Here is a 56,945-nt window from a genome sequence, read left to right as displayed (position 1 = left end):
AACAAAAACTTTACGTTACTTATACGAATGAAGATCCTAGTAAATCTAGTGCGATAAAACAAATGCTTGCTCAAAGTATTCAAAAAAATAAAGTGACCGATATTAAAAAAGTAATTGAAAAAATGCCTCAAGCAACACAAAACAACAAGAATGAGACGCTCACTTTAGATAATCATTATTTATATGGAGATGCTGATAGTACTTACTTCGATAAAATGTTCCCTATATTAATGGGCTTTTTCGTATTCTTATTTGTATTCTTAGTATCAGGAATCGCTTTACTTAGAGAACGGACAAGCGGAACACTAGAGCGTTTGTTATCTACATCAATTAGACGTAGTGAAATTGTGTTTGGCTATTTAATTGGATATGGTTTATTCGCAATTATCCAAACACTTATTATCGTTCTATTTTCAATTTATTTATTAAACGTTAACTTAGCAGGTAGTTTATGGTATGTATTATTAATCAATATATTATTAGCAATTATTGCACTTGTGATGGGAATATTTATCTCTACATTTGCTAATTCAGAATTTCAAATGGTTCAATTTATACCTATTGTGGCCATCCCACAAGTCTTTTTCTCAGGTATTTTCCCATTAGATAATATGGCTTCTTGGTTAAGTAATATTGGTTACCTCTTCCCAGTTCGTTATGCCGGAAATGCATTGACCAATATAATGATAAAAGGTCAAGGTTGGACTCATATATTCATCGATTTACTCATCCTTTTAGTTTTTATTGTAGTATTTATAATATTAAATATTATTGGCTTAAAACGATATCGCAAAGTTTAAGTTAGTATCATAAAATCTATTAAGATGAGAGAGGTCGCGACATATTGAATATGCCTCGACCTCTCTCATTTTCTTATATATGGTAAATTCTTCACCTAAATATTAAGATTTACTATCTGTGTCTTCATCTTTACGTGGTAATGGATAGAATCCTTCATTGAATTGTTTCCATAAATTTGGTGGTAATTCATGGTTGTCTTCACGTTTTGGATCGAAGTATGAGATAATTTCGTCTTCGTTACCTTCTTTAATTTTGCTCACAAAATTATAATCTAATAAGATTTCACGACCTAGAGCCACAAGTTCAATACCTGTTGTCTCAACTGCATCTAATGCATCGTCAGCAGTAAATACTGAGCCAATACCTATAACTGGCACACGTCCATTAGTCCATTCATGAATTAATTTCAAGCGCTCTTGACCTGCATATTTACCTTCACGTGTTTCAGAGTGAATATCACCAAGTGAAATGTGAATATAATCTATCGCTTTTTCAGTGATAGTATTCACTAATTGTTCAGTGATTTCCATTGATATTCCTGGTGATTCCGCTTCTTCAGGAGAAAGTCTATAACCTACGATAAAGTCATTATTCGTATGTTGTTCTTTAGCTTTTAGAACTTCATCGATAACAGCTGTTGGGAATTTCATGTGATCTGCCCATTCATCATTTCTTCTATTGTAATAAGGAGATACGAACTGATGAATAAGATAATGGTTAGCACCGTGGATTTCCACGCCGTCAAAGCCCGCTTCAATCACACGACGTGTTGCTTCACCAAAGTCTTTAATTGTTTGTTCAATTTCTTCTGGCGTAATCTCTCTAGCTTGGTGTTCTTCCTGTTGTCCGAAGCTTTTTAAAGAAATAGGACTTGGGGCAACAACATCGCCATTTGGTGTTAAATTAGGTAAAGCTTGCGCACCACCGTGGTGAATTTGTACTAACGCTTTGGCACCATTTTTCTTCATTGCAGTAGCTAAACGTTTTAAACCTTCTAAATCTGAATCATGTGCTACTGATGGTTGACCTGGAAAAGCTTTCCCAATGTCGTTAACGTTACTTGCAGCGTTAATAGCTAAGCCAACGTCTTTAGAACGCTTTTCAATATATGGAATTTCTACATCAGAAATTGTACCATCGTCATTTGATGATACGTGGGTAAGTGGCGCTAATACGAAACGATTTCTTAGTTCAACGCCGTTAGGTAATGTAACAGTTTCAAATAACTTCTCATATTTATTATTCATAACTATTCTCTCCTTCTTAATCATGCACACACTATAGCATGGAGAAATAATTATCCTCTAATTATATGCTTATATGTGCCTTACTACTAAACCCTTTCTTCCCGAAAATAAAAAAATCATTCATAAAATATAGTTTCTTCCAATATAAAAAAGCTAACACTACTGTTGATAAGTAATGTTAGCTAAGCGTGTTGACAGTCAATTAATTATTACGAATCGCACGTTTAGACTGCTTAATCCAGACCGGTAGGCGTTCTTCGAGTGTTTGAAACCCATACTTTTCTGTTTCTTTAATTTCATCTAATACTGACTGCTTTTCTTTTTTTCGTTCGTAGTTCTTAAAGTAATCATTATCTTTAAGTGACAAATTAAGTTTTCCTTCATCGTCAATTGATAAAATCTTCGCTTTAACAATTTGCCCTTCTGATAGAAATTTTTTTAGGTTATGGACATAATCATCCATGATTTCTGAAATGTGGATTAGTCCTTCAGTATGGTCAGGGGTCTCAACAAAAGCGCCATACGGTTGAATTCCAGTCACACGCACTTTAATATGCTGACCTTCTTTATAGTGATTATTCAACTTGATAACCCCTTATTTCGATTTCTTAACATAATAATAATAGCATAAATCACAAACTTGGACTAATCATAAAACGAGAAAACTCTATTATTTTTCAGAAATTTAATATTTTATGAATAATTTTAAAATTAAAAGTTCGCATTTATTATATTTTAAGAAGTTGATTGATTATACAAAATTGCATCTTTCACATGCGCTAATATCCATATTTACTCGTTTTCAGTTTGTAATCATTTTCAATAAAAAAACCTAAAATGATTCATGACAGTTAATGTACTTAACATGACATCATTTTAGGATGAAATAAAATGAATATTTATATGTTGACTGTCTAACGCTATTGGCTAAACTTACACTTATTTTTCTTCAACGTCGATTGATTCGATGACAACATCATGAACTGGTTTGTCTTGAGCGCCTACTTTAGTGTTAGCAATATCTTCTAGAGTTGTTTCGCCTTCAATTAATTGACCAAATACAGTATGTTTTTGATCTAACCAAGGTGTACCGCCCTTTTCAGCATAAGCTTCAGCAATTGGTTTTGGCCAACCGCCATCTTCTAATTGATTTAACATCGTTTCTGGTACTTCTTTCATTTGAACGACGAAGAATTGTGATCCGTTAGTGTTAGGACCAGCATTGGCCATTGATAAAGCGCCATATAAGTTAAACGCTTCTAATGAGAACTCATCTTCAAATGATTCACCATAGATACTTTCGCCGCCCATACCTGTTGCAGTTGGGTCGCCACCTTGAATCATAAAGTCATTGATGACACGATGGAACGTAATGCCATCGTAATAGCCATTTTTCGCATGTGTCACAAAATTTTCAACTGTTTTAGGAGCGATATCTGGGAATAATTTGAATGTCATATCGCCTTTATTTGTATGCATAACAACTTTAATTTCGTTGTCTTGTATTTCTTTAGTTAACTGTGGATAGTTAGTCATTTAGATTCTCCATTCATGTTATGATGATATAGATACATCTTAACATATTTGAAAGGAAGTAATATAGCATGTTATATCGATTCTCACACAAGACAGGCACGTATGGTGTAAGTATTAAAGAAGAAAATGACAACCAAGTGTTAGTCCAAGTGGAACAAGTGATTAAACACCCTAAACAAGGTGATTTACATAATCCTGGCAAAGTAGAAGGCGTGTTCTTTCATGAAAGACGTGCGTTAAGTCATTATGAAAAGCGTTATGCTACGCGTTCAAAACTTCGTGAGTTTAATGTTGAAGAAATGAAATATGAAGACTCATTACAACAAGCTATTACGCAAATGGAAAATGATTTAAAACAACAAGATACAGAATTTGCCAAATATGCTTTAAATAATTTAGAAAACTTAAAAAACGATTACTCAATTCAATATAAACAAAAATTTTTCTAGGCATTTTTAACGTGTTTCTTCTTATTTAATAAGTTCTGGAAAATCACTGTCTACAAGCATGATTGACGTTTTTCAGAATAATATGATTCATGTATAATGTATGCCATAAATATTTTTAAAGGAGGCCAACATAGTGAGTTTGTTACATATTGCGGTACTCTTACCGCTAATATTCGCACTCATTATTCCAATCCTTTATCGATTCTTTAAGAAGATTCATTTAGGTTGGTTTGTATTACCTATTCCTGTTGTCTTATTTATTTATTTCTTAACTCATATTTCAACTACTCAATCAGGTAATACAGTAATAAAAACTTTGAATTGGATGCCTCATATCGGTATGAATTTTGATTTATATCTCGATGGCTTAAGCGTGTTATTCAGTTTACTTATTACAGGTATTGGGAGCCTCGTCGTATTATACTCTGTAGGCTACCTTAGTAAGTCTGAACAACTCGGAAACTTTTACTGTTATTTATTACTTTTCATGGGTGCAATGTTGGGAGTTGTACTCTCAGATAATTTAATTATGCTTTATTTGTTTTGGGAATTAACTTCATTTTCAAGTTTCTTACTCATCTCATTTTGGCGAGAAAAACAAGCATCAATTTATGGTGCGCAAAAGTCACTTATTATCACTGTATTTGGGGGCTTAAGCTTATTAGGTGGCTTTATCCTTATATCATTAGCAGGCGATTCAATGAGTGTGCATCATTTAATAGACAATGCGTCTAAAATACAGCATAGTCCTTACTTCACGTTTGCCATGATATTAATCATGTTAGGTGCATTCACTAAATCTGCACAAGTACCATTCTATATTTGGTTGCCCGACGCGATGGAAGCACCTACGCCCGTTAGTGCCTATTTACATTCAGCAACAATGGTCAAAGCGGGATTATATTTAGTGGCACGTGTGACGCCTTTATTTGCTATTTCGCAAGGATGGATTTGGACAATTACTCTAGTCGGTTTAATCACCCTCTTCTGGGCATCATTCAATGCGACTAAGCAACAAGACTTAAAAGGTATCTTGGCATTCTCTACTGTGTCACAACTCGGTATGATTATGTCTATGCTAGGTATTGGTGCAGTTAGCTATCATTTTGAAGGTCAACAAAGTCAATTATATATAGCTGGGTTTACTGCCGCAGTCTTCCATTTAGTTAACCATGCGACATTCAAAGGTGCTCTATTTATGGTAACTGGTGCGGTTGACCATGCGACTGGTACGCGTGATGTGAAAAAACTTGGTGGCTTACTTACTATCATGCCAATTTCATTTACAATCACTGTTATCACAGCATTGAGCATGGCTGGTGTACCGCCTTTTAACGGTTTCTTATCTAAAGAAAAATTCTTAGAAGCCATGATTGAAGCATCTCACGCAAATCTTTTTAGTCTCAATACATTAGGGATTATCTTCCCAATTTTAGCTATTGTAGGTAGTATCTTTACATTTGTATATTCGATTAAATTCGTCTTACATATATTTTTCGGAAAACATCAACCCGATGCTCTACCTAAAAAGACACATGAAGCTTCAATATTAATGTTAATCTCTCCAATCATCTTAGCTGCACTCGTTATTATCTTTGGGTTATTCCCTGGGTTACTAACACAATCTATTATTGAGCCAGCGACAACAGCAATTAGTGGAGCGACAAATGTACATGCAGAATTCCACCTATTCCATGGTATTACGCCTGCATTCATTTCAACATTAATGATTTGGATTATAGGAATTATATTATTGTTAACATTTGGCTACTGGATTCGCTTATTACAAGCGCAACCTACACGCCTTACATTTAACCATTGGTATGACTCAGCCGGAAAATGGCTCCCATCATACTCAGCAAATATGACGAATAGTTACGTCAATGGATATGTTAGAGATAGTTTAGTTATTATCTTCGGCATGCTAATTATAGTCACTGCTGTCACACTATTAAGCGTGCCTTTCAGCTTTGATTTTAAAGATATCAATACGATACATCTCTACGAAATTGTCATCTTAGTCTTACTCGTGGTAGCAGCATTTATGGTAGTGATTGCTAAATCTCGTTTATTCAGCATCATCATGCTTGGTGTAGTCGGATATACGGTGTCAGTGCTCTTTGTATTCTTTAAAGCACCTGACTTAGCCTTAACACAGTTCGTAGTTGAATCAATCTCGACTGGATTATTCTTATTATGTTTCTACTATTTACCAAACCTAAATCGCTATAATGAAAAGACTTCATTTAAACTAACGAACGCAGTGATTTCAATTGGTGTAGGATTAGTCGTCATTATCTTAGGCTTAATTGCTTATGGCAACAGACATTTTACTTCTATTGGAGAATATTATAAAGATCACGTTTACGACTTAGCTCATGGTAAAAATATGGTCAACGTTATCCTTGTAGACTTCCGTGGTATGGATACGTTGTTCGAATCATCTGTATTAGGTATTGCCGGATTAGGCGTCTATACAATGATTAAACTACGTCGTAAACATAAAACAAGTGAGGTGAAGCGTGATGAACAGACAGAACAATAATTTAATGTTTCAATATGCCGCTGTTATTATCGCCTTTTTAATCGCCTTATTTGGTATTTCTTTATTCTTCGCCGGTCACTATACGCCTGGCGGAGGTTTCGTAGGAGGGTTACTTTTATCTTGTGCGTTAACCATTATTGCAATAGCGTTTGATATTAAAACGATGCGCAAAGTCTTCCCTTGGGATTTTAAAATTCTAATTGGTATTGGCTTATTATTCTGCGTCGGTACACCTATTGCAAGTTGGTTCTACGGCAGCCAATTCTTTACTCATACAGAGTTCAATATTCCGTTGCCCCTACTCCAACCTGTTCATATGAATACGCCTATGTTCTTTGACTTTGGTGTTTTATGCGCAGTAGTTGGTACGATTATGACAATTATTTTAGCGATTGGAGAGAACGAATAGTGGAAATAATTATGATATTTGTATGTGGCATTCTCACAGCAATCAGTGTCTATCTCGTTTTATCTAAAAGTTTGATACGAATTGTTATGGGGACGACTTTAATTACACATGCATCAAATTTATTTTTAATTACAATGGGCGGATTAAAACATGGTGAAATGCCAATTTATGAAAAAGGCATCTCTCAATATGTTGATCCTATCCCACATGCATTAATACTTACAGCTATTGTTATTGCCTTTGCAACAACAGCTTTCTTCTTAGTCTTGGCTTTTAGAACCTATAAAGAATTAGGTACAGACAACGTAGAACAGATGAAGGGAGTGCCTAATGATGATAGAAACTAATTTAGTTGTTCTGACATTAGTAGTGCCGATTATTACTGCTATTATCCTTATATTTTTAGGACAACGTTATCGAATTAAACGCTATGTCACATTGATAGGCCTCGCCCTTACCTTAGTAGTTGCCATCATCAATTTAAGAAACGTAGTGGTCGATGGCCCATTGAAAGTCGAATTAGGTTCTTGGCCAGCACCATATGGCATTATCTTTTTACTTGATAGTTTTAGTGCCATGTTAATCGTAACAAGCATTATTATCACAATACTTATTACTGCCTATTCGATTACGACTGCTGGAATTGATAGAGAACGCTATTACTTCCACTTTTCAATAACGTTTATGTTAGTGGGTATTATTGGTGCGTTTACAACTGGAGATATCTTTAACCTGTTCGTATTCTTTGAAGTATTCTTAATGTCTTCATACGCCTTACTAGTACTAGGTGGCACACATATTCAACTACGTGAAACGGTAAAATATCTACTCGTCAATATTGTGACATCTACATGCTTTGTTATTGCAGTAGCGATTTTATATTCAATCGTTGGCACGCTTAACATGGCTGATATTAGTGAGAAATTGACTAGTCTATCTAGTACACATGGTGGACTTTTAAGCATAGTATTTATTCTTTTCATCTTTGTGTTTGCAACTAAAGCTGGTGCCTTCCCTATGTACGTTTGGTTACCTGGTTCATACTATGCCCCACCTTTTGCTATTATCGCTTTCTTCGGCGCATTACTTACAAAAGTGGGTGTCTACGCGATTTTAAGAACGTCGAGTCTATTCTTCAACGATACGATGAGTTTTTCACACTACACAATTTTATTCTTAGCATTATTAACGATTATCTTTGGTTCAATCGGAGCCATCGCCTATTACGACACTAAAAAAATCATCATTTACAATATTATGATTGCTGTCGGCGTAATTTTAGTCGGTGTCGCAATGATGAATGAAGCGGGTATTATAGGGGCAATTTATTATACGCTCCACGATATGTTAGTGAAGACTTCCCTATTCCTATTAATTGGTGTGATGTATCAAATTACTAAATCCACTAACCTTAAAGAATTCGGTGGACTCATTAAAACGTACCCAGTCCTTGGTTGGTCATTCTTTATAGCTGCCTTAAGTTTAGCCGGTATCCCGCCATTGAGTGGTTTTTACGGTAAGTATTATATTGTACAGGCTACTTTTGAAAAGGGCTTTTATGTAAGTGGCGTGATTGTCTTACTTTCAAGTTTAGTAGTATTGTATTCAGTTATTCGTATTTTCTTAAAAGGCTTTTTCGGAGAGCCAAAAGGATATGACGTACAACGCAAAGTAAATGTTACACATGCTACGACTATTTCTATTGCAGCAGTAGTCATTACAGTATTATTCGGTTTATCTGCCGATTTACTCTATCCACTTGTTTCTGAAGCAGCTAAATCTTTCTATGATCCTAGCTTTTATATTAAAAGCGTATTAGGAGGTAAGTAATCATGGCCATTCAAATCATTTTAAATTTTATATTAGCTTTTATATGGATATTCTTAAGTGGTAGCTATACCTTAAATAACCTTTTATTAGGATTTATCTTAGGGATAGGTTTGGTCTACTTATTTAATAGAGTCTTACCTGGCAGATTTTATTTAATCAAAGTGTACAAGATCGTTAAACTTATCGTAGTCTTTTTCATCGAATTAATTAAAGCCAACATCGATGTGTTAAAAATCGTCTTACAACCTACATTGAAAAATCAACCTGGTTTCTTTATTTATGACACGGATTTAAAGACTGATTGGCAAATTGTATTATTATCTAATTTAATTACACTTACGCCTGGAACAGTAGTACTTGGGATAAGTGATGACAGAACAAAGATTTATATCCATTCAATTGATTTTAGTACTAAAGAGGAAGAAGTTGAAGGTATTAAATCTTCACTTGAAAAAGTAGTTAGAGAGGTGGGCGAAGACTGATGGTAAAAATAATTATTATTATTGCTTTAATTATTGTTGTAATATCAATGTTGGCAATGTTCATTCGCATTATCAAAGGCCCCTCTTTAGCAGACCGTATATTAGCGCTTGATGCGATAGGTTTACAATTAATGGCATGTATCGCTTTATATAGTATATTTATAGGCGCGCAATATCTACTTGTTGCTATATTATTAATTGGTATTTTAGCGTTTTTAGGCACAGCGGTCTTTTCAAAATATATGGATAAAGGTAAGGTGATGGAACGTGATAGCAAACATCATCATTAGTTTAGCGCTTATCTTTGTTATCTTAGGTGCTTTAATAAGTGCCGTGACAGCCATTGGTATTATTCGCTTAAAAGATATTTATTCACGTGGTCATGCTGCTGGTAAATCTGCTACACTAGGTGCAATCTTTCTATTATTTGGAACGTTCTTATACTTTATTGGTACAGAGGGTTATATTAATATGCAGTTGATATTAGGTATTGTATTTATCTTAATCACTGGTCCACTTTCAAGTCATTTAATTATGAGAGCTTCGTATAATAATAGAACACCTTATACTAAAGATACGAAAATAGATGAATTTAAAGACGAATTTAAGGATAAGAAAATATAATTTAGTTTCTCTTTAATAATAACAAGAGCTAAATCTCCATATAGGCGTAGAGGTATTTCAAATATGAATTCACCTCTACGCTTTTCTTTTTATCAATACTTCGTATTGTTTCGCTCGCATTTCCCTGGGGGGAGCGGCGACAGAAATCTAATATAATTTCTAAGATTTCGTTGTCCCGCCCCGGCAAGGTTGACTAGAAATGAAGAAAGTGAGGCTCGAACGCAACTTCATTTCAGACAACTACTGCCAAACTTAGCCACTGAGCCCTTTCTTTTAGAGTCTCGCCCACAATACTACATTGATTATGTGTAACTTTATATTGGCTTTAAGTTAAAAACATGTTATTATAAATCGTAATAATTACGTTTTATAAGAAAGAAGTGTTTTTATGCATTGGACTATTATTGGTGGTGGCATTCAAGGTACGACCATCGCACTAAAATTACGTGAAGCAGGTCTTCCTGTTGAACAATTAACTATTATCGACCCTTACAATTCTTTATGTGAACAATTTAATGACTTTACGCATAGGATTAGCATGCCGTTTTTACGCTCACCTATTGTACATCATATTCATCCTAATCCATTCCACTTAAAGCAATTCGCTAAAGTGCAACAATATACAAATGCAACATACGGACGTTATCAACGTCCTCAAACAGATATGTTTATGCATCACGTACATGAACAAGTGCATCATTATCATCTTAACGCTTGTCATGTTCAAGGCTACGTCAAGGAATTGACGCAACATAATCATGGTTGGTCTATTACTTTATCTGACGCTCAAGAGCTTCAAACTGATTGTGTTGTACTCGCACAAGGTTGTAATCATAAACCTTACATTCCTGATTTATATCATCATAAGGAGGATGTATGCCACATTTTCAATGAGAATTTCGATGCTACTATGTATGATAAGGCATCTCATGTTGTGGGTAGCGGCATTTCGGCGGCTCATTTAACATTGAAGTTATTGAATCGATCTCAAGATAAAGTGGTACATTTATGGATGAATAAAGATATAGCCATTCATCACTTCGATGCCGATCCTGGCTGGCTTGGACCTAAAAATATGACTTCATTCTTAAATACTAAATCTGCAGATGAAAAATTTGAAATTCTTTCAAAAGAAAGACATAAAGGTTCTATGCCTCAAGAACTATATTTGCGCTTGAAAAAGCATGTTCAATCTGGACGTTTAGTGATTCATAAAGAGACAATCACCTCTATTGAGGACCACTCCATTATGACTGAAAATCAGAAGGTAACGTATGATTATATTTTACTGGCAACTGGGTTTGAACCTACATTTTTAAAACAATCAATGATACAGTCACTCATTAAACATGAGCAGGCACCTTTAACATCATGTGGCTTGCCGGACATAAGTTCAGAATTAGAATGGCTTCCTCAACTCTTTGTAGCGGGCGGCTTGGCAGATTTAGAACTTGGGCCGTTTGCTAGAAATATTATGGGTGGCAAAGAGGCTTCATTAAGAATTCATCAAGCTTATCAAAGATTGCATAATAGTAAACGCGACTCAGCATAATCCTAAAAGAAAAGAGCGAGGACAGAAATTTAATGTAATTTCTATCCTTGCTCATTTAAAAAACCGCTTATTTTTTTTTAAGGGCTTAATGCCTACTGTCCCTCTCATAATACTAATTAATTCATCTTGTTCGCTTTTAATTTCAATATTCCATACTTGTGTAGTCTTACCTTGATGAATAATGGTCGCAGTAGCTATAATACGACCTTCTTTAACTGAATGGATATGATTTGCGTTCATTTCTAAGCCTAAAGGAATAAATTGTTGAGTATCGATTAGATTTGCAGCCCCGATTGAACACGCTGTTTCTCCTAATGCGATAGTTGCCCCACCGTGTAAATAACCAAATGGTTGTTTCACTTTATCAGTGACTGGCATCGAAATGACAACTTTACCTTTCTCGGTATCTTCTATCTTCATCTCAAAGGTTTCTAGTAAATTGGTCACGTATTTCACCTCATGATTATTATAATATCATCGTTGCAATTGTACCAAAGATAATTAACGGTACGTTATAAAACACAAAGTTAGGTATACATGTATCTCGAATATGATCGTGTTGACCATCTACATCTAAACCGGCAGTTGGACCTAATGTGGAATCACTTGCTGGAGAACCTGAATCTCCTAGGGCACTGGCTGTACCTACTAGTGCAATAAGCGCCATCGTATCTAAACCAATTGAGACACCAAGTGGGATGAATAACGTTGCGATGATAGGAATCGTCGCAAAAGATGATCCTATTCCCAATGTCACTACTAGCCCAACAAGATACATTACAATGATACTAATTAATTTATGTCCATTTGTAATTTCGGTTAAACTTGAGACTAATTTTTGAATATCTCCCGTCGCATTCATCACACCGGCAAAGCCGTTTGCCGAAAGAATCACGACGCCAATAAATGACATAATCTTAATACCTTCAACAAACTGACTATCTAATTCATTCCATTTGTATACACCTGAAATAAAGAAGACCAGTACCCCAGCTAATGCGCCAAAGATCATTGAATCTGTAAAAGTTTGTACTAAAAATGTTGCTAAAATAGCTACTACGGTAACTACTAATACATATGGTCGAATGGCTGGAATGGCCTCTTCCTTTTCAGAATAAGGTTCTGATTTATATTCACGAGGTTTACGGAAATAGAATATGCCCAATACTAAACCAACAATATAGCCTAATGAAGGAATAAGCATCGCTTTCCATATCATATTAAATTCGATTGGGTGATGTGCTTTATCAAATCCGTTTTGAATAATTTGGTGGAATATTTGTCCGAAACCGTATGGAAGTAAGACATATGGCCAACATAAACCGAAACCAATGACCAAACCAATTAAACGTCTGTCCATTTTCAAATCATTAAAGAGACTTAAAAGTGGTGGAATAACGATAGGTATAAATGCGATATGTACTGGGATTAAGTTTTGGCTCATGATGCTCATCATTAAAAGTGCCACTATAATAATGACTTTAACTTTAATCCTAGATAATCGGCTATTTTCAGAGTGAATTGCGCGTATGATTTTATTAACTAAATAATCCGTAATGCCACTATATGAAATAAGCGCTGCAAAACCGCCGAGTAATGCATAGCTTAAAGCGACTTCTGAACCATCGACAATATTTTTACCAAATACGCTGATGACTTTATTCAAACTCATACCTGAAATGAGTCCACCCACTAAGGAACTAATAAATAAACTAATCACGACATTTAATCTGCATAAACATAAAATAATCATTAAAATAACTGCAATAACTACTGCATTAATCATACACACTCACCCTTTATCTCTCTACCGAACTAAAGTAAATAATTATGTGATTTATCATACCAACTCGATTAACTATTGTCAATGCGCCAATTTTCAAGGAAGCGAGTACTCTATAAAAAAACAGTAGTGAGGCTTAATCTTAAACACACACTACTGCTCTATACTCTTAATACTATTTAGGCCTGTTGATTAAAATATTTAGTTACGTAACCAATTTAGAACGGTTGTAATCATACTTCCTGTAGGACCTTTAGGCCCTTTAAAAATATTAGTATGAGTCGTAGCTGGTCCTGCAATATCAAAATGGATATGAGGTGTCGTGCCACTAAAATGTGTAATAAATGTGGCTGCAAATAAAGCTTTGCCTTGACCATTTGTATGATTGACTAAATCGGCTACGTCAGAACGACGAATTAAACGTTGTTCAGTGTTGGTGATAGGTAACTCAAAGGCCAGTTCATCCATCGCTCTTGCACTAGCTAAAATCTCTTGAATTTCATTGTCAGCATGAGAATTAAACAATGCTGCTTTATCTTCTCCTAATGCTACAATGGCTGCACCTGTTAGCGTCGCAAAATCTAAAATAATACGTGGTTGGAATTGGTTCGCATAGAATACAGCATCTGCTAATACCATTCGTCCTTCAGCATCGCTATTTAGCATTTCAACTGTTTCCCCGCTTAACGCTGTAAAGACATCGTCGGGTTTCATAGCATTATTGCTAATCATATTTTCAGCGGAAGCAATCACCCCTACAATATTAATTGGTAATTCAAGACGGGAAGCCGCTTCAATCATTCCCACAACATTCGCTGCGCCACACATATCAAATTTCATCGTCTGCATGCCAACTTTAGACTTAATACTGTAACCACCAGAATCATAAGTAATCCCTTTACCAACTAAGGCAATCGGTGCCTCATCTCCTATAGCACCATTATACGTTAACGTAATCACTGCCGGTGGGTTGATGGAACCCTTACCTACTGCGTGAATAAGACCAAATCCCTCTGACAACAGGGTTTCTCCGTCTTTAATATCCACTTTGACTTTCGTTTCTTTAAAATGCTCTGCCACTTCGTCCGCAAAGTAACTTGGCGTTAAAATATTAGGCGGCATATTGCTGAAATCACGCGCAAGATTGATAGATTGGCCTACAATTATGCCTTGTTTCAATTGCGTCTCAAGATGTGTATCTTGTGTAGTGATATGTAAGTCTAACTTGTACGGAACTTTTTTATCAGATTTATAATTATCAAAAGTATATATGGCTTGTTCACTTTGGAGACCTAATACTTCGATGATTTTATCTTGAGTGATCTGTTTAGAGATAAATGTATCAAATAATAATTCAGCATCCGTGACATGTTCTTCTTTTAAAAATTGGAACAAGTTGCCAAATACTTTTAATAAATCAGTATAATTTAACGTCTTTAAATTACCTAATCCAACTGTAATTAAGCGTTTAGATTCATCTTCTAGTGGCAAGACGGTTGAAGCGACTTTACCTAGCGTATTGTGAATAATATGATGATGGCGATACTCATCAATACGTTGCGTTAAATCATGATTATTATATTGCACTGTACCAAGTTGGTTAATATGGTCTGGTACGCCTATAATTAATACTTCAGTGTCGATGTGCTCATGTTGATTAAAATTGAAGTTGATCATTGTGTAGCACCCTTTCTGTTGAATAGTAAATGTAATTTCGAAGATTTCGTCGTTCTACCCTAGTAAAGTTGATTATAGATGAATAAAGGATGGTTTCAAAGTCTCTTCATCTTATAAAATTCATACCTAAAAAAGCTGAGACATTTATATATAAACGCCTCAGCTTCTCTATTATATTGATTTTATTAAAACTTAGAATTTACCTTTTTTGAATGCTAAGCCTACGCCACCGATTTTGAATACGGCACGTGTATCAATAACTTTCTTCATGAAGGCAGCTTTTTTACCAGTAATATCTCTACCGTAAACGATACCTACACCGTCATGAGAACCTAATGAACATACTGTACCACGGTCAACATATTCAAATTCTTCTGCAGCTTGACCGTTTAAGATGTTTTTAATATTTTTAGCAACGTGTTCACCTTGTTGCATAGCGATTTGAGCTGTAGTTGGTAATGGACGTTCTTCACCTGCTGGGATAAACGCAGAAACATCACCGATTACAAAGATGTCGTCATGACCTTCGATTGTTAAATCTTGTTTAGTCACGATACGGCCACGTTTAACGCCTTCAAATGATTCTTCCATTAATTTACTACCACGTACACCGGCAGCCCAGATAGCAGTACCTGCTTCTAATTGTTGTTCTTGATCGTTGATTTTTACAACGAAACCTTTTTCGTTACAAGCAACGATTGGTGTAGCGATTTTGAATTCAACGCCGCGATCTTCTAAATAGTTAACTGCATAGTTAACTAATTCGTCAGAGAACATTGGTAACATTTTTGGAGCAGCTTCAACACAAGTTAATTTAACTTTGTTTTGATCTACGCCGTATTTGCTACATAATTCAGGAATTCTTTCAGTTAATTCACCTAAGAATTCAATACCTGTAAAGCCAGCGCCACCAACTAAGATAGCTAAGTCTTTATCGTCTTTTTCTTTAGAAGCTGCATAGTTTGCGAATTTATCTTCGATATGACGAGATAAACGACGTGCAGTTTCGATGTTTTCAATTTGGAAAGCGTGGTCTTTCATACCGTCGATGCCAAATGTTTCACTTTCGAAACCTAATGCTACTACTAAAATATCGTAGTCATAAATACCGTGATTAGTTTCTACTTTTTTAGCGTTACGGTCGATTTTAGTTACTTCAGCGTTGATAAATTTAACTTTATCTTCTTTAATTACACTTTCAATTGGATAAATTAAATCTTCATAATTTAAAGTACCAGCTGAAGCTTCATGTAACCAAGTTGCTTCATAGTGATATTTGTTTTTGTTGATTAAAGTGATTTCCGCTTCATCTGCAGAAAGTTCTTTTTGTAATTTAGTTACTGTTTGTAAACCAGCGTAACCAGCACCTAGTACTAGTACTTTTTTACGATCTTGTGCCATTTCATTCACCTAAGCTTTCATAATTATTTTCTTAAATGTAGATAAAGGCTACAAATTTCAGAACATAACAAAGCTCAGACCGTACATTATATTTCATTCAATATCTGTTAGTCTGATTTACCATAAACTTTGCACTTAACCTAACTGTTCATCCCTATTTATAGTCTTAGTCAACACTTTGTTTTTCAATTCAGTTTTATGAACTTTAGTTCACAAAAAAGACAAAGTTCAATCCATATTCAATTTTATAGCTTTTACACTACATTTTCAAGCAACAACAAGACTATATTTAAAATAATCGTCTTATACTTAAATCTAGAATATATAATCGAACTTTTTAAAATTTTTTCATTTTAAAATGGTTTAACAATTTTCAGGATTTCCTGCCACTTTAGCAGTTCTAAATGAACTACCACAACCACATGAAGCAATAGCATTTGGGTTGTCGATTTGGAAACCGCCACCCATTAATGATTGTTTAAAATCAACAGTTGTCCCATTTAATACAGGTACATCATATTTATCGACTAATACTTTTAAGCCGTAAAACTCTAAAACTTCGTCATTTTCGCCTGGTTGTTCTTCTGCAGACATTCCATATGTTAGTCCAGTACAACCACCGCCGTTGACTTTAATTTTTAAATAGCCGTCTTCCATATCATTGCTTTTTAACATGTCTTTTACTTCGTACGCAGCAGCTTCAGTTAATGTTACAGTTGGCATCATTGTTCCCCCTATAATAGATTTGTAAAATCATTGTCTTCTATATGTTTATAAATTTTCTTTAATAAATCATCTGGTGTGTCACCTTCAACAGTATCACCATCTACTAACGCATACAACCCACATGAGCATGTACCACAATTGTTCAAGCATCCATATTCTAACACATCCACGTCCGGATCATTGTCTAATTTATCATAAACATAGTCTCCGCCTTTTGCCATATTCGATATGCAGAATTCAACTAATGGAAACATACTTCACCTTCTTCATATTTTTAATTACATTATTATAACAAATCTTACTTTCTACTGCATTAGACTAGCTCAACTTTTCATTTGCCAAAGTGTAAAAAATCTAATGGTAAATGTTATGATTCCTTTATTATTGTACTCAGGACTTTGATTGTAGTCATTCTAAAAAACAGATATAATAAATTTATATAAATAATACATTTAATTGTAAGGGGCAATGAAATGTAATCTATAAACAACTTTATCCATTGGTTATTTTAATATCGATGATGAAGCAATTTAACACATTTTGTCTTATTTAAAGGGTAGTCGTTTTCGTTTCATAACGGAATCGCAAATCATATAAAAAGGGGTATAACATATGAAAAATTTAGTATTACTTGGTGGCGGTTATGGCAATATGCGCATTATGTCGCGAATTCTTCCTGAGGCTTTACCGGAAGACTATACATTAACATTAATTGATCGCATGCCTTTCCACGGATTAAAACCTGAGTTTTATGCGCTAGCTGCGGGCACAAAATCTGATAGCGATGTACGTATGAATTTTCCAGATTTCGAACGTATTAACACTATTTATGGTGAGATTAGCGATATTGACTTAGATTCTCAAATCGTTTCAGTTGGAAATACTAAAGTTGACTATGATGAATTAGTTATCGGCTTAGGTTGTGAAGATAAATATCATAATGTTCCTGGCGCTGAAGAATACACACACAGTATTCAAACATTATCTAAAGCACGTGAAACCTTCCATAATATTAGTGAATTGCCAAGTGGCGCTAGCGTTGGTATTGTTGGTGCTGGCTTAAGCGGGATTGAACTAGCTAGTGAATTACGTGAAAGTCGTGAAGATTTAGAAGTGATTTTGTATGATCGTGGCGAACGAATTTTAAGAAATTTTCCGGAAAAATTAAGTAATTATATTGCGAAATGGTTCCGTGAAAATAAAGTTAAAGTTGTACCGAACTCACTTATCGACAAAGTAGAGCCGGGTAAAATCTATAATAATGGATCACCTGAAGAAGTAGATTTAGTCGTTTGGACTGCCGGAATTCAACCGGTTGAAGTAGTAAGACACTTACCTATCGATATTAATCGTAGTGGTCGCGTAATTATTAACCAATATCATCAAGTACCTACATATAAAAACGTCTATGTCGTAGGTGATTGTGCTGACTTACCTCACGCGCCAAGTGCTCAACTAGCCGAGTTACAAGGCGACCAAATTGCAGATGTACTTAAAAAACAATGGAACAATGAAGCATTACCAGAGAAGATGCCTGAACTTAAAGTACAAGGTTTCTTAGGTTCGCTCGGTGAGAAGAAAGGCTTTGCCTATATTATGGACCGCACTGTTACAGGTCGTTTAGCCCATATTCTCAAATCAGGTGTACTATGGTTATATAAATATCATAATGGTTAACGCACATTCATCATTTATTTGATTGAAATGATAAAAGCGAGGTCTAGACAGAATAACTAAGATTTACCTACTTACGTTGTTGCACAAATTATGACGTAAGATAAAGCGTTTAAATGCTCTTTAGGTTTTAAAATAAAGGTTAAAAAGTCTAGCCTCGCTATTTTATTTATTATCTATTTATTTTCATTGTTCGCAAAATGTTTATCTACAAAGTTGGTTAATTGCTTTGTTTGAATATATCCGTCCGCAACATATTCATCGTTCATGGTAATTAATGGATAAAATAATTCATCTTCTTCTAGTTGCTCAATATAGTGTTGGTCATGGTCGCTAAGATTTTCAGTTTGGTTTTGAAAATCGATATACGTATATTCAAACTGAATATCTGGATATTTTCTTTCTAATAAAGGTTGAATCCATTCAAATGTATTTCTAGATGTTGGTGCGTTCACACAACTGGCACAGACCACATCAGCACCGTACACTACTACACTCACTTTGGTCATACTTAAATCCCCCGTCTTGTTTTATAGATTTTTCTTACTTTATCTATTATAATAAATAAATAATGGAATTATGAAGTAATATACTTGAAAGGAGACATATCTCATGCCTACTGAGAATGCAACAATGTTTGATCAAGTAGCTGAAGTTATTGAACGTTTACGTCCTTTTTTATTACGTGACGGCGGAGACTGTACATTAATAGATGTTGAAGACGGCATCGTGAAATTACAATTACACGGAGCTTGCGGTACTTGTCCAAGCTCAACAATCACATTAAAAGCTGGTATTGAACGCGCACTACACGAAGAAGTTCCAGGCGTTATCGAAGTAGAACAAGTCTTCTAAGCGTCTCGTATTATATATTTATGGTAAGACCAATATGACTCCTATCAAAGTAACTTATACTTCGATGGGAGTCATTTTATATCTCGCATTTCTAAAATAATAGAATACCTTATATTAAAACTGGGAGCGAAACAGAAATCTAGGGAGCGAGACAGAATCTAGAGAGTAGGACAGAAATCTAGGGAGTGGTGACAGAAATCTAATGTAATTTCAAAGATTTCGTTGTTCCGCCCCGGCAAGGTTGACTAGAAATGAAGAAAGTGAGGCTCGAACACATCTTCATTTCAGACAATTACTGCCATAACTAAAGGCTGAACCATTTTTTATTAATGGCTCAGCCTCAGTTTTTTTATTATTGTTGTTTATGTGACGTTTTAGATTCATCATCTTTCATATGTTGAGCGATATGTTCATTCATATATGCCCAACCTTTCCAACCAACGTGAACGACATCACTAAGAACATATTTTTCATAGTCTTTGTCTGACATGTCGTAAACTTTACCACCATGATCTACTACAGTTTGATGAATTTTATTATAAACAGGTTCACGTGTTGAACGATGAATATTTAAATGATCATACCATTTACCATTAACAGGTAAAATCACGTATTGAACATCGGCGCCCGCATGATGCATCGTATCTACAAGTAATGATAAATCATTAAACTCTGGAGAATTCATTTTAAATTCATATTTACGATGATTCATCGGTTTCTTATGCGTTAATTTGTTCCAATATTCATTACGGATACCATAGTCATTAGAAGAAGAACGTTTTTCACCAAGTTGAACTGCTTTATCTTGCATAGTTTCCCAAGATGCATCCGGTTTAGTCATCGGACTTACATCTGATAAAGGTGATTTATCTAAAGAGAAATATGTTTTTATCGCTTCAATTTTTAGAAGTTGGTTCTCTTTGAAACGAGAAACATAATTACCATCTACTTCTCCATGACTTTTAACAACTTCTTTTAAAAATGGTTTATTCGTTGTACTTTTGAATTTCAATAGACGTTTCGCATATCTTTCTTTTAATTCAGAAGGCATATCTTTTTGTTGAAATAACTGATTAATTTGATTTGGTGTTGTACGTGCAGCAATATCTCTATCGTTGACGCCATGCGTACTAAACCATTGAGGTGAAATAATAAATGTCATCTTTTTCCCTTTTAACTGATCATATTGACCGGCTAATTCAATCGCATTAATTAAATCCGTATTCCCACCAGTACCTACTAAGAAGACTGGTTTCGTATCTTTTCTATTATGTAATGCTATCGCTGGGTTAAATGGATCTTTTTTATTTAATTCACTCGATCCATAAACAGGATAATATTTATTACTACTGAACATTTTATTTTGAATGAGCGTACCTTTGAGTACTTGGTCAGTTAAAGAAATTCTATTATCAGCGACTGCTTTATTAGTTACTAAACCTGTAAACCAACTTGCAGGTAATAGTACAAACGCTAAAAATAACGCGCCGCTGATAATAATTGGTAAAAATGGCTTTATTTTCATCTTAGTTCTTCTAAAGCTTCAACAATTTTATTAGGAGTTGCCCACTCATCACGATCAAAGTCCATAATTGATACTTCGATACCTAGTCTATTTTGAATTTCAAGTAATAAACCTACTGTTTGGAATGAATCAATGATGCCCTCTTCAAAAATTTCAACATCAGGGTTTTCTTTTACCACATTATTTTCCGCAACATCAGCTAATAAATTTAATACTTCTTCTCTAAATTCCATAATTTATAACTCCTTTTATATTAATTTTCCTGAAAAGATTAAAAATCCAAATGCTACAAAATGGAATGTGATGATGATACTCAAAGCTGTAGTAAAACCATTTTGCCAACGAGCTGGATGTTTCTTTCTCCAACGTTCATAGTATCCATAGCCAATAAACATGAGGCCATGATAGATACCGTATACAATATAGAATAACTCTAGGCCATGCCATACGCCCATGATGAAAAAGTTTAACAAGAATGCGAAATTAGACATCGCAAACTGACTTTTCATTAATTTCTTACGTGACATGTAGAAGAGCGTACGCATATAGATACAATCTCTAAACCAGAATGATAATGACATATGCCATCTATTCCAGAAGTCTTTAATATTACGTGCTTTAAATGGTTGTTTAAAGTTTGGAGGCGTATTAATACCATAAAGATAACTAATCGCTACCGCAAATAAACTATAACCTGCAAAGTCAAAGAATAAATAGAAACTATACGCATACATATATAACCATTTATGTGTGAAACCATGTAAATCCATTAATAATGGATGGATTGCGTAAGAATTAATCAAATAAGCGAGAATATATTTATAAAGGAAACCAAGCATAATCATATGAATTGCTTTAGCTACTAACGCTCTGTACTGTTCTCCTGTAGGCACTTTCTTATCGTCTTTAACAAAACGTTTGTATCGATCAATCGGTCCAGAAGACACGGTTGGGAAGAAAGAAATAAATTGAAGTAACTTACCTACTTTAATTTCTTTTATTGAACCATCTCTAATTTCCATGATAAGTTGAACGCTTTTAAACGTAACGTATGAAATACCTAAGAAACCTACAAATTCAATTAATTTATGCTCATGGAAGTGAATTTGATGTCCACCTAGCCATGAACTTTGTAAAACCTTAACAATTGCTAATGGCAAGATAGATAATACCATAACAATAACAAATTTAGTGAAGGTATTATTCTTTTGTCTTGAATGATAATAACCCATGATGAGTGCTACTTGCCAAATCAGATAAATAACGAAACACAGTAACTGAATACTTAAGTATTTATTATCAAACAGGTTGTGTTTATCTGATGAAAAAATAATGACTATCATAATTGCTGTACTTATACCGTTGTAGATATAACTTCGCTTACCTAAAAATCCGAGTATGATGACTGGTAAAAGTACTATAAAAGCAACTAAGAAGAAGGTAAACGTGCCATAAGGGATCATGCGTTAATATCCTCAGCTACTTGTTTACGATCAAGCTTTCCGTTTGAAGTTAATGGAAGTTGGTCCATCCAAACAAATTTTCTTGGAATCATATATTCTGGTAAGCGAGATTTGAGTTCGGATTTAATTTGTCTAGTCATTTCTAAATCATCTTTAACTTCTTCAGTAGGCACAATAGCCCCTACTAAGTGAACAACTTTATTATTTTTATAAATTGGTACGACGATTGTTTCTCGTACATATTGTGATTGTCTAAGCTGTGTTTCAATTTCTTCAAGTTCCATACGATAGCCGTTGAGTTTAATTTGGAAGTCGATACGTCCTTGAATAAACCAAAGGCCATCCTTTTCAATAGCTTTATCACCTGTATGATAAAGTCGAATACCATCTTCAAAGTTAAATACCGCTTCAGTTTTAGCTTTATTATTTAAATACCCTAAGCTGACACTGTTACCTTTAATGATAAGTTCGCCTTCATCTGTTGTAGATAACGTCGTGTTAGGTCGCGCTACGCCCACTGGTAGTGGATTATACGTTTCAATAACGTCTGGCGTGATTTTAACACTAGTCACAGCTACAGTCGCTTCAGTCGGACCATAAGTATTATAAACCACTGCATGAGGATATCTGTCTAATAATGCTTTTGCTGTTCTATGCGGCAAGATTTCTCCACAGAAGAAGAAGTGATTCAAACTTGGATAGGCACTTTCATTAAGATTTGGAAGCAATAAACACATTTCCATAAATGACGGTGTTGATACCCAAGCATTAATTGGTGTGTTAACTAACATGTCGTTTAACAATTTAGGTTTATTAATCATATCTTTATCTACTAAGTTTAAAGTACCACCAGATGTTAAGCATGGATAAATTGCCATTACGGATAAGTCGAATGAGAATGGGGCTTGGTTAAGCCACTCTTGTGGTTCATTAGATTCATTTAACGAAACCATCCATTCTGCAAACTCTACTAAACTTGCATATTCGATTTGAACACCTTTAGGTTCTCCAGTAGATCCTGATGTGAAAATAGTATATACCACGTTTGTAAGCGCCATTTGGCTATCAAACACCGTTGGATAGTCAGAGTTTTGAACATCTTGAATAGTGATTTCTTTAGCCTCATGATTAGCTATTGGCGTTTCCGTTGTATTTAAAATAAATTCTGGTTCTACTTGCTTGATAATCATGTGAACACGATCAGTTGGAACCGACGTATCAATTGGCACATAGCCACAACCGGCTTTAATCGCACCTATCATTCCCACTATCATATAGGGTGACATATGACCATATAGCACTAGAGGTTTATGCGTATCTTGTAGTAAATGTGCTAATTTACTTGATTCGTCTATTAACTGTTGATACGTTAATTCATCATCTTTATGTCTAATTGCAATACGATCAGGATTGTTTTGACTAAAGTCATTTATTAAATTTATGATATCTGACATAATTTGACTCCTTATTAGAATTCGTTATATATGAAATTATTGTGTGTGTCGCCGGATCCATAAATAAGATACAACGCAATAAATATAGCTAAATACAGTAGGGTTAATAAGTATGGTTTAGCTTTTTCGAAAAATAGCATTGCTTTGTTATTATTTTCTTTCAATGCAAAATTGCACCTCACTATCATTTTCTAGCGTATGAGTTTTAAGTTCTTAGAAAGCTTCATTTCCCAGAAAGTATTGTAAAACAAAGTTTTTAAATACAAAATTTATATTTTATTTTTACACCTTATTATAAGCAATACCTATTTCTATGGCAAATTAAATTTTAAAAAAGTTTATGTAGAGTCACTTAAAATTGTTGTCAATCACTATTGTTGCAAGTATTAACTCTAAATATAATTTCTTGTTTTACCACCTTATTGATATTCATTATATTAGTACTTATTCGTCTACATCACAATGACATAGGGCATAACAAAACTGTTAGTTGAACCAAGATAGAAAAAACTTCTTATTGTTTTAGATGGAATATCTACCACTACAATAAGAAGTTACTTGAATACCTATTTAGTTTTAACTGGTGTTTCAGGCGCTTTCCCTTGGAGAACGGCTTCAATATTGTCTACACATAATTGAATCATTCGATCTCGCGTTACTACCGATGCGCTACCAATATGTGGCAATATTACAACATTTTGCATTTTGAGCAATGGATGGTCGAGACGAATAGGTTCTTCTCGTAATACATCGAGTCCACAACCGCCAATCTCATTATTATTCAATGCATTAACTAGAGCTTCCTCGTCTACGATTGCCCCACGACCAATATTGATAAAGATGGCATCATTTTTCATTTTTGAAAATGCTTTTTCATCGAATTTATTTGCCGTTTCTGGGGTTAATGGAGCCGTACAAATTACAAAGTCGCTTCGTTCTAATAGTTCTTCAAATGAGACATATTGTGCATTTAACTGACGTTCAGCATCTTCATGTCTTGAACGATTATGGTAGAGGATTGTAGTATTAAAGCCTTGAAGTCTACGTGCAAAACTTCTACCAATATCGCCCATACCATAAATACCTACAGTTGAACCGTGAACATCCTTTCCGGATAATAAATACGGTCCCCAACTTTTCCATTGGCTATTTTGCACATATTGTTGTGCTTCAATAATACGACGCGCAACCGTTAACATTAAAGTAAATCCTAATTCCGCAGTTGTTTCCGTTAACACATTAGGTGTATTGGTAATAACGATACCATTTTGATTAGCCAATGCTACGTCAATATTATCGTACCCTACTGCCATATTAGCGATTATTTTAACGTTCTTCGCATGTTCAATACTTTCTTTATCAATTTTTTCACTTAAAGTAATAAAACATGCGTCTGCGTCTTCTAACTCAGTTAAAAATTGTGCACGTGGCATAGGTTCAAATTCGTCATCCCACATGTGAACGTCACCTAATTGTTCTAATTGCTCGATAAATTGCTCAGGTATTTTACGTGTGACTAATATCTTTCCCATAAAAGAGTCACCCCTTTGATTTATTTCAATGCTTTTTCTAATTCAGAAATAGCTACATTTAAATCTTTAAATGAATAAGTTGGTTGTTTGTCTTTTTCTAAAAGTTCTTCATATGATGTAACGCCAGTTTGAACATGAATCGTATCGACGCCTACATTCATTCCAGACATAATATCTGTATCGTATAAATCACCAACCATAGCTACGTCAGATTTGTCTAATTTCAAAATGTCTAACGCAATATCCATGATAACCGGTTCTGGTTTACCAATGAATTGTGGTGCTTGACCAGTTGAAACACTCACTACACTGGTAATGGCACCGTTACCTGGTAAGAAACCACGCTCTTTAGGAATTGAAACATCTGGATTAGTAGAAATAAATCGTGCGCCTTTACGAACTGCTAACGTTGCTACTGCTAACTTTTCATAAGTAACTTGTTCATCCAATCCAATAACAACATAATCTACGTTCTCATCATCTTTAACTGTCAAGCCTGCTTCAGTCAGCGCTGTTCTTAAACCACTACCACCTAGCATATAAACCGTCGCATCGCTTTGTTCTTGAGCGATAAAGTTAGCCGTTGCTAAAGCAGACGTTACTACTTCATCAGGTTTCGCATCAATATGCATCTCTTTTAATTTGTGAGTTACTTCCTCAGGCGTTTTAGTAGAATTATTTGTTACATATAAGTGAGGAATATTATTGTTATTTAAATAATCGATAAATTGTGCTGCGCCATCAATTTCATCTGTGCCTAAATACATTGTTCCATCTAAATCGATTAAATAACCTTTATAATTTTTCATTACTTATTTTCTCCTTTTCCAAAAGCAGTAACTGGAACACTCTCTTTCTCAAGAAATTGAATTACTTCTTGAATAAATTGTTTATAATAAGGGAGCGTTTTATCGAAAAGTGGTCGAATAACATTATTATCAAGTTCAGTATAATTATGAGCAAACTGTTTTCTAACTTCTATAGTTTCATTGATATGTTGCTGTGTCTCTTTAGTAATAACGTCTTCTAACTCTAAGATATCAATTACGTCTTTATAATTTCCGGGGTCTCTTAGTATAAAACCATCAATAATCATATTGCCAATATCAACAGAAGATTCAATTAACATTTGTGCAATACGTTCAAATGCATAATGGTTGGCTTTGTGCTCTTCATAATCTTTAGTTAACTGGTTTAAATATTCAAGTTTTAACGTTAGTTTATCTTTATCTACAAAATACATGTCTGTCACCTCTTAATATGTCTATCATATCACAGTTTTGCATAGGTATTCATTTGTCGTTATACTAAATTTAATCACATTAATAGAAGGAGTTTTATCTCTTATGATAGATATGTATTTATATGACGACGAGGAGCAAAGCCAAGTACAATTTGTAGGCTTTGTTGGTGAACATAGCCGTTATGATTTAATGCTAATTCAAACTGATCGTCATTATGGTAAAATGCTAGTTCTCAATATGCAAACCAATAAATTTGGAATTATAGGAACTGATGACATAGAAGAAGAAGGTTATATTGCACATATTTTAGGCGTAAGCCAAGAAGAAAGTGATGAAATTATTGAATACTTAAACCAAGTGATTCAATAGCCTTTTTAAATTTTTAAAATAAAAGCTTTTAAACCACGAGATTGGATGACATTGTACGGTTAACCTATGAATGCTCTAGTCTCTATTTGGTTTAAAAGCTTTTTTAATTAGTTAATATTTAGTTATTGTTTTTCACTTCTTGAATACTAGGTTTTATCTTTACATCTTGCAATTTATCTTCTGCTTCCCCTAATACGAGGTCATCATTCTCTTGTTCTATTCTCTGTATCTCTTTATTCGATAAATGTCTTAATACAAAGTAAGGGCATCCAAAGTTACAATATTCTAAAATGTAATCTTGTATACTTGAGAAACGCTTAGAGATTTCCGCTTTTTTATTAGCATCTTTATAGAATCCTTTTAAACGTAGCTGATCATAGCCGAAATCGCCTACCACATAATCATACTTGTCTAAAATATCTGAGTATCTTGTCGCAAATAATTCTTCATCAAAGCAATCTCTATAGTCTTCAATTATTTCAAAATACTGTTGATCTACTTTAATCATAATTTGTCACCTTTAATTCGTATAATAAAAACTTAGATCACACCATTTCATTTGAAATATGCAACCTAAGCTTTAAATAATCAGTTTAAATAAACTATATTAGTTTTGTTGTAATTGTTCTTCGCCTAAACGGTGTTTTTCTTTAGCGGCTTCATTAACTTGTTCATCTGCGTGGTATGAACTACGTACCATTGGTCCAGCTTCACAATGTTTGAAACCTTTATCCATAGCTACTTTTCTTAATTTACCAAATTCTAATGGTGTATAGTATTTTTCAACTTTTAAATGCTTACGAGATGGTTGTAAGTATTGGCCAATTGTTAGAATGTCTACATCATTTGCACGAAGATCGTCCATTGTTTCGTAAATTTCTTCTAATGTTTCTCCTAAACCAACCATAAAGCTTGATTTAGTAGGGATATCTGGTTGTAATTCTTTAGAACGACGTAAGAATTCTAAAGTTCTGTCGTAAGTCGCACGTGCACGAACTCTTGGAGTTAATCGACGAACTGTTTCGATGTTGTGGTTTAAGATATCAGGTTTAGAAGCCATTAATGTTTCAAGTGCTTCATAGTCACCACCCATATCTGATGGTAAGATTTCGATTGTAGTGTATGGATTACGCGCACGTACTTTACGTACTGTTTCTGCATACACGTTTGAACCTGCGTCTCTTAAATCATCACGCGCAACAGCTGTGATAACTACGTGTTTAAGATTCATTAATTCAACTGATTCTGCTACACGTTCTGGTTCGTTTAAATCTAATTCATTTGGTAGACCTGTTTTTACTGCACAGAAACGGCAAGCTCTTGTACATACCGCACCTAAAATCATAAATGTAGCTGTACGTCTAGCTCCCCAACACTCATGTATATTTGGACATTTTGCTTCTTCGCAAACTGTATGTAGATTTTTTTCGCGCATCATTTTCTTGAGGCCAATATAGTTTTCGTTCGTGTTAAGCTTAATTTTCAACCAATCTGGTTTACGTAAGATTTCTTCATTTTTAGTAGCCATAACAACGTATACCCTCCTGTATAATCTATCTTTAACTATTATAACGAAATTTACATTAAATTAAAATGTAATAACTTATAATTTTCAAACTCTCTTCAATATTCTCTGTCTTAACCGCTAATCACCTTAACAAAGCAACGTTTTACATTCTTACTAATTTGTCTTTAAAGATGTCTCTTAAAAATTGTGGCATTAAATAGTCGATGGATGATCCTTTTAACATTGGGAAATATCTGCCGAACGTGTACATGTCGACTGTACCGAGCGTATACGTTGCATTATCTTGAATTTCCTCTCCATTAACGAAGAAACGCTCCTCAGATTTGATGAATCCACAATTATATAAAATATAACCGCCAAAAATATCGCCTCTGAAACCAAGACCTTGTGCATGTTCTCGGATATATTCCTGTTTCTGACTTTTAATAATCACATTTTTAAGTTCTGAACCTTTAAGTCTTATTCGTACTAAATTAATTGGATGTGGTAGCATTCTGTGAATATCATATTCTGTTAATTTATCCGCTTCGACACCCTTCACGATAAGACCAGCATTTACTATTGTACAGTCTGCAAGCGTAAATTCATATACACTTTCTGCTAGTAAATATGACGCTTTTGTGATGACATCTGTTTTACTGGTTAAATTTACCGGATGATCGATGACTGGCTCACTCATTAACGCCTTGCCTTCAACGTCATAATCGGTTTCAACCTCAGGTAAGGTATCAACTGGATAAAGTGTAGCTGTCTTATTAACAACCTGCTTGTTTTCAATGGTTAAATTCACTTCACCTAGGTAGTAACCATATTTTCCGGCCGCCGCCATAAGTACACCATTATTCACTTGACCATGATCAAAATGGTGATGTGTATGACTACCTAATATGACATCAATTTCAGGTATTTCTTGGCATAACTTTTCATCAAAAAAGACGCCTACATGACTCATCACAATAAGGATGTCATAGTTACCACGTTGATTGGCAATTTCGTCTTTAATCGCTTCTAAAGGATCAGTAACAATCCAGTCTAATGCACGATAAAAAGGTGTAAATGGCGCAGTAGCAGCTACAAATAAAAAGCGCACGCCTTCAATTTCTTCTATATGAGAGGTCGCAATATTATGCGGTAAATGTCCTTCTTCATCGATAACATTTGCACATATCACTTTAAATTTCGCCTCATTATATAAATTATTTAAGGCTTCATGAGAAATAGTCATGCCTTCGTTGTTACCTATCGTAGCAATATCACACTGCGATTCATTAAGAAGTTCTACATTTTTCCTACCTAATGTAGCTTGTGTGACTGGCGCTGATAAATCTACATGGTCACCAATATCTAAATAAAGTGAGGGGTGTTGAAGTTTCGGTCTATAATCTGCCATATATGATGCAATACGCGCATATTCGTTTAAATGACTGTGAATGTCATTAGTATGATAAATTGTTAACTTCAATTAAATGCCCCCTATATATATTTAAAGAAAAGATTTAATGATTAAATAAACACCCATAATTAATAAAACTGTGCGTAACAGTGTAACCACGGTTTCCGATTTAATTGAACGGTTCACTCTAACGCCAATTTGGGCCCCTATATAACTAGAGATTATCAGGACAATTGAATATGACCAAGCCACATGCCCTTGGAAGATATGTCCTATTGAACTCATCACGCTTGAAAAGAAAATCATCATCATGCTTGTACCCACTGCCACATGAGGTGGAAAGCGAAATACTATTAACATAAGTGGCGTCATCAAAGCGCCTCCGCCAATTCCAAACAGACCTGTTAAAATACCAATCAATAATGTGGCACAAAAAGCAAATACAGGTGGCACGCTATAATGATAAGTTACACCCTCTGCATCGATATACGTTCTACGATACTTCTCTTTATCAAAGATTTTAAATGGTTTAATTTTATGTCTGACCATTAATAATATCGATACTATGATCATAAAAATACCAAAATATAAGTTGAATGAATCTAGCGTTAGATATCGACTTAAAAAGGAACCAAGTAATGACCCAGGTAATAAACCAAATAGAAAAATAGAACCATTTTTAATATCAACTTGTTTCGTTTTTAAATAGCCTATAGATGATGATAAGCCTGTAACGATTAAGATGACAGATGACGTCCCAATGGCTATTTGTGTGGTAATACCGTGTAATATATGGTGTGTTACACCTAAATAAACAAGTGTCGGAACAATAATAATTCCTCCGCCTATGCCTACTAATGAACCTAAAACTGCTGACAGTAGCCCAATGATAACTAATAAAATAATTGTTACTAACATTATATTTCGCCTCTTAGAATAATTTTAATTGTTGTGGTGCTAATCCTGTATATTCTATATCTAATAGATCTTGGTATGTTTTCGCATTTTGGGCAGCATGGCCTCCGGAATTATTATTAAACACTACATAAACTTGTTTAGCTTTATGTTCTAGTATTTTTACTTTATTCGCTAAGTCAGTCAGTTCTTGTTTATTATAATTGTATAAATATCGCACATCGCGCCATTCTTGGTCGGTCATATCCTTTTTAGTCCAACCTTGTTTATTTCTACCGTGGTAGCGAACAAACGCTTTCTCAGCGGTAATACGGTTGATTAAAGGAACGGAACCTTCTTTAACTTGAGGTTCATCTACTACCGAATGAATAATTTGATGTTCTGTTAAAAATGCTAATGTCTGCTCTTTAAATTGCTCATTAAACCAAGATTGATGTCGGAACTCTACACACATCGGTATATCTGCTAATTGTTGTCTTACATATAAAATGTATTTAATATTTTGAGCAGTACAATCAAACCAAGGTGGAAATTGTACTAATACCATTGCTAACTTTTTGTGCTTAATCAGTGGCTGAAGCATGAGCTTAAATTGTTCAAATAACTCCGCCCGTGACTCAGCAAATTCTTTATAATCTGCGTGTAGCGTTAACGCTTGATGAATTTTCACTATAAATTCAAATCGGTCAGGTGTTTCTTTAATCCATTTTTGTATATTTCGTTCTGGTTGGATGGCATAATATGAGGCATCGAGTTCAACAATAGGAAAGTGACTGGCATATGTCTGTAATTTATCCGACTGTCGCTGCATATCCTCATATAAGGAGTAGTGATCTCCCCATCCGGTAAGACCTATGTTAATCATTTTTATCACCAGCTATATGATACCACATTCATTTTTAAGTTATCATATGTTCAATACAATCTTTACATAACTTAAACTTTAGGGACTCGAATAGTTTTTGTGACTTCATTTTCAAAAAATTAATTATTAATGCATTGTTTGTAGTAGAGACTCAACTTGAGAGACGAGCTCATCAAACAATTGGTTCACTTGTTGACGCTTAGCTAAACGAGGTGATTGACCACTCCACATATGCGTCCATTCGCTATTCCCTTTCGCAGCAGCTGTCTTTCTAATTGTATTAGTCAATTGATTCTGCACTGGATAAGGTGGTATCTCACCGTCATATTTAGCCAATGATTCTGCAAATTCATTATTAATCCCACGTGCTAATTTACCGCTGAAGACATCTGTCACACGAGTATCTGTTTCTTTACTGTTAAGAATTCCATGTTTCACTACTTCATTGGCACCACTTTCTTCAGTTGTTAAAAATGCGGTACCCATCTGAACGCCTTGCGCACCAAGAATTAAACTGGCTAATATACCACGGCTGTCCATAATGCCACCTGCTGCTATCACAGGTATTGAGACATGTTCAGTGACCTGAGGTACTAATGACATTGTGCCTATTAATGGTTGAGACTGTTGATTCTTAGATAAGAATGATCCTCTATGACCGCCAGCCTCACTACCTTGTGCCACCACTACATCCATACCTGCACGTTCATTCTCAATGGCTTCTTCAACCGATGTAGCGGTGCCGACTAATTTTACATTAGCTTGTTTAAGTTTAGAGATAGTTTCTTGACTTGGAAGTCCAAAGGTAAAACAGCAAATCGGCACTTTATGTTTAATAACCATATCAATGGCATTACTAAATTGTTGTTCTTCAGTAATATTTACGACCGGTTCTTCAAGGTCTAGTGCTTTACGATACGGTTTCAGCCAAGCATTCATATGTTCAACTTGATCCTGGGTATAGTTATTGCGACTTGGCACAAATAAATTTACACCAAATGGTTGAGCTGTCATTGAACGAACTTCCTGTATTTCTTGCTCTAACTTATCGGCAGTAAAATACCCTGCTCCGATACAACCAAGCCCGCCTTTATTACTTACTGTCGCTACTAATTCAGGCGTCGTACTTCCTGCCATGCCTGCTTGAATAATTGGATATTTAATATTTAACGTCTCTGTTAATGAATTTGAATGCCACATATAATATTCAACTCCTTTGTCTCTCTTGCGATTATAATATGTACATTTTATTAAAATATTCCCTACCCTATTTTTTCATAAACTTTGAGAATTAGAGAAGATTGGGACATAAGTGTTTAGGATTTAAGCAGAACTAAGTGGTGAGCAAAAAACTGAGAGGTCGATGTCTCCTAGTTTATTATCTCATCTCAATTAACTACTTCCAAAATTAAAAGTTATACAAATTTTATATTAATGTCTCAATCTTGATTTTATTACCTTTGAAAATCAATGCTTAATCACATTTACATAAAATTAATTGGTTATTTACAAAAAGTTTCAAACAATACATCGCAAATATATAAAGGTTTGCTTATAATATAATTATGCAGAAAGCAATATTATAATTTTATTTTAAAAAGTATTAAAATAAATAGTCATTACGATTAGCTAGTTTGCACAAAATAACAAAGGGGACAACGTAAAATGAAAAAGGTTTTAGTTTTAATATTCGCTAGTTTATTAGTTTTAGGGGCATGTGGTCAAAAGTATAATGAGGCAAAATCCAGTGATAATCATAAAAAATCCAGCGACCTAGTGAACAACGCCGATGATGAAAAAACTGAAGATAGTAAATTAAGTAAAAAACATAAAAAAGACAAAGAAGAGGAAGAAAATAACGAAGATAAATCAAACAGTTCAGAAGATACAACATCGGAAAATAAAACGTCTATAAATGAGGAAACAACCGAGACTAGTGAGAATCAAGTAAATACAAATACTCAACAATATTCAGAGCCATCACAACAAACTCAAGAACAAGTTACACAAGAACAACCATCACAGCAAACTAATCAACAATCGCAATGGGAAACTGACCGTGCCAATCAATTAAGAAATCAACCAGATTCTAATTATGGTAGTAGTTGGACTGAGGAGCAACAAGCTCATGCGGAATACGAAACTAAAAAAACAGGTCGCCCAGGGATGGCTGATGATGTGGGAGAACCTGGTGCTAATCAATAAAACCATGTGAGTTGAATTAAAACCTAACTGTTTATTAATTAACTATGACGGTTATTCTGTTACATTAAATTTGAGGAGTTTTGAACCACCTCAATTCGTTTAATTCTTTTTTCATGGTGCTTTGATATAAAAAGGAAAATAAGTTGATTAATTAAGAAAAGACATCTATAATTCGAGTATGAAATGGTCATTCTTGAAATGACTCGGATAAGTCTTCATGCTATGCATGGAGGCTTTTTGCGTGAAGTGAAAAGGTAATTTTATAAGAAACAATAAAACTATAGAGACTTTTTAAAAAATACATGTAACTAATGTAGTATTGATAAAAATAAAAGCTTAGAGATGATTTGTGATTGAAATATCTCTAAGCTAATATTTTGGAAATTAGGTCCTAACCTCTAATATAGAACCAAAAAAAGGTGTCCATCGATAAACGATGGACACCTTTAACTATAACTCTATAAGCATATTTGAAATGTAGATAATATCGATAGATTAACCGATAGAACCTTCCATTTCAAATTTAATTAAACGGTTCATTTCTACTGCGTATTCCATTGGTAATTCTTTAGTGAATGGTTCGATGAAGCCCATTACGATCATTTCAGTCGCTTCTTCTTCAGAAATACCACGGCTCATAAGGTAGAATAATTGTTCTTCAGATACTTTAGATACTTTCGCTTCGTGTTCTAATGAGATATTGTCATTAAACACTTCGTTGTAAGGAATTGTATCTGATGTAGATTCATTATCTAAGATTAAAGTATCACATTCAATGTTTGAACGTGCACCTTTCGCTTTACGTCCGAAGTGAACGATACCACGATAGATAACTTTACCACCATTTTTAGAAATAGATTTAGACACAATTGTTGAAGATGTGTTTGGCGCTTTATGAATCATTTTAGCACCAGCATCTTGAACTTGTCCTTTACCTGCGAAAGCGATTGATAATGTACTACCTTTCGCTCCTTCACCTAATAGTACACAGTTAGGGTATTTCATCGTTAACTTAGAACCTAAGTTACCGTCAACCCATTCCATGTTACCATTTTCATGAACAAACGTACGTTTAGTAACTAAGTTATAAACGTTGTTAGCCCAGTTTTGGATCGTAGTATAACGTACGTGGGCATCTTTATGAACGATAATTTCAACTACTGCTGAGTGTAATGAACTAGTTGTATAAACTGGTGCAGTACAACCTTCAACGTAGTTTACTGATGCGCCTTCGTCAGCAATGATTAATGTACGTTCGAATTGACCCATGTTTTCTGAGTTAATACGGAAGTACGCTTGTAATGGCGTATCTAATTTAACGTTTTTGGGTACATAGATGAATGATCCACCTGACCATACAGCTGAGTTAAGTGCAGCAAATTTGTTATCAGCAGCTGGAATAACTGAAGCGAAGTATTCTTTGAATAAATCTTCGTTTTCACGTAAAGCACTATCAGTATCTTTAAAGATAATACCTTTTTCTTCTAATTCTTTTTCCATGTTGTGATAAACAACTTCTGATTCATATTGTGCAGATACACCTGCTAAATATTTTTGTTCAGCTTCAGGGATACCTAATTTATCAAATGTACGTTTAATCTCTTCAGGTACTTCGTCCCAAGAACGTTCAGTATGTTCTGAAGGTTTAACGTAGTATGTGATGTCATCAAAGTTTAATTCTGATAAGTCGCCACCCCATTGAGGCATTGGCATTTTATAGAATAATTTTAAAGCTTTAAGTCTGAAGTCAAGCATCCATTCTGGCTCTTCCTTCATATTTGAAATTTCTCTAACGATATTTTCTGTTAAACCACGTTCTGATCTGAAAATGGAAACATCCTCATCGTGGAAACCATATTTGTAATCTCCAACATCAGGTGCTTTTTTAGCCATTTCAATCACTCCTTAAATATATTTAAACGACGTGCGCGAGATTTTTAATAGTTATGTTATTGTCTATTGTCATTGTAACAATATGCAACCTTCATAAAAAGTCACAAGTGTAAAAAGTTAAATGTGTAAGAAAAAAGAGCTTAAACTAACTGTGAGATTGGGACAACGAAATCTTTAACTTACATTAGATTTCTGCCCCACATCCTAAGTTATTTGACTACTCTTCAGTAGTGCCCTCTGTTTTACCTTCTTTTTCTACCGTACCTTTTTCAAGAGCTTTCCAGGCTAATGTTGCACACTTAATACGTGCTGGGAATTGAGATACACCTTGAAGTGCCTCAATATCGCCCATTTCTTCAGTAATTTCATAGTCTTCACCAAGCATCATCTTAGTGAACTCTTGACTCATTTGCATAGCTTCACCTAATGAATGACCTTTAACTGCTTCTGTCATCATTGATGCACTGGACATTGAGATTGAACAACCTTCACCTTCGAATTTAGCATCATTGATAATGCCATCTTGAATATCGAACGTTAATCTAATACGGTCACCGCAAGTTGGATTATTCATATCTACAGTCATTGAGCCATTGTCTAAAACGCCTTTGTTTCTTGGATTCTTATAATGGTCCATAATTACAGATCTATAAAGTTGATCTAAATTATTAAAATTCATAAGAGAAAAACTCCTTCGTTTGTTTCAATGCTTCAACAAGTTGGTCTACATCTTCTTTAGTGTTATAAATATAGAAACTTGCACGTGCAGTAGATGAAACGTTTAACCATTTCATTAGTGGTTGAGCACAGTGATGTCCAGCTCTAACCGCTACACCTTCTGTATCTACTGCTGTAGCCACATCGTGTGGGTGAATATCAGTTAAATTAAATGTAATCACACCAGCACGACGCTCTTTAGGTGGCCCGTATATTTCAAGCCCGTCAATGGATGACATTTGATCGTATGCATATTCAGTAAGTTCTTTTTCATGTTGATGAATCGCATCGAATCCTAATTTTTCAATATAACGGATAGCTTCTGCTAGGCCAATTGCTTGTGCGATTAATGGCGTACCTGCTTCAAATTTAGTAGGTAAATCAGCCCATGTGGCATCATATTTACTTACGAAATCAATCATGTCGCCACCAAACTCAACTGGTTCCATGTTTTTAAGTAAATCTCGTTTACCATATAACACGCCAACTCCAGTTGGACCTAACATTTTGTGTCCACTGAAACTAAAGAAATCTGCATCTAAATCTTGTACATCAATATCCATATGTGGCGCAGATTGAGCACCATCAACACTTATAATCGCACCATGTTCATGTGCAATCTTAGCGATTTCTTTCACATCATTGATTGTACCGAGCACATTAGATACATGTGCAATAGCGACAATTTTAGTATTATCGTTAATTGTCGCTTTAATGTCTTCAAGTTTTAATTCGCCTTCATCAGTCATTGGAATGAATTTTAAAGATGCGTTTTTACGTTTAGCAAGTTGTTGCCAAGGAACAATATTCGCATGATGTTCCATTTCTGTTACAACAATTTCATCGCCCTCTTGTACATTCGCATCGCCATAACTGTGAGCTACAATATTAATTGATGCAGTTGTACCTCTTGTGAAGATAATTTCTTCAAAATATTTAGCGTTAATGAAACGACGAACCGTTTCACGAGCGCTTTCATAGCCGTCAGTAGCTAATGAGCCAAGCGTATGAACACCACGGTGAACGTTTGAATTATAGCGTTTATAATAATCATCTACTACATTCAACACTTGTACCGGCGTTTGGCTTGTCGCTGTTGAGTCAAGGTAGGCTAAGCGTTTACCATTAACTTTTTGCTCTAATATTGGAAAGTCTTTAATGATTTCCTCAATATTTAATGAAGTTTCGGCCACTTTGTTCACGACCTTTCTTTTATTAAAAATCTCGTATGATTTATTTATTTACTTTAAGTTCGATTACTTCTCTTAATTGACGTTTAACATCTTCAATTGGTAATTCACGTACAACTGGATCTAAGAAACCATGAATAACTAAACGTTCAGCTTCTTTTTGCGAAATACCACGACTCATTAAGTAGTAAAGTTGTTCAGGGTCTACTCGGCCAACTGATGCTGCGTGTCCAGCCTCTACATCATCTTCATCAATTAATAAGATTGGGTTGGCGTCACCGCGTGCATTTTCAGATAACATTAATACACGTGATTCTTGGTTAGCAATAGATTTTGTACCACCGTGTTTAATATGGCCAATACCGTTAAATACTGATGATGCACTTTCAAGCATTACACCGTGTTTTAAGATATAACCATTTGTTTCTTTACCGTATTGAACAATTTTAGAAGTTAAATTAATTTTTTGTTCGCCAGTACCAACGACTACTGATTTAAGTTCACTTGTAGAACGGTCACCAATTAAGTTAGTAGTATTATCAATAATTTGGCTACCTTCGTTCATTAAACCTAATGCCCAGTTAATAGAGGCATCAGCTTCAGTTGTACCACGACGGATAATATGACCAGTGAAACCTTTATCAAGGTAATCTACTGAACCATAAGTGATATTTGAGTTTGCGCCAGCAATAACTTCAGAAACAATGTTAAGTTGGTTACCTTCACCACTTACTGTTGATAGATAGTTCTCAACGTATGTGATTTCAGCGCTTTCTTCAGTTGCGATGATTACGTGGTTATAGAAACTAGCGTTTTCATCGTCGTGAAGTACGACATATTGTACTGGGTCTTCGACTACTACGTTTTTAGGTACGTAGACGAATGCGCCACCATTGATTAATGCTGCGTGTAACGCTGTTAAACGATGTTCATCAACTGTCACTGCATCAGTCATTAGATATTTTTGTACTAAGTCACTATGGTTTACTAATGCTTCGGCTAAGCCTTCAATAATAACTCCATTATTTTTAGCTTGTTCTGATACTTGAGCATATGCTAAAGCATTGTTGTGTTGCACAATTAAGTTTTTAGAGTTTTCAACGTCAATGATTTCTTTAATGGCTTCAGGAAGCTCAGATAAATCATTAAATACTTTTCCTTCAACGCTATGTTGTTTGAAAGTATCGAAATCCCATTTTCTTAATTTAGTTTTATCCGGTTTAGGCATTTCTAAAGTTTCTGTTAATTTTAACGCTTTTTGACGTAATTCTGTCATCCAAGAAGGTTCATTGTGCGCTTTAGAATAATCAACAAGTTGTTCTTCAGAAATGTTCAAAGTTTCGGTTGTCATAACTCTTTTTCCTCCTACTTGATGAAAATTTTAACGACTGTAGGAAGTTCATACCTTTTCTCTCATACCATAAAGTATTATTCCTCAGTCTTATATAATTCGTTGCGTTTAATTTAGCAAGTATATTAAGTAAGTTATGTCTTGTTTCATTATTTAAATGAACAATTCATAGACTATTCTGTAGCACCAAATTCTTCTTTAACCCATTCATAACCTTCTTCTTCAAGGCGTTTAGCTAATTCTGGGCCACCTGATTTAACTACTTTACCGCTATACATTACGTGTACTTTATCTGGAGTAATGTAGTTTAATAAACGTTGATAGTGAGTAATCATTAATGCGCCAAAGTTTTCCCCACGCATTTTGTTGATACCTTTAGATACTACTTTTAATGCGTCGATATCTAAACCTGAGTCGATTTCATCAAGAATCGCAAATTTAGGTTCTAACATCATTAATTGTAAGATTTCGTTACGTTTTTTCTCACCGCCAGAGAATCCTTCATTTAAGTAACGTTGAGCCATATCTTTATCGATATCTAAATAGTCCATTTCTTGGTCTAATTTTTTAATAAATTGCATTAAGTTAATTTCTTGTCCTTCTTCACGTTTCGCATTGATTGCTGAACGCATGAAGTCTGCATTAGTTACACCAGTGATTTCTGATGGGTATTGCATCGCTAAGAAAAGACCAGCTTTTGCTCTTTCGTCAACTTCTAATTCTAAAATGTTAACGCCATCTAATAATACTTCACCTTGTGTTACTTCGTATGTTGGGTGCCCCATAATTGCAGATGATAATGTTGATTTACCAGTACCATTAGGTCCCATAATTGCATGTATTTCGTCTGTCTTAACAGTTAAATTAACACCTTTTAAGATTTCTTTATCTTCAATAGATACATGTAGATCTTTAATTTCTAATGTTGATGCCATTTATATTCCCTCCGTCATATAAAGTTTCTTAACTAGTTTATAATAATTTTAATGTGTAGTCAAAAAGCTCTGTATACTTTAATACACCTCATTATAACGCATATATCCCGTAATATAAACTTATTAAAACTCCAAATTAGACTTATTATTTATCTAAAATGATTTTTATCTAGCAAACTTTAATCGATTTCAACTGATAATGATGCGCGCATTGTTCTCAATAGAAACAATTTAGACACAAATGTGCTTGGCTAAGGCTTTGTATATTTTGAATAACTTCTCCTCTCCTTTCGTTCGAATTCTGCAGATTATTGGATGACATTTGCTAAGAAAAATTAATTTTGGAGTAAAATAAATCAAACCTTCAATATTATTGAATTTTATAATTCAATTGTTTTCTTATTTTTGTGAATTTTGTTATGATTTTCTTTCAATTAACAATAGAAAGGAAATGCTCATGAAAAATTTTAGGTGGAGCAATATTTTAAAAGGATTTGGTATGGGCACGTCGGATTTAGTTCCCGGAATAAGCGGAGGTACAATAGCCCTATTATTAGGTATTTACGATGGCTTTATTTCCTCAATAAGCGGACTATTTTCTAAAAGATTTTGGCCTAGTTTAAAATTTTTACTTCCTATATTAATAGGTATGGGCTTAGCAATCGGGATATTAAGTAACTTAATTAATTATCTATTAGAACATCACCATGTGGTAACTATGTTCTTCTTTACTGGATTAATTATCGGTATCATCCCCTACTTATTAAGAACTGCCCATGTTAAAAAGACTTTTTCTGCTAAACACTACATTGTAATGATTATCGGAATTGCTATATTAATTGCAATAACTTTATTAAATTCAGGTGACCAAAGCGCAGACACATCACTTCATTTATCTTTTGGTCTTATTATTAAATACTTTTTAGCTGGTGTATGTGCTTCTAGTGCTATGTTATTACCAGGAATTTCTGGTTCATTTATGTTATTAGTATTTGGTGCTTACGGAACAGTTATGTATGCAATATCAGATTTAGTTAAACTTAACTTTGATGGACTTCCACTACTTCTAATTGTAGGACTTGGTATTTTAACAGGTTTCTTACTTTCAAGCCGTATTATTAAGTATTGTTTAACACATTACTTTTACACTACATTCGCCTTAATTATTGGCTTTGTGGTAGGATCTATTTTTGCGGTTTTCCCTGGCCTACCAAGCTCAGCAACCGAGTGGATTATTTCTATTATCACTCTTGTTTTAGGCTTTATCGCAAGCTATGTTTTAGGCCAAGTAACAAGTAGTGTCGATACTCCAGAATAATATTTAGTTATAATTTAATGGTCAACAAAGCCCAATTCTTTGTTGGCTTTTTTATATGGAAAATGTGAAGTGTTGAGTGATTATAACATGAGTATGCATTAACACACGAGACGTTTAAACATCTTCTCTATAAACACAAAAAAGCGCATGTGCAATGCACATGCGCTCGTTCTATAATACGACTTTATTTATTGTTGTCGCCTTTTACTTTATCGATTACATCATTAGCTTTGTCTTTTACATTATCGACAACTTCTTTAGCTTTACCTGATGCTTTATCGTTTTGACCTTCTTTTTCTAAATCTTTATTGTCAGTTGCGTTACCAACTGTTTCTTTAAGGTTACCTTTTGCTTGTTCAAATTTATCTTCAGCCATTTAAAATTCCTCCTTGGTAGACTGTCATTTACATAGATACTATACCCCGCCAAATTACTTATAAACATAAATAACAAAATATTTTAATTAAGCTCAATGGAAATATTCTACTAATAATATCATTTAGCACTATGCTACACTTAATCACAAGAAGGAGTTGAATATTATGAAATTTATAAATTTTAGTGCTATGACAGAAAATGGCCTAAATAAAAAAGTAAATAACTTTTTAGAAGAGCATCCTTATATTGAAATTATTAAGTTTGAGTATGCCATCGCTCAAAACAAGTTTGGCGTCGGTATCCTTTATAGTGATACGAAAACTGTTTAAAACATACTAAAGCTCCGTAGGCGATAAAATCACTACGGAGCTTATTTCAATATTTATTATTTAGCAGGTACAACGGCACCTTTGTATTTATCTTTGATGAAGTCTCTAATTTCTTTAGATTGTAATACTTCAACTAAAGCTTTTACTTTTTCATCGTCTTTATGACCTTTTTGAACGGCAATTAAGTTTGCGTAAGGGTTGTTGTTCGCTTTTTCAACTGCAATTGAATCTTTTTGAGGGCTTAAGCCTTGATCGATTGCATAGTTAGAGTTAATGATTGCTGCATCAACGTCTTGGTTTTGATAGATTTTAGGTAGATATTCAGCTGATTGTTTGTTGTTAAATTTAATGTCTTTTTTATTTTCAGTAATATCTTCAAATTTAGCGTCTTCAATTTTAACGCCTTTTTTAATTTTAATTAAACCTTCGTCAACGAAGAATTTTAAGAAACGACCTTGTTCAGCTGGGTTGTTAGACACGTAAACTGTAGCACCTTTAGGAAGGTCTTTTAAGCTTTTATATTTTTTAGAGTAAACAGCCATTGGTTCTAAGTGAACTTTACCAGCATCTTCAATTTTGTAGCCTTTTTCTTTACTTTCTGTTTTTAAGTAAGGAACGTGTTGGAAGTAGTTAGCGTCAATTTCACCTTTATCTAATAATTTGTTTGGCGTAGTGTAATCATTGATTGTTTTAATTTCTAAGTCATAGCCTTTCTTTTTAAGTAAAGGTTTAGCTTTTTCTAAAATTTCAGCATGAGGCGCTGGCGATGCACCGACTGTAATTTTTTTATCTTTTCCACCATTGCCATTACCACAAGCTGCTAAAACGACTGTTAATGTAAGTACTAAAAATAGACTAAAAAGTTTTTTCATTCATTCCATCCTCTTTTCTTTAACGTTTGTCAATTTTATTTGTAATCCAATCCCCAATAAATTGAATTATAAATACAATAATTAAAATAAATACTGTTGAAACTAAAATGACATCATTTTGGTTTCGAGTAAAACCAGTTAAGTAAGCTAAGTTACCCAAACCACCGGCACCAATAACACCGGCAATTGCAGTAGAGCCAACTAAAGCGATGGCAGTAACTGTAATACCTGATACTAGCGCAGGCATTGCTTCTGGAATTAATACTTTACGAACGACTGTCCAAGTATTTGCCCCCATAGACCATGCCGCTTCAATAACACCTTTATCTATTTCTTTAAATGCAATTTCAACTAATCTTGCATAGAATGGTGCTGCCCCAATAACTAAGGCAGGTAGTGCACCAGTCGGGCCACTAATTGTTCCTAATAGGACACTTGTAAATGGAATTAATAACAAGATTAAGATGATAAATGGTATTGCACGGAACAGGTTTACAATGAACGACACAATACTATAGAACACTCTTGCGCCTGTAGAATTACTTTTAGCAGATAAGAATAATAACACCCCTAAAATTAATCCAAAGATAAACGCAAAGATAGTAGACACAATCGTCATATAAAGCGTTTCGTAAATTGCTTGCCATACTTCTGGCCACTGAACATTAGGCATTGTGATCATCTCGTGGAAAATATCACCATAAGACTTATCCATGTTTAATCACCTCCACATTGACATGTTGCTGATGTAAGTCATTTTTGAAATTTTCAAAATCTTTTCCCGCAATATGTGGGACGTGGATAACTAAGAATCCTAATGAACTACCACGCGTATTTTTAATATTTGCTTCAAGAATATTAAAATCAATATTATGTGTTTTAGTTATGTAAGAAATAACTGGTTCTGTAGTATTTTCACCATTGAAGTTAACTCTTACGATGTAAGCATCTGGATCTAAAGGCTCTAAATGTTTAATTGATTCTTCAAAATCATCATCTAAATCTTCTTTTACAAAGCGTCTTGTCACTTCGTGTTGTGGATTTTCAAATACTTGAGTGACATTGCCTTGTTCAATCACGCGACCATTTTCCATTACTGCTACTTCATCACACACACGTCTGATTACATGCATTTCGTGGGTAATGATAACAATTGTTAAATTCTCGCGTTCTTTAATTTTCAATAATAAATCTAATATTTCATCAGTCGTTTGTGGGTCTAGCGCACTTGTGGCTTCATCACACAATAATACGTCTGGTTCATTGGCTAATGCTCGAGCGATACCTACTCTTTGTTTTTGACCACCAGACAATTCTGAAGGGTAAGCACTTTCTCTACCTTTCAAGCCAACTAATTCTACGAGTTCTAACGCTCTCTTTTTAGCTTTATCTTTTGAAAAGCCAGCAATTTCAAGCGGGAACATAATATTACGTAAGACGGTACGCGACCATAATAAATTAAAATGTTGGAAAATCATGCTTACTTTTTGACGTTTTTGTCGTAAGTCTGATTTAGACAATTTATTTATATTGTCACCATCAATAATGATATCGCCTGACGTAGGTTCTTCTAAATGATTGAACATACGCACTAACGTACTTTTACCAGCACCAGAGAATCCAATGACTCCGAAAATCGTGCCAGTTTCTATTTTTAAATCAACGTGATCAACAGCGAGTACATCTTTATTCTTTGTGTGATAACGTTTAACAACTTGATTCAACTCAATCACGTTAAATGCCTCCTTAAACCTTTATGTAATTAAAAAATGCTTTCCCCACTTTAGTCGGTGGAGAAAGCATTGAATCATCTTTCTCTCATCTTCTAAAGTGTGACACTTTATGTGAATTGGCACCATTTCTATAATAAGACGGTTGCCGGGCTTCATAGGGCACATCCCTCCACCTCTCTTGATAAGAGTTTTCGCACTATTTAATTAATTTATATCCTACCATTGCACTCTAGTTTCGTCAACAACTATTTTAAATTTTCTAACAAATAAGGAACCGATTGAAAAGCATAAATTCTATCGGTTTCTTGATCTTTGTTCATGACTATGAGTACAGGCACAGACATAATTTTATTTTTTTCACTAAATTCTGGATGATAATTTAAATCTATCTTCTTAATTGGTAACTGTAAAATTTCATTCGCTATATCTAACATCCGTTCTGAAATTTTACATGTTCCACACATTGGTGTGTAACCAAAAATTAAATGTTTATCTTTATTATAATGTTCGCTTATATCTTCAATTTCTATAGAATTATTCATGCATAATTACTAACCTTTCAGTTCTTAAATTAGGAATTAGACTTTTTTCTTTACGAACTGTAAAGCCATGTTTACTTAATACGTGAGCAAGATAGTTCTTAGGGCATCGTGCTACTTCACAATACGTTTTATCCACGTAGATGTGTTCACTTTCACTAAGATAACGTTTAAACCATTTTCTAATCTTCTCGCCTTCATTATCCGAATCTGCTAGCACATACACTTGCTTATCATATAAAGTTTCAATCATATCGTCTAATTTATCGATACTCATTGTACCATGTGTGCAAATGATATTCACAGGTTCAGCAACGACTTGTTGTACTCTCTTCTTATCAGATTTACCTTCAACAATAATAACCTTATTTAAAATTGCCATGTTCATCCACCTTCTAAGTCGATAATAAACAATCATTTACTTCTTCACAGAAACTCAAAAAGCTAAACATTTATTATAATTCAATACTTTTGAAAATGAGTAAAAATATAAAGCTAAGACATTATTAGTTAGAACAACACATCATAAAATATAAGATAAAACAAAAATTAAGCTATTTATGTATAGCTATAAGTACAATTTTATATTTAAACAGATCGAGACGTTATTAATTGGTGTTGGAAAACCAATAAACGGTGTCCCAATCTCTAATTTTCCGGAAATAAAAAACTCCCAGATATATAATCAAGGAGTTTAAGTAAATTATTCACCAATCATTTCTTTATATTGATCAGCAGATAATAATTCGTCTAATTGACTTTCATCGCTAAGTTCAACTTTAACCATCCATGCTTTTTCGTATGGTGATTCGTTAACGAACTCAGGGCTATCTTCTAATTCGTCGTTAGTTTCAACAACTTTACCAGATACTGGCGCGTATAATTCAGATACTGTTTTAACTGATTCTACACTACCAAAAGTGTCCCCTTCATTAATTTCATCATCAACGTCTGGTAATTCAACGAATACGATATCGCCTAATTCGCCTTGTGCGTATTCAGTGATACCGATTGTTGCAGTGTTGCCTTCAACTTTTACCCATTCATGTTCTTTTGAATATTTAAATTCGCTCGGTACTGCCACGAAAATCCCCTCCTAAAAATAATTACAATTTAATGATGCCATACCGTTAAGTTTCATTCAACTATTAATATAAAAATTCGAATAATTTATAAAATTAAAATTTGTAAATTTAACCTATAACCACGTTTCTTTATATTGTTCTTCTTTGAAACCTAAAGTAATTTTTTCGCCTGAAATAGCTAATGGTCGTTTAACTAACATGCCATCAGAAGCTAATAAATCTAACTTTTCGTCTTTAGATAAATCTTTCAATTTATCTTTTAGGTTTAATTCTCTATATTTTGCTCCGTGTGTATTAAATAATTTATTTATTTCAACACCTGTTTTATTGATAATTTCTTCAAACTCTTTTTTAGTAGGCGTGTGTTGAACAATGTCGATAGGTTCATAACTTACGCCGTGGTCATCTAAAAATTTTGCAGCCTTCTTGCAAGTCGTGCAATTTGAATATTGATAAAATTTAATCATGCAGATGTAACCTCCTAATTAGACTTATCCTAAATATATCAGATAATTTATGGAAACGCTCTATCTTTTAAGCTTAATTTTTCAAATAATGTAATAATTTAGTTATAATACCTTTAGCATTTATTAAAAAAGGAGCGTTATATATGGAAAGTATTAATACAAATGAACAATTTAACTCTACAATTCAAAGTGATAAACCTGTTATCGTGAAATTTGAAGCAGGTTGGTGCCCTGACTGTAAAGCGATGGATATGTGGATTGATCCGATTATGGAGAAATATAATGACTACGAATGGTATACAGTTAACCGTGATGAGTTAGAAGATGTTGCGACAGATAACGATGTAATGGGCATTCCAAGTTTATTAGTCTTTGAAAATGGTAACAAACGTGCACATTTACATTCAGCAAATGCGAAATCTCCAGAACAAGTTGAATCATTCTTAGACGAAACATTTAATAAATAAAAAGCCCAGCTCACAAACCTAATAATATATGAAAAGCTAGAATCCTTGTATATCAGGATTCTAGCTTTTTTTACATTTAATATTCAGAAACTAGATTTTTATTTTTACGAGGTGCTTTTGTTGGCACATCTTCTAAATCAGTTAAATAAAGTAACCCAGCAATAGCTTCGTCGCCCTTAATTCCAAATACTTTACGTACTTTAGGGTCGAAGATATATGGTGGAGTCTTCCAACATGTTCCAATGCCTTTTTCATGTAATAACAACATTAAATTTTGAGCATAGGCACCCATCGCAAAGAAATTCTCTCTATTTTGACGTTGTCTTGGATCAGTTTTAACTACTAATACCAACATTCCGCCTAATTTAGTTACATTGTTATAATGATCTTCTTGTTTTTCAGGACTATTTGGAAATGCAAAATACGTTACATCTCTACTCATTTCTCCTAATTTTTCTTTAGGTATATGAATAAATCTCCATGGTTCTCTCATTCCATGGTTAGGAGCATCAGTAGCTTTCTCAATAACCTCAAATAAGTCATTATTATCTATCGTCATATCATGTTTAAATTTTTTAATACTTCTTCTTGAAGAAATTGCTTCTTGTAGTTCCACAATTATCGCTCCTTCATATTGATAACTATTATCAATTATAAAGCCTCACACTACTAAATTCAAATAGTTCCTACGTATTTTCGTAAAATGCCAACTGCTCTTTTAACGCTTTTACATGAATTTGACCTGGTGCTTGTGGCTCACCTAAACATCCATAAGAAATAGAACCTCCAAACACGCCTTGTGCAGTTCGGCTAACTAACCCTAAATCAGACATTGAAATACCTATCATGCGACAACTCACTGCACCCACGCTAGAAGCCATCGCTTCCAATAGAATAGCCACATCTTCTCGAGAATTAGGCATAACCGCAATTTTGATAATGTTAGGGCTCAACTGATGCATTTTATAATAAGTAAATCTTAATTCATCTATACCAGGTGTTTCTGCAAAATTATGATACGACACTATAACCTGTTTATAATTTTGTTGTGCCAAACGAACGATATCACGAAGTGTTTGAGGTGGTATATCGCTATCCCACTCTATATCAAGCATATGGAAGTCATCTACTATGGCTATCTCTCTTAATAGTTCAAGATAATCTTCAGATGACAAGGCCCCTTTACCGCCTTGAGATGCGGTACGATATGTCACTAAAACTTTAAAGTCAGAATCTATTTGTTTTAATAACGAAAGATTTTGTCTTAACAACTGAAGATGATGATTTGCCCATTGATCTATACGTAATTCAATAATATCTATATTCGATTCATGTTCCTTAATATCATCAATAGTTGTATTTTCGATTAATCCCTCTGGCGCAATGGTTGCAGCTACGTCTACAGTTGTCATGGGTTTCCCTACTTTCTTAGTATAATTTGTTTATATTTTAAACTATTGCACTACTCTAGCCAATCAATGTGAGGAATACTTTTCAAAAATTAATATTAAATATGGTTTAAAAATTGTAAGTTGGGTAAACAATAGTTGTATTAGATTTATAGGAGGTAATAATAATGGCAGTTCAATATGAAACAAAAGCGACAAACGTTGGTGGACGTAAAGGACATGTACACACTGACGATAAAGCAATCAACGTAGATGTATTACCACCACAACAAGCGGACGGCAATGCGACAAACCCTGAACAATTATTCGCAGCAGGTTATGCTTCATGTTTTAATGGTGCATTCGACCTTATCTTAAAACAAAATAAAGTTCGCGATGCTGAACCTGAAGTAACATTAACAGTACGTTTAGAGGACGATCCAGATGCAGAAAGTCCTAAATTAAGCGTAGCAATCGACGCAAAAGTTAAAAACGTCTTATCTCAAGAAGACGCTGAAAAATATTTACAAGATGCACACGAATTTTGCCCATACTCAAAAGCAACTCGTGGCAATATCGATGTAGACTTAAACGTTCAAGTAGTAGACTAATATAGTATTTACTTGTAATTTAATATATTTAGAGGGACAGAAAGATTCTTGGAATTTTTCTGTCCCTTTTTTTGTATATTTTGCGATTTTAAGTTATTCTATAAATACAGTAATTAAAAAACTTTATAAAACATTTATACTTATAGAAATGGAAACCATTTTACATAAATTGTTTTTTACTCTATCAAATTTTCTTTTATTAAATTTTAAATTTTCGAGTATTAATCATTTAGATTAAAGTTATCTGTTTTATGAGGAGGATAAAATGGCAGAAATAAGAATATTAAACACAAATGATTTAGATGACTATACCTCATTATTATCAAGCAATTCACATACTTATTCTTGGGATAAACTATATTTAGAACACGTGACACACGATTGTCTTAATTATATTTTATCTCCAGAAACTGACTATTGGAATATCTTTGGAACTTTTAAAGATAATGAACTTGTCGCTTGTGTGACACTTCGTCAGCTGAAACAAGTAGGAAGTCAACATAAAGCAATGATTGAAAATTTATTTTTAAAAGATAAGGAAGAGGAAGATTCAGTTCGCGACTTAATACGTGAAGTGATTGAATTCGCTAAATCTCGTGGTGTGGAAAAACTAATGACTAGTGTAACTTCTAATAACATTAGTGGTAAGATATTCTTCTCTTCTTTAGGATTTGAAACATTAGGCTTAGAAACTAAATCAACTAAAATTGGAGACGAATACTTTGATGTGCATTGGTTACAACATGATATGGTTTAAATATCAGTAAATAATGCAAAAACTATTTTCCCGTTTTATAAATACCTTTAACTATTATCCACGTAAGTTGTATATTTTACATTTTAATTTTTAGAAAATTAGCATTTTATTATATTGTTTATTCATTTAATAAATATGCTCCTTACAAAGTGATTAGATGTTCACGTCAACTTTGAAAGGAGCATAATATTAGCTATATTTTCACTTATTACTCTGCAATGGGATCTACTTTTTCAATTAATTTAAATTGATGATGGTTGTATTCAAATTTTAGAATATGACAATTTCCGATAAAATAATCATTTCCTGCGGTAACCCCTATCCATTTTCCTAAAAAAGCGTGAATCGCTGTTCCGTGCGACACGGCTAAAACTGTATTGCTATTTGATTTCTCCATAATATCAATTAGCGTACGATTTAAACGTGATTCAACCTCTTGATGAGTTTCTCCGCCGAAAGGAACTAAGCGTTCGCCAAATATATCTTTACTTTCCCACAAAGCATCGAGTAATTGCTTACTATCCCCTTCGAATAGTCCAAAACTCCATTCTTTAAGTCCTTTTACCCGTTGATATAACGTATTAGGTACTGCATTCTCTAACGTATCACAGGCGCGTTCGGAACTTGAAGCATATAAATGATCGAAGATGATATTGTTATTTTTGAAATATTGTCCTGCTTTTTGAGCTTGGGAAATTCCTAATTCGGTTAATGGAGAGTCGCTGGCCCCCTGTACTTTGCCTCTTAGATTAAACATTGTTTGTCCATGTCTCATTAAATAAAGTGTTTTAGACATTGATTGCACCTCATTTTTAGATAAAAAAGCTTATGCTTAAGATAACTTTTTCATTTTACTAACTATTAAAACTCTCGGTTTCATAATTATTTATTCATATAATAGTATACATTAATAGCTTAATTTTCAAAAAGTAGAAAAAAGAAAATCGCGAAGAAGTGGTTTTATACCGAATGTGATGGGTATAAAGATTATAGGATTTGGAATCACTAAAGGAGTGTTAATTATGAGTGATTATAATGAATATAATTATGTCAATCCTAATAAACTCTCATTAGATTGGGAATGTTTAATAGTTAGTAAAACAGACATGGTACTTGATGGCGTTCCTAATGAACTTATTAATTCATGGATGGACAGAGAAATTATTCAGCCTTTTTCAATAAAAAATAATGAAATTAATTTCAGAACAAAAGATGTATGGGATGCGCTTAACACCCAAAATTGGTATTAATATTTCTTAAATTAATTTATATAAACTAATCGCTCTATTGGCGCTTTCAATAATTTGATGGTCTACGTAGTTAGACATAACGTAAGCTCTTATAGCTTTGTTGTTTTGCTCGTGCTTTGGAAATTGGCAATCATTAGCGATATAGTTCGCTAATCTTCCAAGAGGCGTATCATCATTTATAAAACCTATAATAAAATCATAAAATGTCATAATTATCCTCCTTAGTATCTCTAGCTGGGGCTTTGGAAACGTTGATTGTTAAAACATATAGTATTACTCGTAATTATATGTAAATATTTTGGTATATTCAATAAAATCAATCTATGTGGAAATGTTGATTATTGTTTATTACTTAAATATATAATGCAAAACTATTTGCTATTTAAAATAATTAAACCATTTATTTTTTGCTAAATGTGACATTTTTGTGAACTTTATCTGTTTGTATATTTAGTTTAAAATTGAATTATTTATACTAATTGTCGAATTTCACTATTTACAATTCTTCGATTGTGGCTAGGATTTATTAAAACAATGTCGTACTGTCGGTTTAGACTTGGTCTAAGCAGGCAGTTTTTTTATATTTTTATAGTTAAAGACATTATTGTTACTAAACGAATAACTCATTTTACCTTTAGAAAATAAGTGATATTATTAAATTAAAGATTTTGCTTAAAATGAGGAGAGACCTATGAAAATAAATAAAATATTTTGGCTTAATATTTTTATGACAATTTTATTTTTAGGTTTTAATGTTATCGTCACCTACTATCCTGAATTAGACGATTATTTCTGGCTCGTACCAGGACTAGTAATCAGTGGCATAGCCATCATTTTAAGTTTAACTATTGCTATAATGTGTAAGAATCTTATTAATGAAATCATTTTTCTAGTTAATGTGATTTTACTGTTATATTATGTATATCCATTGATATACACTTTTTTCTAAATTAACCATTAGGAGGCTTGGAACATGAGTATGCATTTAACCATTTTATTATGGCTGGGTATCATTTTCGTAGTAGCAGCCTCAATTATATTAGGCTTATTACTTAAATCTAAAAAAGAAGAACGCAAAGAATCATATTTAGGTTTTACAGTAATCTTTTACATTTTCGGCTTTGCATTACTGATTTATGTACTAATATTTGGCATATTATAACCTTCATTTTTGAAAATGAGCTCAAAGGCTTGTTTAATTTTGTCGGAGTGAGAGTATGAAATCTTTAAAATTACATTAGATTTCTATCTTGCTCTTTTTTTATTTATTGCATATAAGCGTTCTTTTAGATAAATTAGTAAATATCGAGTTTTAAAAAACTAGGGAGACATACATTGAAATTCATAAGAACCTATATATACAAAGTTGTACTTATCATGCTACTTACTTTCTTGTTTATCTCGCCACTAACTGAAGCTAACTCTGACTACTCAGAACTTACTACCACTACTAACGATAACTTTGATTTAAAACCAGGTGACATTATCCTCACAAAAGGCCCTGTGTTATTCGGATTTTTTGGTCATTCTAGCATTGCCCTTGATCACGACACTGTATTACAAATTGAAGGTCCTGGCGACAAACCTATTACCGAATCCTTCGAATCGTTTAAACAAAGATTTGGTGAAGGTGAAGACGATTGGATTAAAGTTTATCGTTGTGCTAAACCCGGAGCTGGTCAAAAAGCGGCCGATTGGGCTAAAAATCATTATAAAGATAGCGATAAAACCTATTTAGTAACATTAAATCTTAAAAGCGAGCGCTTTACATACTGTACAAAAATTATTTACCAAGCATATAAATATGGCGTAAGCAAAAATGCAATTAATGATCATGGATTGCTCATTATTTCACCTTATGCCTTAGTCGATAATTTTACAGATGATTATCAATTAAAATTAGTTAAAAAATATTGAGGTTGAGAGATTAGTAGCTCAAGTTTTTAATCTTGAGTAATTATCTCCAACCTCTTTTTCTATTTAGCCTTTTAAACCGTCTCTTTAAAGTAATTTACAAAATGCTCATTTTCTTCTAATAAATCAATATAAGAAATAGAACTAAATGGGATGATACGCGTACAATTCTTTAATGGATAAATGATAATTTCGTTTTCGTAATCTACATGAATATCGTTCTCTAACACTATCTTCTTAGAACCAAATACAATCGCAATTGCTTTGAAATCATTGTTATTAAAGTACTTTTTCAAAATTTCCTTTTTCATTCATATCACATCCTATTCACTTCATATTTATCATATCTATGTAAATAAACCGTGAAGTGAATGTGTGATTTATGTAAACGCTTTTACGATATTTTATAAAATTATAAAGATTTATGTAATTATTTTATAGTAAAATAATAATATCTGGTAAACAAGGAGAGATTAAATTGAAAAAAGTTTTATTTACATTATTTTTAAGTTTTTTAGTATTAACAGGATGCAGTCAAGTTGAAGACACCAAAGATAATAGTAACGATGATAAAAAGTCTAACTCAAAAACTGCTTCTTCATCTGATTCAAAAGAACAAAAATCTTCTAATAAGAAAGAGAAAAGTAAAAAAGAGAACAGTAAGAAAGATGAGGATAAAAATCAAGCATCATCAAATACTAATGATGACAGTGATAATAATAATGATGAAAAACAAAATCAACAAGAGAATGTAAATACCTCAAATAACGAAAACGAAAATAATAACTTACAAAACACTACTAAAGTAGATGTAAGTAATATTACTGACCGTGCCACTTTAGCTTCAATCATTAATAGTAATAACTATTCAGAATCTGATAAAATTCTTGCATATAATAGTGCCGTTTCAAATGGTGTGATACCTCAAGGGAATGTCATGGAAGGACCAGCAAGTGCAGCTTATGCTAGCTCATTACGCGTAGAAAGCGGAAAAGAAAAATCAGTTTATGAACGTAGCCAAGATAATTCTAATGTTTCTTCTCAAGATAATGAAAATCAAGATCCTAATGCTGAAATTAATGCTACCACGACTGAAGATGAATATGTAGATGCGTTACGTAAAAAATATCATGGTGGTTTATCATCAGCTGAACTCCAAACTAAAACTGCAATAGAGCAAGGATATTATGATGGTGATGATGCCGACGAAGTATATAAAACAATTCAAGAACGAGAGCAAGATATAGCAAACGGCAAATATGATCAATATAAACAATAATTATCTTTAAAAGAAGTGCGAATTTAATAGCACTTCTTTTAATTTATATTTTTTCTCATTTGATAAAGATAGAAAGGCTTTTTATTTATTTCGCCTATTATTTCAAAACCTTGTTTTTTGTATAAATTTAATGCTTTCTCATTATCTTTAACTACGGTTAATGATATTTTACTATATCCCGCTTCTTTGGCTTTATTTTCCGCAAAATTCAATAATTTTTGTGCGACGCCTTTATCTCTAGCATTAGGCATAGTGGCTAACATGCTTATATGGTAGTCGCCTTCTTCCCCTTCATCCATTGTTACTAAAGAATAAAATTTCTTTGGATGTTTAAAAATAGAAAGAAATGGTCTAAGTTTATTCATTGAAATAATTTGAAATACTGTGGGTGTCATTCTTTCTTCTATCTCTGTTAAAGGCCCACACGTTATCGCGCCAAGCACTTCATTATTTTGAGTAGCTACATATGATATATCATGACTAAATCGATTTGCGCGATTTTCCCATAACTGTTGTAAATCAGCCTCAATAGCCTTATCTTTATACGTACCAAGTATAACTTCGGCCATGTCATCTATAGCAGTATAGGTTAATTTGCCACCTTCTTTATGTTGAGGTTGTGCTGCTTCTATTTGAATATTACTCATTTAAATACCTCCTATTGTATTATTAACTTTATTTTTGAAAAACAAACAATATTTGAGCTCTTTAATAAAATAACTTATAATGTAAAAGCTAATTTATAAATGATTAATTTAAATTTATTCCCCTACTAAAAACGATATAAGGAAGGTCCCATGAAAAATAGAAAAAATTGGTATTCAAAGTTATATTACCTATTTATCATTTTATTGATAATCGGTGTAGTCCTTGTTGCATTTGTCATTTATAAAACTCGCGAAGAAAAGAAAAACCATTCTTCAGATTACTATTCCAATTTTCAAGATTTAAAAAAACATACAACTGAAGGTGAAGATTGGAGAGTTAGAACTAAAAACAGAAAGAACAATCATATATTGATTACTGCAATTCATGGTGGCGGTATTGAACCAGGTACTACTGAATTAGCACGCCGTATTTCAAATATTGGAAAATATGACTACTACACCTTTGAAGGGCTTCTTCCTGATCATAATGAACAACTTCACATCACTTCGACCGTATTTGACGAACCTACATTATTAAAAATGTTAAAGCATACAGATGAAACAATATCGATTCATGGCTATGCTGGCGAAGACCCTATCGTCTATGTTGGGGGCAAGGACAAGAAACTAGCTAACTCCATTAAAAGTTCTCTTAAAGATAAAGGCTTTACAATTCAAAAAAGTCCTAAAGGTGTCGAAGCAACCTCGGATGAAAATATTATCAATAGGCATAACGATAACGGTGTTCAACTCGAATTAACTACCGGACAAAGAGCACTATTTTTCAAAAATAAAAATCTAGATCAAAAAACTAGAAGCGATTACGACAACTATACAAAGACATTCTACAAATTTGCAAGAGCTGTTGATGAAGGTATTAAAGATGCACAATAAATCGATATTACCCCATCAATTCTCTAAATAAAGACGTTTTTTTAACCTATAAAATGGGGTATAACTAATTAATTATGAGGGAGGAATTTCAATGTTAGACGAATTAACAAAAGAACAAAAATATACAATCGCAAAATTTTATAAATTGTATATGGAACGTTCTAATAGCGGGCAAAGTGAACATGAAGCTAATGATTTTAAAGATAGTATTATAGCTCAAGATGACTATTTTTGTGATAGAGAGTATAGCGACTTTTTAGAAAACTGCAAAGTACTCATTGACTATGGCTATTTAGACGGAAAAATTTCGGCAGATAGAATTGATAATATTAAAGTAACTAATAAAGCTTTTACAGAAATTGAAAGAAGCTTTAATTAGGATTAACCCTCTTACTACGTTAGAATGACGCTAACGTAGTTTTATTTTTGAAGAAAAGGTGAATATATGAATAACTGGAAAATAAATAACCACTCACAAAGACGTTTAATGATTCAAGAAAATAATAATGAAATTTCCATAGTTGAGCCACTAGATAATGGCGCTTTTAGAATTTTAGCAGAAATTAATTTAAACACTCAATCTGAACATACCCACATTTATGATGACACTTTATATGTTTCTGCTAGTGAAGAAAATGAAGAATTGAACATTTTCGATAAGGCAAATAGTTAATAATGTAAATATTCTATCCCCCTATTTACACAATTGTTTTCAAAAATTAATTAGATGTTAATTACACATTAATATTTATTGTTTTATAAGTATAGTACAATATAATTAATGATTTAAAATAAACGGAGGTAAGATATGGATAAAATGTTGTTCTACATAGGCATGGCTCTTTTA

Annotated in this window: 71 protein-coding genes and 1 riboswitch (2 of these 72 cut by a window edge); of the genes, 28 read left to right on the top strand and 43 right to left on the bottom strand. The window is 33.6% G+C overall.

Translation table 11 applies throughout. The features are described 5' to 3' along the window. On the top strand, positions 1-800 hold the 3' portion of the coding sequence (locus HS848_RS01700; RefSeq protein ID WP_198611033.1) for an ABC transporter permease. 286 nt of this gene lie to the left of the window's left edge; the window shows 800 of its 1,086 coding nt (coding positions 287-1,086); its start codon lies off the left edge, out of view; it ends in the stop codon at positions 798-800. Between the two features lie 102 nt (positions 801-902). Here HS848_RS01700 and HS848_RS01695 read toward each other — a convergent pair whose 3' ends face one another. The 3 genes from HS848_RS01695 to HS848_RS01685 form a co-directional block, all read right to left on the bottom strand. Further along, the gene (locus tag HS848_RS01695; RefSeq protein ID WP_198611032.1) at positions 903-2,048 is read right to left on the bottom strand and encodes an NADH-dependent flavin oxidoreductase; all 1,146 of its coding nucleotides are present in this window, start codon (positions 2,046-2,048) and stop codon (positions 903-905) included. A 202-nt stretch (positions 2,049-2,250) separates the two neighbouring features. Further along, positions 2,251-2,631 carry a S1 domain-containing post-transcriptional regulator Ygs gene (ygs, locus tag HS848_RS01690; protein ID WP_011276262.1) on the bottom strand — a complete coding sequence of 127 codons (381 nt, stop codon included), beginning with the start codon at positions 2,629-2,631 and terminating at the stop codon, positions 2,251-2,253. Between the two features lie 356 nt (positions 2,632-2,987). Next, entirely contained in the window at positions 2,988-3,584 is a 597-nt protein-coding gene (locus HS848_RS01685; protein ID WP_103166382.1) for a peptidylprolyl isomerase, read from the bottom strand. A gap of 68 nt (positions 3,585-3,652) precedes the next feature. Here HS848_RS01685 and kapB point away from each other — a divergent pair, with 68 nt between their 5' ends. From kapB to HS848_RS01640, 9 genes are all read left to right on the top strand, one after another. Then, positions 3,653-4,033 carry a sporulation phosphorelay system protein KapB gene (kapB, locus tag HS848_RS01680; protein ID WP_107507436.1) on the top strand — a complete coding sequence of 127 codons (381 nt, stop codon included), beginning with the start codon at positions 3,653-3,655 and terminating at the stop codon, positions 4,031-4,033. A gap of 133 nt (positions 4,034-4,166) precedes the next feature. After that, positions 4,167-6,578 carry a Na+/H+ antiporter subunit A gene (locus tag HS848_RS01675; RefSeq protein ID WP_198611031.1) on the top strand — a complete coding sequence of 804 codons (2,412 nt, stop codon included), beginning with the start codon at positions 4,167-4,169 and terminating at the stop codon, positions 6,576-6,578. Further along, positions 6,559-6,987: a Na(+)/H(+) antiporter subunit B gene (locus tag HS848_RS01670; RefSeq protein WP_107507434.1), complete on the top strand. Its 429-nt coding sequence runs from the start codon at positions 6,559-6,561 to the stop codon at positions 6,985-6,987. Before HS848_RS01675 ends, HS848_RS01670 begins: the two co-directional genes overlap by 20 nt. Then, on the top strand, positions 6,987-7,334 hold the full coding sequence (mnhC1, locus tag HS848_RS01665; RefSeq protein WP_103166386.1) for a Na+/H+ antiporter Mnh1 subunit C: 348 nt from the start codon (positions 6,987-6,989) through the stop codon (positions 7,332-7,334). Before HS848_RS01670 ends, mnhC1 begins: the two co-directional genes overlap by 1 nt. Further along, positions 7,321-8,817: a Na+/H+ antiporter subunit D gene (locus tag HS848_RS01660; RefSeq protein WP_198611030.1), complete on the top strand. Its 1,497-nt coding sequence runs from the start codon at positions 7,321-7,323 to the stop codon at positions 8,815-8,817. Before mnhC1 ends, HS848_RS01660 begins: the two co-directional genes overlap by 14 nt. Before the next feature lie 2 nt (positions 8,818-8,819). Beyond that, the gene (locus tag HS848_RS01655) at positions 8,820-9,299 is read left to right on the top strand and encodes a Na+/H+ antiporter subunit E (protein WP_198611029.1); all 480 of its coding nucleotides are present in this window, start codon (positions 8,820-8,822) and stop codon (positions 9,297-9,299) included. After that, positions 9,299-9,589: a Na(+)/H(+) antiporter subunit F1 gene (locus tag HS848_RS01650; protein WP_103166389.1), complete on the top strand. Its 291-nt coding sequence runs from the start codon at positions 9,299-9,301 to the stop codon at positions 9,587-9,589. The genes HS848_RS01655 and HS848_RS01650 overlap by 1 nt, the downstream gene beginning before the upstream one ends. Next, complete coding sequence (locus tag HS848_RS01645; RefSeq protein ID WP_107507430.1) at positions 9,567-9,923, top strand: Na+/H+ antiporter subunit G1; 357 nt, start codon at positions 9,567-9,569, stop codon at positions 9,921-9,923. The genes HS848_RS01650 and HS848_RS01645 overlap by 23 nt, the downstream gene beginning before the upstream one ends. A gap of 388 nt (positions 9,924-10,311) precedes the next feature. Further along, a complete protein-coding gene (locus HS848_RS01640) occupies positions 10,312-11,475 on the top strand; it encodes an NAD(P)-binding domain-containing protein (protein WP_198611028.1) in 1,164 nt (387 codons plus the stop codon). Positions 11,476-11,526: 51 nt separating this feature from the next. On the opposite strand, the gene HS848_RS01635 is transcribed toward HS848_RS01640, so the two are convergent. From HS848_RS01635 to HS848_RS01610, 6 genes are all read right to left on the bottom strand, one after another. Beyond that, positions 11,527-11,922, bottom strand: coding sequence for a PaaI family thioesterase (locus tag HS848_RS01635; RefSeq protein ID WP_198611027.1), 396 nt, complete (start codon positions 11,920-11,922; stop codon positions 11,527-11,529). Between the two features lie 19 nt (positions 11,923-11,941). After that, on the bottom strand, positions 11,942-13,261 hold the full coding sequence (locus HS848_RS01630; RefSeq protein WP_107507427.1) for a Na+/H+ antiporter family protein: 1,320 nt from the start codon (positions 13,259-13,261) through the stop codon (positions 11,942-11,944). A gap of 198 nt (positions 13,262-13,459) precedes the next feature. Then, the gene (locus tag HS848_RS01625; protein WP_408642064.1) at positions 13,460-14,932 is read right to left on the bottom strand and encodes a M17 family metallopeptidase; all 1,473 of its coding nucleotides are present in this window, start codon (positions 14,930-14,932) and stop codon (positions 13,460-13,462) included. A gap of 195 nt (positions 14,933-15,127) precedes the next feature. Beyond that, positions 15,128-16,336, bottom strand: a complete 1,209-nt coding sequence (locus HS848_RS01620) for an NAD(P)/FAD-dependent oxidoreductase (protein ID WP_198611025.1) — start codon at positions 16,334-16,336, stop codon at positions 15,128-15,130. A gap of 363 nt (positions 16,337-16,699) precedes the next feature. Further along, a complete protein-coding gene (locus HS848_RS01615) occupies positions 16,700-17,059 on the bottom strand; it encodes a HesB/IscA family protein (RefSeq protein ID WP_107507424.1) in 360 nt (119 codons plus the stop codon). 11 nt (positions 17,060-17,070) lie between these two features. Further along, complete coding sequence (locus HS848_RS01610; RefSeq protein ID WP_198611024.1) at positions 17,071-17,316, bottom strand: YuzB family protein; 246 nt, start codon at positions 17,314-17,316, stop codon at positions 17,071-17,073. Positions 17,317-17,674: 358 nt separating this feature from the next. Here HS848_RS01610 and HS848_RS01605 point away from each other — a divergent pair, with 358 nt between their 5' ends. Beyond that, positions 17,675-18,739, top strand: coding sequence for an NAD(P)/FAD-dependent oxidoreductase (locus HS848_RS01605; protein WP_198611023.1), 1,065 nt, complete (start codon positions 17,675-17,677; stop codon positions 18,737-18,739). A 173-nt stretch (positions 18,740-18,912) separates the two neighbouring features. Here the strand turns inward: HS848_RS01605 and HS848_RS01600 are convergent, their stop codons facing one another. Further along, complete coding sequence (locus HS848_RS01600; protein WP_103166399.1) at positions 18,913-19,245, bottom strand: YuzD family protein; 333 nt, start codon at positions 19,243-19,245, stop codon at positions 18,913-18,915. Positions 19,246-19,348: 103 nt separating this feature from the next. Here HS848_RS01600 and HS848_RS01595 point away from each other — a divergent pair, with 103 nt between their 5' ends. Further along, positions 19,349-19,591, top strand: coding sequence for a NifU family protein (locus HS848_RS01595; RefSeq protein ID WP_103166400.1), 243 nt, complete (start codon positions 19,349-19,351; stop codon positions 19,589-19,591). 352 nt (positions 19,592-19,943) lie between these two features. Here the strand turns inward: HS848_RS01595 and dltD are convergent, their stop codons facing one another. From dltD to HS848_RS01555, 8 genes are all read right to left on the bottom strand, one after another. Further along, the gene (gene dltD, locus HS848_RS01590) at positions 19,944-21,116 is read right to left on the bottom strand and encodes a D-alanyl-lipoteichoic acid biosynthesis protein DltD (RefSeq protein WP_198611022.1); all 1,173 of its coding nucleotides are present in this window, start codon (positions 21,114-21,116) and stop codon (positions 19,944-19,946) included. Further along, positions 21,113-21,349 carry a D-alanine--poly(phosphoribitol) ligase subunit 2 gene (dltC, locus tag HS848_RS01585; RefSeq protein ID WP_103166402.1) on the bottom strand — a complete coding sequence of 79 codons (237 nt, stop codon included), beginning with the start codon at positions 21,347-21,349 and terminating at the stop codon, positions 21,113-21,115. Before dltC ends, dltD begins: the two co-directional genes overlap by 4 nt. Before the next feature lie 15 nt (positions 21,350-21,364). Further along, positions 21,365-22,579 carry a D-alanyl-lipoteichoic acid biosynthesis protein DltB gene (gene dltB, locus HS848_RS01580; RefSeq protein WP_198611021.1) on the bottom strand — a complete coding sequence of 405 codons (1,215 nt, stop codon included), beginning with the start codon at positions 22,577-22,579 and terminating at the stop codon, positions 21,365-21,367. Next, a complete protein-coding gene (gene dltA, locus HS848_RS01575; RefSeq protein WP_198611020.1) occupies positions 22,576-24,033 on the bottom strand; it encodes a D-alanine--poly(phosphoribitol) ligase subunit DltA in 1,458 nt (485 codons plus the stop codon). Before dltA ends, dltB begins: the two co-directional genes overlap by 4 nt. A gap of 14 nt (positions 24,034-24,047) precedes the next feature. After that, complete coding sequence (locus HS848_RS01570; protein WP_167409772.1) at positions 24,048-24,173, bottom strand: teichoic acid D-Ala incorporation-associated protein DltX; 126 nt, start codon at positions 24,171-24,173, stop codon at positions 24,048-24,050. 426 nt (positions 24,174-24,599) lie between these two features. Further along, entirely contained in the window at positions 24,600-25,565 is a 966-nt protein-coding gene (locus HS848_RS01565; RefSeq protein WP_198611019.1) for a 2-hydroxyacid dehydrogenase, read from the bottom strand. Positions 25,566-25,585: 20 nt separating this feature from the next. Further along, positions 25,586-26,374, bottom strand: coding sequence for a TIGR01457 family HAD-type hydrolase (locus HS848_RS01560; protein ID WP_198611018.1), 789 nt, complete (start codon positions 26,372-26,374; stop codon positions 25,586-25,588). Beyond that, on the bottom strand, positions 26,374-26,808 hold the full coding sequence (locus HS848_RS01555; RefSeq protein WP_198611017.1) for a DUF86 domain-containing protein: 435 nt from the start codon (positions 26,806-26,808) through the stop codon (positions 26,374-26,376). The genes HS848_RS01560 and HS848_RS01555 overlap by 1 nt, the downstream gene beginning before the upstream one ends. Before the next feature lie 103 nt (positions 26,809-26,911). On the opposite strand from HS848_RS01555, the gene HS848_RS01550 reads away from it, so the two are divergent. After that, on the top strand, positions 26,912-27,178 hold the full coding sequence (locus tag HS848_RS01550; RefSeq protein ID WP_198611016.1) for a DUF3055 domain-containing protein: 267 nt from the start codon (positions 26,912-26,914) through the stop codon (positions 27,176-27,178). A 118-nt stretch (positions 27,179-27,296) separates the two neighbouring features. Here HS848_RS01550 and HS848_RS01545 read toward each other — a convergent pair whose 3' ends face one another. From HS848_RS01545 to HS848_RS01520, 6 genes are all read right to left on the bottom strand, one after another. Beyond that, complete coding sequence (locus tag HS848_RS01545) at positions 27,297-27,686, bottom strand: YutD family protein (protein ID WP_198611015.1); 390 nt, start codon at positions 27,684-27,686, stop codon at positions 27,297-27,299. A 99-nt stretch (positions 27,687-27,785) separates the two neighbouring features. Continuing rightward, positions 27,786-28,706, bottom strand: coding sequence for a lipoyl synthase (gene lipA / locus HS848_RS01540; RefSeq protein WP_103166410.1), 921 nt, complete (start codon positions 28,704-28,706; stop codon positions 27,786-27,788). A 142-nt stretch (positions 28,707-28,848) separates the two neighbouring features. Continuing rightward, positions 28,849-30,168 carry a bifunctional metallophosphatase/5'-nucleotidase gene (locus HS848_RS01535; RefSeq protein WP_198611014.1) on the bottom strand — a complete coding sequence of 440 codons (1,320 nt, stop codon included), beginning with the start codon at positions 30,166-30,168 and terminating at the stop codon, positions 28,849-28,851. A gap of 21 nt (positions 30,169-30,189) precedes the next feature. After that, complete coding sequence (locus HS848_RS01530) at positions 30,190-31,017, bottom strand: sulfite exporter TauE/SafE family protein (protein ID WP_198611013.1); 828 nt, start codon at positions 31,015-31,017, stop codon at positions 30,190-30,192. A 13-nt stretch (positions 31,018-31,030) separates the two neighbouring features. Then, complete coding sequence (locus HS848_RS01525; RefSeq protein ID WP_198611012.1) at positions 31,031-31,879, bottom strand: DUF72 domain-containing protein; 849 nt, start codon at positions 31,877-31,879, stop codon at positions 31,031-31,033. 126 nt (positions 31,880-32,005) lie between these two features. Continuing rightward, positions 32,006-33,079, bottom strand: coding sequence for an NAD(P)H-dependent flavin oxidoreductase (locus tag HS848_RS01520; RefSeq protein WP_198611011.1), 1,074 nt, complete (start codon positions 33,077-33,079; stop codon positions 32,006-32,008). Between the two features lie 465 nt (positions 33,080-33,544). Here HS848_RS01520 and HS848_RS01515 point away from each other — a divergent pair, with 465 nt between their 5' ends. Continuing rightward, on the top strand, positions 33,545-34,084 hold the full coding sequence (locus tag HS848_RS01515) for a hypothetical protein (RefSeq protein ID WP_198611010.1): 540 nt from the start codon (positions 33,545-33,547) through the stop codon (positions 34,082-34,084). A gap of 495 nt (positions 34,085-34,579) precedes the next feature. Here HS848_RS01515 and sufB read toward each other — a convergent pair whose 3' ends face one another. The 5 genes from sufB to sufC form a co-directional block, all read right to left on the bottom strand. Then, the gene (sufB, locus tag HS848_RS01510) at positions 34,580-35,977 is read right to left on the bottom strand and encodes a Fe-S cluster assembly protein SufB (RefSeq protein ID WP_107507407.1); all 1,398 of its coding nucleotides are present in this window, start codon (positions 35,975-35,977) and stop codon (positions 34,580-34,582) included. 217 nt (positions 35,978-36,194) lie between these two features. Then, a complete protein-coding gene (gene sufU / locus HS848_RS01505; RefSeq protein ID WP_103167020.1) occupies positions 36,195-36,656 on the bottom strand; it encodes a Fe-S cluster assembly sulfur transfer protein SufU in 462 nt (153 codons plus the stop codon). After that, complete coding sequence (locus HS848_RS01500; RefSeq protein ID WP_198611009.1) at positions 36,646-37,896, bottom strand: cysteine desulfurase; 1,251 nt, start codon at positions 37,894-37,896, stop codon at positions 36,646-36,648. The genes sufU and HS848_RS01500 overlap by 11 nt, the downstream gene beginning before the upstream one ends. A 31-nt stretch (positions 37,897-37,927) precedes the next feature. Then, positions 37,928-39,235 (bottom strand): Fe-S cluster assembly protein SufD, encoded by a 1,308-nt coding sequence (sufD, locus tag HS848_RS01495; RefSeq protein ID WP_198611008.1) that lies wholly within the window; start codon positions 39,233-39,235, stop codon positions 37,928-37,930. Positions 39,236-39,408: 173 nt separating this feature from the next. Continuing rightward, a complete protein-coding gene (sufC, locus tag HS848_RS01490) occupies positions 39,409-40,170 on the bottom strand; it encodes a Fe-S cluster assembly ATPase SufC (protein WP_198611007.1) in 762 nt (253 codons plus the stop codon). Positions 40,171-40,627: 457 nt separating this feature from the next. Between sufC and HS848_RS01485 the strand changes: the two genes are divergently transcribed. Next, positions 40,628-41,488 (top strand): DUF368 domain-containing protein, encoded by an 861-nt coding sequence (locus tag HS848_RS01485; protein ID WP_198611006.1) that lies wholly within the window; start codon positions 40,628-40,630, stop codon positions 41,486-41,488. Between the two features lie 184 nt (positions 41,489-41,672). On the opposite strand, the gene HS848_RS01480 is transcribed toward HS848_RS01485, so the two are convergent. After that, positions 41,673-41,864 carry a CsbD family protein gene (locus tag HS848_RS01480; RefSeq protein ID WP_107507402.1) on the bottom strand — a complete coding sequence of 64 codons (192 nt, stop codon included), beginning with the start codon at positions 41,862-41,864 and terminating at the stop codon, positions 41,673-41,675. A 166-nt stretch (positions 41,865-42,030) separates the two neighbouring features. Here HS848_RS01480 and HS848_RS01475 point away from each other — a divergent pair, with 166 nt between their 5' ends. Further along, on the top strand, positions 42,031-42,195 hold the full coding sequence (locus HS848_RS01475; protein ID WP_198611005.1) for a hypothetical protein: 165 nt from the start codon (positions 42,031-42,033) through the stop codon (positions 42,193-42,195). A gap of 56 nt (positions 42,196-42,251) precedes the next feature. Here the strand turns inward: HS848_RS01475 and HS848_RS01470 are convergent, their stop codons facing one another. From HS848_RS01470 to HS848_RS01440, 7 genes are all read right to left on the bottom strand, one after another. Beyond that, positions 42,252-43,067, bottom strand: a complete 816-nt coding sequence (locus HS848_RS01470) for a MetQ/NlpA family ABC transporter substrate-binding protein (protein ID WP_198611004.1) — start codon at positions 43,065-43,067, stop codon at positions 42,252-42,254. Positions 43,068-43,086: 19 nt separating this feature from the next. Beyond that, entirely contained in the window at positions 43,087-43,782 is a 696-nt protein-coding gene (locus tag HS848_RS01465) for a methionine ABC transporter permease (protein WP_107507400.1), read from the bottom strand. Continuing rightward, positions 43,775-44,800 (bottom strand): methionine ABC transporter ATP-binding protein, encoded by a 1,026-nt coding sequence (locus HS848_RS01460; protein WP_198611003.1) that lies wholly within the window; start codon positions 44,798-44,800, stop codon positions 43,775-43,777. Before HS848_RS01460 ends, HS848_RS01465 begins: the two co-directional genes overlap by 8 nt. 82 nt (positions 44,801-44,882) lie before the next feature. Beyond that, positions 44,883-44,988, bottom strand: a riboswitch (SAM riboswitch). Positions 44,989-45,045: 57 nt separating this feature from the next. Next, on the bottom strand, positions 45,046-45,342 hold the full coding sequence (locus tag HS848_RS01455) for a thioredoxin family protein (RefSeq protein ID WP_107507398.1): 297 nt from the start codon (positions 45,340-45,342) through the stop codon (positions 45,046-45,048). Continuing rightward, the gene (locus HS848_RS01450; protein WP_103167034.1) at positions 45,335-45,721 is read right to left on the bottom strand and encodes a toprim domain-containing protein; all 387 of its coding nucleotides are present in this window, start codon (positions 45,719-45,721) and stop codon (positions 45,335-45,337) included. Before HS848_RS01450 ends, HS848_RS01455 begins: the two co-directional genes overlap by 8 nt. A gap of 321 nt (positions 45,722-46,042) precedes the next feature. Continuing rightward, the gene (gene gcvH, locus HS848_RS01445) at positions 46,043-46,423 is read right to left on the bottom strand and encodes a glycine cleavage system protein GcvH (RefSeq protein ID WP_107506208.1); all 381 of its coding nucleotides are present in this window, start codon (positions 46,421-46,423) and stop codon (positions 46,043-46,045) included. Positions 46,424-46,537: 114 nt separating this feature from the next. Continuing rightward, positions 46,538-46,891, bottom strand: coding sequence for an arsenate reductase family protein (locus tag HS848_RS01440; RefSeq protein ID WP_107507397.1), 354 nt, complete (start codon positions 46,889-46,891; stop codon positions 46,538-46,540). 143 nt (positions 46,892-47,034) lie between these two features. On the opposite strand from HS848_RS01440, the gene HS848_RS01435 reads away from it, so the two are divergent. Further along, positions 47,035-47,358, top strand: a complete 324-nt coding sequence (locus tag HS848_RS01435; protein ID WP_198611002.1) for a thioredoxin family protein — start codon at positions 47,035-47,037, stop codon at positions 47,356-47,358. A gap of 76 nt (positions 47,359-47,434) precedes the next feature. Here the strand turns inward: HS848_RS01435 and HS848_RS01430 are convergent, their stop codons facing one another. Further along, positions 47,435-47,974: a nitroreductase family protein gene (locus HS848_RS01430; protein ID WP_198611001.1), complete on the bottom strand. Its 540-nt coding sequence runs from the start codon at positions 47,972-47,974 to the stop codon at positions 47,435-47,437. Positions 47,975-48,044: 70 nt separating this feature from the next. Next, positions 48,045-48,770: a type I 3-dehydroquinate dehydratase gene (gene aroD / locus HS848_RS01425; RefSeq protein ID WP_198611000.1), complete on the bottom strand. Its 726-nt coding sequence runs from the start codon at positions 48,768-48,770 to the stop codon at positions 48,045-48,047. Positions 48,771-48,934: 164 nt separating this feature from the next. On the opposite strand from aroD, the gene HS848_RS01420 reads away from it, so the two are divergent. After that, a complete protein-coding gene (locus HS848_RS01420) occupies positions 48,935-49,357 on the top strand; it encodes an organic hydroperoxide resistance protein (RefSeq protein ID WP_107507393.1) in 423 nt (140 codons plus the stop codon). 265 nt (positions 49,358-49,622) lie between these two features. After that, the gene (locus HS848_RS01415) at positions 49,623-50,114 is read left to right on the top strand and encodes a GNAT family N-acetyltransferase (protein WP_198610999.1); all 492 of its coding nucleotides are present in this window, start codon (positions 49,623-49,625) and stop codon (positions 50,112-50,114) included. 208 nt (positions 50,115-50,322) lie between these two features. Here HS848_RS01415 and HS848_RS01410 read toward each other — a convergent pair whose 3' ends face one another. After that, positions 50,323-50,910, bottom strand: coding sequence for a histidine phosphatase family protein (locus HS848_RS01410; protein WP_198610998.1), 588 nt, complete (start codon positions 50,908-50,910; stop codon positions 50,323-50,325). A gap of 226 nt (positions 50,911-51,136) precedes the next feature. On the opposite strand from HS848_RS01410, the gene HS848_RS01405 reads away from it, so the two are divergent. Next, complete coding sequence (locus HS848_RS01405; RefSeq protein ID WP_107507390.1) at positions 51,137-51,364, top strand: hypothetical protein; 228 nt, start codon at positions 51,137-51,139, stop codon at positions 51,362-51,364. 6 nt (positions 51,365-51,370) lie between these two features. Here HS848_RS01405 and HS848_RS01400 read toward each other — a convergent pair whose 3' ends face one another. Then, positions 51,371-51,574, bottom strand: coding sequence for a sterile alpha motif-like domain-containing protein (locus HS848_RS01400; protein ID WP_107507389.1), 204 nt, complete (start codon positions 51,572-51,574; stop codon positions 51,371-51,373). Between the two features lie 481 nt (positions 51,575-52,055). On the opposite strand from HS848_RS01400, the gene tsaA reads away from it, so the two are divergent. From tsaA to lnsA, 3 genes are all read left to right on the top strand, one after another. Next, positions 52,056-52,313: a type II toxin-antitoxin system antitoxin TsaA gene (tsaA, locus tag HS848_RS13015; protein ID WP_408642056.1), complete on the top strand. Its 258-nt coding sequence runs from the start codon at positions 52,056-52,058 to the stop codon at positions 52,311-52,313. 24 nt (positions 52,314-52,337) lie between these two features. Further along, positions 52,338-52,526 carry a type II toxin-antitoxin system toxin TsaT gene (tsaT, locus tag HS848_RS01395; RefSeq protein WP_198610997.1) on the top strand — a complete coding sequence of 63 codons (189 nt, stop codon included), beginning with the start codon at positions 52,338-52,340 and terminating at the stop codon, positions 52,524-52,526. A 215-nt stretch (positions 52,527-52,741) separates the two neighbouring features. Further along, the gene (gene lnsA / locus HS848_RS01390; RefSeq protein ID WP_198611672.1) at positions 52,742-53,281 is read left to right on the top strand and encodes a lipoprotein N-acylation protein LnsA; all 540 of its coding nucleotides are present in this window, start codon (positions 52,742-52,744) and stop codon (positions 53,279-53,281) included. Between the two features lie 71 nt (positions 53,282-53,352). Here the strand turns inward: lnsA and HS848_RS01385 are convergent, their stop codons facing one another. Then, the gene (locus HS848_RS01385; protein ID WP_107507523.1) at positions 53,353-53,589 is read right to left on the bottom strand and encodes a hypothetical protein; all 237 of its coding nucleotides are present in this window, start codon (positions 53,587-53,589) and stop codon (positions 53,353-53,355) included. 167 nt (positions 53,590-53,756) lie between these two features. Here HS848_RS01385 and HS848_RS01380 point away from each other — a divergent pair, with 167 nt between their 5' ends. Then, on the top strand, positions 53,757-54,557 hold the full coding sequence (locus HS848_RS01380) for a hypothetical protein (RefSeq protein ID WP_198610996.1): 801 nt from the start codon (positions 53,757-53,759) through the stop codon (positions 54,555-54,557). Positions 54,558-54,595: 38 nt separating this feature from the next. Here the strand turns inward: HS848_RS01380 and HS848_RS01375 are convergent, their stop codons facing one another. Further along, positions 54,596-55,204 (bottom strand): GNAT family N-acetyltransferase, encoded by a 609-nt coding sequence (locus tag HS848_RS01375; RefSeq protein ID WP_198610995.1) that lies wholly within the window; start codon positions 55,202-55,204, stop codon positions 54,596-54,598. Between the two features lie 150 nt (positions 55,205-55,354). Between HS848_RS01375 and HS848_RS01370 the strand changes: the two genes are divergently transcribed. The 4 genes from HS848_RS01370 to HS848_RS01355 form a co-directional block, all read left to right on the top strand. Continuing rightward, a complete protein-coding gene (locus HS848_RS01370; RefSeq protein ID WP_198610994.1) occupies positions 55,355-56,098 on the top strand; it encodes a poly-gamma-glutamate hydrolase family protein in 744 nt (247 codons plus the stop codon). Between the two features lie 91 nt (positions 56,099-56,189). Continuing rightward, positions 56,190-56,477 (top strand): hypothetical protein, encoded by a 288-nt coding sequence (locus HS848_RS01365; RefSeq protein WP_107507520.1) that lies wholly within the window; start codon positions 56,190-56,192, stop codon positions 56,475-56,477. Positions 56,478-56,543: 66 nt separating this feature from the next. Beyond that, complete coding sequence (locus HS848_RS01360; protein ID WP_198610993.1) at positions 56,544-56,771, top strand: hypothetical protein; 228 nt, start codon at positions 56,544-56,546, stop codon at positions 56,769-56,771. 135 nt (positions 56,772-56,906) lie between these two features. Further along, positions 56,907-56,945 carry the beginning of a hypothetical protein gene (locus HS848_RS01355; RefSeq protein ID WP_198610992.1) on the top strand. 777 nt of this gene lie beyond the right edge of the window, so only the first 39 of its 816 coding nucleotides appear in the window; it begins with the start codon at positions 56,907-56,909; the stop codon falls past the right edge of the window.

Source organism: Staphylococcus caledonicus (genome assembly GCF_016238465.1).
GTDB classification, from domain to species: Bacteria; Bacillota; Bacilli; order Staphylococcales; family Staphylococcaceae; genus Staphylococcus; species Staphylococcus caledonicus.
This window is presented reverse-complemented; position numbering and strand designations above follow the sequence as displayed.

Excerpts from the sequence above, each read along its gene's own strand:
- HS848_RS01695 (WP_198611032.1), bottom strand. The coding sequence starts at position 2,048 with ATGAATAATAAATATGAGAAGTTATTTGAAACTGTTACATTACCTAAC.
- HS848_RS01685 (WP_103166382.1), bottom strand. The coding sequence starts at position 3,584 with ATGACTAACTATCCACAGTTAACTAAAGAAATACAAGACAACGAAATT.
- kapB (WP_107507436.1), top strand. The coding sequence starts at position 3,653 with ATGTTATATCGATTCTCACACAAGACAGGCACGTATGGTGTAAGTATT.
- HS848_RS01670 (WP_107507434.1), top strand. The coding sequence starts at position 6,559 with ATGAACAGACAGAACAATAATTTAATGTTTCAATATGCCGCTGTTATT.
- HS848_RS01660 (WP_198611030.1), top strand. The coding sequence starts at position 7,321 with ATGATAGAAACTAATTTAGTTGTTCTGACATTAGTAGTGCCGATTATT.
- HS848_RS01655 (WP_198611029.1), top strand. The coding sequence starts at position 8,820 with ATGGCCATTCAAATCATTTTAAATTTTATATTAGCTTTTATATGGATA.
- HS848_RS01650 (WP_103166389.1), top strand. The coding sequence starts at position 9,299 with ATGGTAAAAATAATTATTATTATTGCTTTAATTATTGTTGTAATATCA.
- HS848_RS01640 (WP_198611028.1), top strand. The coding sequence starts at position 10,312 with ATGCATTGGACTATTATTGGTGGTGGCATTCAAGGTACGACCATCGCA.
- HS848_RS01630 (WP_107507427.1), bottom strand. The coding sequence starts at position 13,261 with ATGATTAATGCAGTAGTTATTGCAGTTATTTTAATGATTATTTTATGT.
- HS848_RS01620 (WP_198611025.1), bottom strand. The coding sequence starts at position 16,336 with ATGGCACAAGATCGTAAAAAAGTACTAGTACTAGGTGCTGGTTACGCT.
- HS848_RS01615 (WP_107507424.1), bottom strand. The coding sequence starts at position 17,059 with ATGCCAACTGTAACATTAACTGAAGCTGCTGCGTACGAAGTAAAAGAC.
- HS848_RS01610 (WP_198611024.1), bottom strand. The coding sequence starts at position 17,316 with ATGTTTCCATTAGTTGAATTCTGCATATCGAATATGGCAAAAGGCGGA.
- HS848_RS01605 (WP_198611023.1), top strand. The coding sequence starts at position 17,675 with ATGAAAAATTTAGTATTACTTGGTGGCGGTTATGGCAATATGCGCATT.
- HS848_RS01600 (WP_103166399.1), bottom strand. The coding sequence starts at position 19,245 with ATGACCAAAGTGAGTGTAGTAGTGTACGGTGCTGATGTGGTCTGTGCC.
- HS848_RS01595 (WP_103166400.1), top strand. The coding sequence starts at position 19,349 with ATGCCTACTGAGAATGCAACAATGTTTGATCAAGTAGCTGAAGTTATT.
- dltD (WP_198611022.1), bottom strand. The coding sequence starts at position 21,116 with ATGAAAATAAAGCCATTTTTACCAATTATTATCAGCGGCGCGTTATTT.
- dltC (WP_103166402.1), bottom strand. The coding sequence starts at position 21,349 with ATGGAATTTAGAGAAGAAGTATTAAATTTATTAGCTGATGTTGCGGAA.
- dltB (WP_198611021.1), bottom strand. The coding sequence starts at position 22,579 with ATGATCCCTTATGGCACGTTTACCTTCTTCTTAGTTGCTTTTATAGTA.
- dltA (WP_198611020.1), bottom strand. The coding sequence starts at position 24,033 with ATGTCAGATATCATAAATTTAATAAATGACTTTAGTCAAAACAATCCT.
- HS848_RS01570 (WP_167409772.1), bottom strand. The coding sequence starts at position 24,173 with ATGCTATTTTTCGAAAAAGCTAAACCATACTTATTAACCCTACTGTAT.
- HS848_RS01565 (WP_198611019.1), bottom strand. The coding sequence starts at position 25,565 with ATGGGAAAGATATTAGTCACACGTAAAATACCTGAGCAATTTATCGAG.
- HS848_RS01560 (WP_198611018.1), bottom strand. The coding sequence starts at position 26,374 with ATGAAAAATTATAAAGGTTATTTAATCGATTTAGATGGAACAATGTAT.
- HS848_RS01555 (WP_198611017.1), bottom strand. The coding sequence starts at position 26,808 with ATGTATTTTGTAGATAAAGATAAACTAACGTTAAAACTTGAATATTTA.
- HS848_RS01550 (WP_198611016.1), top strand. The coding sequence starts at position 26,912 with ATGATAGATATGTATTTATATGACGACGAGGAGCAAAGCCAAGTACAA.
- HS848_RS01545 (WP_198611015.1), bottom strand. The coding sequence starts at position 27,686 with ATGATTAAAGTAGATCAACAGTATTTTGAAATAATTGAAGACTATAGA.
- lipA (WP_103166410.1), bottom strand. The coding sequence starts at position 28,706 with ATGGCTACTAAAAATGAAGAAATCTTACGTAAACCAGATTGGTTGAAA.
- HS848_RS01530 (WP_198611013.1), bottom strand. The coding sequence starts at position 31,017 with ATGTTAGTAACAATTATTTTATTAGTTATCATTGGGCTACTGTCAGCA.
- HS848_RS01525 (WP_198611012.1), bottom strand. The coding sequence starts at position 31,879 with ATGATTAACATAGGTCTTACCGGATGGGGAGATCACTACTCCTTATAT.
- HS848_RS01520 (WP_198611011.1), bottom strand. The coding sequence starts at position 33,079 with ATGTGGCATTCAAATTCATTAACAGAGACGTTAAATATTAAATATCCA.
- HS848_RS01515 (WP_198611010.1), top strand. The coding sequence starts at position 33,545 with ATGAAAAAGGTTTTAGTTTTAATATTCGCTAGTTTATTAGTTTTAGGG.
- sufB (WP_107507407.1), bottom strand. The coding sequence starts at position 35,977 with ATGGCTAAAAAAGCACCTGATGTTGGAGATTACAAATATGGTTTCCAC.
- sufU (WP_103167020.1), bottom strand. The coding sequence starts at position 36,656 with ATGAATTTTAATAATTTAGATCAACTTTATAGATCTGTAATTATGGAC.
- sufD (WP_198611008.1), bottom strand. The coding sequence starts at position 39,235 with ATGACAACCGAAACTTTGAACATTTCTGAAGAACAACTTGTTGATTAT.
- sufC (WP_198611007.1), bottom strand. The coding sequence starts at position 40,170 with ATGGCATCAACATTAGAAATTAAAGATCTACATGTATCTATTGAAGAT.
- HS848_RS01485 (WP_198611006.1), top strand. The coding sequence starts at position 40,628 with ATGAAAAATTTTAGGTGGAGCAATATTTTAAAAGGATTTGGTATGGGC.
- HS848_RS01480 (WP_107507402.1), bottom strand. The coding sequence starts at position 41,864 with ATGGCTGAAGATAAATTTGAACAAGCAAAAGGTAACCTTAAAGAAACA.
- HS848_RS01475 (WP_198611005.1), top strand. The coding sequence starts at position 42,031 with ATGAAATTTATAAATTTTAGTGCTATGACAGAAAATGGCCTAAATAAA.
- HS848_RS01470 (WP_198611004.1), bottom strand. The coding sequence starts at position 43,067 with ATGAAAAAACTTTTTAGTCTATTTTTAGTACTTACATTAACAGTCGTT.
- HS848_RS01465 (WP_107507400.1), bottom strand. The coding sequence starts at position 43,782 with ATGGATAAGTCTTATGGTGATATTTTCCACGAGATGATCACAATGCCT.
- HS848_RS01455 (WP_107507398.1), bottom strand. The coding sequence starts at position 45,342 with ATGAATAATTCTATAGAAATTGAAGATATAAGCGAACATTATAATAAA.
- HS848_RS01450 (WP_103167034.1), bottom strand. The coding sequence starts at position 45,721 with ATGGCAATTTTAAATAAGGTTATTATTGTTGAAGGTAAATCTGATAAG.
- HS848_RS01440 (WP_107507397.1), bottom strand. The coding sequence starts at position 46,891 with ATGATTAAATTTTATCAATATTCAAATTGCACGACTTGCAAGAAGGCT.
- HS848_RS01435 (WP_198611002.1), top strand. The coding sequence starts at position 47,035 with ATGGAAAGTATTAATACAAATGAACAATTTAACTCTACAATTCAAAGT.
- aroD (WP_198611000.1), bottom strand. The coding sequence starts at position 48,770 with ATGACAACTGTAGACGTAGCTGCAACCATTGCGCCAGAGGGATTAATC.
- HS848_RS01420 (WP_107507393.1), top strand. The coding sequence starts at position 48,935 with ATGGCAGTTCAATATGAAACAAAAGCGACAAACGTTGGTGGACGTAAA.
- HS848_RS01415 (WP_198610999.1), top strand. The coding sequence starts at position 49,623 with ATGGCAGAAATAAGAATATTAAACACAAATGATTTAGATGACTATACC.
- HS848_RS01410 (WP_198610998.1), bottom strand. The coding sequence starts at position 50,910 with ATGTCTAAAACACTTTATTTAATGAGACATGGACAAACAATGTTTAAT.
- HS848_RS01405 (WP_107507390.1), top strand. The coding sequence starts at position 51,137 with ATGAGTGATTATAATGAATATAATTATGTCAATCCTAATAAACTCTCA.
- HS848_RS01400 (WP_107507389.1), bottom strand. The coding sequence starts at position 51,574 with ATGACATTTTATGATTTTATTATAGGTTTTATAAATGATGATACGCCT.
- tsaA (WP_408642056.1), top strand. The coding sequence starts at position 52,056 with ATGAAAATAAATAAAATATTTTGGCTTAATATTTTTATGACAATTTTA.
- tsaT (WP_198610997.1), top strand. The coding sequence starts at position 52,338 with ATGAGTATGCATTTAACCATTTTATTATGGCTGGGTATCATTTTCGTA.
- lnsA (WP_198611672.1), top strand. The coding sequence starts at position 52,742 with ATGCTACTTACTTTCTTGTTTATCTCGCCACTAACTGAAGCTAACTCT.
- HS848_RS01385 (WP_107507523.1), bottom strand. The coding sequence starts at position 53,589 with ATGAAAAAGGAAATTTTGAAAAAGTACTTTAATAACAATGATTTCAAA.
- HS848_RS01375 (WP_198610995.1), bottom strand. The coding sequence starts at position 55,204 with ATGAGTAATATTCAAATAGAAGCAGCACAACCTCAACATAAAGAAGGT.
- HS848_RS01370 (WP_198610994.1), top strand. The coding sequence starts at position 55,355 with ATGAAAAATAGAAAAAATTGGTATTCAAAGTTATATTACCTATTTATC.
- HS848_RS01365 (WP_107507520.1), top strand. The coding sequence starts at position 56,190 with ATGTTAGACGAATTAACAAAAGAACAAAAATATACAATCGCAAAATTT.
- HS848_RS01360 (WP_198610993.1), top strand. The coding sequence starts at position 56,544 with ATGAATAACTGGAAAATAAATAACCACTCACAAAGACGTTTAATGATT.